38 protein-coding genes (1 of these 38 cut by a window edge) are annotated in these 57671 nt (G+C 72.5%); 18 read left to right on the top strand and 20 right to left on the bottom strand.

All coding sequences use genetic code 11. The features are described from left to right. The 7 genes from L0P92_RS01065 to L0P92_RS01035 form a co-directional block, all read right to left on the bottom strand. Positions 1-1519, bottom strand: partial view of a non-ribosomal peptide synthetase gene (locus L0P92_RS01065; protein ID WP_234760451.1) — the 5' portion only. It extends 9410 nt beyond the left edge of the window; 1519 of the gene's 10929 nt are visible here — the first part of the coding sequence; its start codon is at positions 1517-1519; its stop codon lies beyond the left edge, outside the window. A 59-nt stretch (positions 1520-1578) separates the two neighbouring features. Next, positions 1579-3366, bottom strand: a complete 1788-nt coding sequence (locus L0P92_RS01060; protein ID WP_234760450.1) for an ABC transporter ATP-binding protein — start codon at positions 3364-3366, stop codon at positions 1579-1581. Positions 3367-3412: 46 nt separating this feature from the next. Next, positions 3413-4471 (bottom strand): iron-siderophore ABC transporter substrate-binding protein, encoded by a 1059-nt coding sequence (locus L0P92_RS01055; RefSeq protein WP_234760449.1) that lies wholly within the window; start codon positions 4469-4471, stop codon positions 3413-3415. A 114-nt stretch (positions 4472-4585) separates the two neighbouring features. Beyond that, on the bottom strand, positions 4586-5425 hold the full coding sequence (locus L0P92_RS01050) for an ABC transporter ATP-binding protein (RefSeq protein WP_234760448.1): 840 nt from the start codon (positions 5423-5425) through the stop codon (positions 4586-4588). A gap of 43 nt (positions 5426-5468) precedes the next feature. Continuing rightward, positions 5469-6551, bottom strand: a complete 1083-nt coding sequence (locus L0P92_RS01045) for a FecCD family ABC transporter permease (RefSeq protein ID WP_234760447.1) — start codon at positions 6549-6551, stop codon at positions 5469-5471. Beyond that, complete coding sequence (locus L0P92_RS01040) at positions 6548-7606, bottom strand: FecCD family ABC transporter permease (RefSeq protein ID WP_234760446.1); 1059 nt, start codon at positions 7604-7606, stop codon at positions 6548-6550. Before L0P92_RS01040 ends, L0P92_RS01045 begins: the two co-directional genes overlap by 4 nt. A 98-nt stretch (positions 7607-7704) precedes the next feature. After that, positions 7705-9060, bottom strand: coding sequence for a lysine N(6)-hydroxylase/L-ornithine N(5)-oxygenase family protein (locus L0P92_RS01035; protein ID WP_234760445.1), 1356 nt, complete (start codon positions 9058-9060; stop codon positions 7705-7707). 263 nt (positions 9061-9323) lie between these two features. Between L0P92_RS01035 and L0P92_RS01030 the strand changes: the two genes are divergently transcribed. Beyond that, positions 9324-10271 carry a methionyl-tRNA formyltransferase gene (locus tag L0P92_RS01030; RefSeq protein WP_234760444.1) on the top strand — a complete coding sequence of 316 codons (948 nt, stop codon included), beginning with the start codon at positions 9324-9326 and terminating at the stop codon, positions 10269-10271. Positions 10272-10406: 135 nt separating this feature from the next. On the opposite strand, the gene L0P92_RS01025 is transcribed toward L0P92_RS01030, so the two are convergent. Beyond that, positions 10407-10700, bottom strand: a complete 294-nt coding sequence (locus L0P92_RS01025) for a hypothetical protein (protein WP_234760443.1) — start codon at positions 10698-10700, stop codon at positions 10407-10409. 44 nt (positions 10701-10744) lie between these two features. Continuing rightward, a complete protein-coding gene (locus L0P92_RS01020) occupies positions 10745-11191 on the bottom strand; it encodes a Fur family transcriptional regulator (RefSeq protein ID WP_234760442.1) in 447 nt (148 codons plus the stop codon). Between the two features lie 235 nt (positions 11192-11426). On the opposite strand from L0P92_RS01020, the gene L0P92_RS01015 reads away from it, so the two are divergent. The 8 genes from L0P92_RS01015 to L0P92_RS00980 all read left to right on the top strand — a co-directional run bounded on the left by L0P92_RS01015 (position 11427) and on the right by L0P92_RS00980 (position 23114). Next, entirely contained in the window at positions 11427-13067 is a 1641-nt protein-coding gene (locus L0P92_RS01015) for an ABC transporter substrate-binding protein (protein WP_234760441.1), read from the top strand. Next, positions 13031-13828, top strand: a complete 798-nt coding sequence (locus L0P92_RS01010; protein ID WP_234760440.1) for an ABC transporter permease — start codon at positions 13031-13033, stop codon at positions 13826-13828. Before L0P92_RS01015 ends, L0P92_RS01010 begins: the two co-directional genes overlap by 37 nt. 38 nt (positions 13829-13866) lie before the next feature. After that, complete coding sequence (locus tag L0P92_RS01005; RefSeq protein ID WP_234760439.1) at positions 13867-16380, top strand: ABC transporter ATP-binding protein/permease; 2514 nt, start codon at positions 13867-13869, stop codon at positions 16378-16380. A gap of 21 nt (positions 16381-16401) precedes the next feature. Beyond that, on the top strand, positions 16402-17046 hold the full coding sequence (locus tag L0P92_RS01000) for a TetR/AcrR family transcriptional regulator (protein WP_234760438.1): 645 nt from the start codon (positions 16402-16404) through the stop codon (positions 17044-17046). A 129-nt stretch (positions 17047-17175) separates the two neighbouring features. Next, positions 17176-18765 carry an MFS transporter gene (locus L0P92_RS00995; RefSeq protein ID WP_234760437.1) on the top strand — a complete coding sequence of 530 codons (1590 nt, stop codon included), beginning with the start codon at positions 17176-17178 and terminating at the stop codon, positions 18763-18765. A gap of 13 nt (positions 18766-18778) precedes the next feature. Continuing rightward, positions 18779-19540 (top strand): class I SAM-dependent methyltransferase, encoded by a 762-nt coding sequence (locus L0P92_RS00990; RefSeq protein ID WP_234760436.1) that lies wholly within the window; start codon positions 18779-18781, stop codon positions 19538-19540. After that, positions 19537-21363, top strand: coding sequence for an ABC transporter ATP-binding protein (locus L0P92_RS00985; protein WP_234760435.1), 1827 nt, complete (start codon positions 19537-19539; stop codon positions 21361-21363). Before L0P92_RS00990 ends, L0P92_RS00985 begins: the two co-directional genes overlap by 4 nt. Next, a complete protein-coding gene (locus L0P92_RS00980) occupies positions 21360-23114 on the top strand; it encodes an ABC transporter ATP-binding protein (protein WP_234760434.1) in 1755 nt (584 codons plus the stop codon). Before L0P92_RS00985 ends, L0P92_RS00980 begins: the two co-directional genes overlap by 4 nt. 60 nt (positions 23115-23174) lie before the next feature. Here L0P92_RS00980 and L0P92_RS00975 read toward each other — a convergent pair whose 3' ends face one another. From L0P92_RS00975 to L0P92_RS00945, 7 genes are read right to left on the bottom strand one after another with little or no spacing between them, the layout of a single operon-like run. After that, a complete protein-coding gene (locus tag L0P92_RS00975; RefSeq protein ID WP_234760433.1) occupies positions 23175-24215 on the bottom strand; it encodes a methyltransferase in 1041 nt (346 codons plus the stop codon). A gap of 26 nt (positions 24216-24241) precedes the next feature. Further along, positions 24242-25018: a thioesterase II family protein gene (locus L0P92_RS00970; protein WP_234760432.1), complete on the bottom strand. Its 777-nt coding sequence runs from the start codon at positions 25016-25018 to the stop codon at positions 24242-24244. Further along, positions 25015-26115 (bottom strand): cytochrome P450, encoded by a 1101-nt coding sequence (locus tag L0P92_RS45125; RefSeq protein ID WP_234760431.1) that lies wholly within the window; start codon positions 26113-26115, stop codon positions 25015-25017. Before L0P92_RS45125 ends, L0P92_RS00970 begins: the two co-directional genes overlap by 4 nt. Next, positions 26112-27200, bottom strand: coding sequence for a Gfo/Idh/MocA family oxidoreductase (locus tag L0P92_RS00960; RefSeq protein WP_234760430.1), 1089 nt, complete (start codon positions 27198-27200; stop codon positions 26112-26114). Before L0P92_RS00960 ends, L0P92_RS45125 begins: the two co-directional genes overlap by 4 nt. Beyond that, on the bottom strand, positions 27197-28309 hold the full coding sequence (locus L0P92_RS00955) for an NAD(P)H-binding protein (protein WP_234760429.1): 1113 nt from the start codon (positions 28307-28309) through the stop codon (positions 27197-27199). The genes L0P92_RS00960 and L0P92_RS00955 overlap by 4 nt, the downstream gene beginning before the upstream one ends. Then, entirely contained in the window at positions 28306-33762 is a 5457-nt protein-coding gene (locus tag L0P92_RS00950) for a non-ribosomal peptide synthetase (protein WP_234760428.1), read from the bottom strand. Before L0P92_RS00950 ends, L0P92_RS00955 begins: the two co-directional genes overlap by 4 nt. Beyond that, on the bottom strand, positions 33759-42902 hold the full coding sequence (locus L0P92_RS00945) for a non-ribosomal peptide synthetase (RefSeq protein WP_234760427.1): 9144 nt from the start codon (positions 42900-42902) through the stop codon (positions 33759-33761). Before L0P92_RS00945 ends, L0P92_RS00950 begins: the two co-directional genes overlap by 4 nt. Positions 42903-43103: 201 nt before the next feature. On the opposite strand from L0P92_RS00945, the gene L0P92_RS00940 reads away from it, so the two are divergent. The 7 genes from L0P92_RS00940 to L0P92_RS00910 all read left to right on the top strand — a co-directional run bounded on the left by L0P92_RS00940 (position 43104) and on the right by L0P92_RS00910 (position 49714). Continuing rightward, entirely contained in the window at positions 43104-44783 is a 1680-nt protein-coding gene (locus tag L0P92_RS00940) for a (2,3-dihydroxybenzoyl)adenylate synthase (RefSeq protein ID WP_308289584.1), read from the top strand. After that, complete coding sequence (locus L0P92_RS00935) at positions 44780-46186, top strand: salicylate synthase (RefSeq protein WP_234760426.1); 1407 nt, start codon at positions 44780-44782, stop codon at positions 46184-46186. Before L0P92_RS00940 ends, L0P92_RS00935 begins: the two co-directional genes overlap by 4 nt. A gap of 130 nt (positions 46187-46316) precedes the next feature. After that, the gene (locus L0P92_RS00930) at positions 46317-46694 is read left to right on the top strand and encodes a hypothetical protein (protein WP_234760425.1); all 378 of its coding nucleotides are present in this window, start codon (positions 46317-46319) and stop codon (positions 46692-46694) included. Positions 46695-46942: 248 nt separating this feature from the next. Then, the gene (locus L0P92_RS00925; protein ID WP_234760424.1) at positions 46943-47245 is read left to right on the top strand and encodes a hypothetical protein; all 303 of its coding nucleotides are present in this window, start codon (positions 46943-46945) and stop codon (positions 47243-47245) included. 66 nt (positions 47246-47311) lie between these two features. Next, the gene (locus L0P92_RS00920; protein WP_234760423.1) at positions 47312-47632 is read left to right on the top strand and encodes an ArsR/SmtB family transcription factor; all 321 of its coding nucleotides are present in this window, start codon (positions 47312-47314) and stop codon (positions 47630-47632) included. 98 nt (positions 47633-47730) lie between these two features. Next, positions 47731-48558, top strand: a complete 828-nt coding sequence (locus L0P92_RS00915; RefSeq protein WP_234760422.1) for a class I SAM-dependent methyltransferase — start codon at positions 47731-47733, stop codon at positions 48556-48558. 115 nt (positions 48559-48673) lie between these two features. Further along, positions 48674-49714 carry a vWA domain-containing protein gene (locus tag L0P92_RS00910; RefSeq protein WP_234760421.1) on the top strand — a complete coding sequence of 347 codons (1041 nt, stop codon included), beginning with the start codon at positions 48674-48676 and terminating at the stop codon, positions 49712-49714. A 138-nt stretch (positions 49715-49852) separates the two neighbouring features. Here the strand turns inward: L0P92_RS00910 and L0P92_RS00905 are convergent, their stop codons facing one another. Continuing rightward, the gene (locus tag L0P92_RS00905; protein WP_234760468.1) at positions 49853-50623 is read right to left on the bottom strand and encodes an MBL fold metallo-hydrolase; all 771 of its coding nucleotides are present in this window, start codon (positions 50621-50623) and stop codon (positions 49853-49855) included. Between the two features lie 162 nt (positions 50624-50785). On the opposite strand from L0P92_RS00905, the gene abc-f reads away from it, so the two are divergent. Both abc-f and L0P92_RS00895 read left to right on the top strand, forming a co-directional pair. Next, complete coding sequence (abc-f, locus tag L0P92_RS00900) at positions 50786-52444, top strand: ribosomal protection-like ABC-F family protein (protein ID WP_234760420.1); 1659 nt, start codon at positions 50786-50788, stop codon at positions 52442-52444. A 159-nt stretch (positions 52445-52603) separates the two neighbouring features. After that, positions 52604-53719 (top strand): ligand-binding sensor domain-containing protein, encoded by a 1116-nt coding sequence (locus tag L0P92_RS00895; protein ID WP_234760419.1) that lies wholly within the window; start codon positions 52604-52606, stop codon positions 53717-53719. Positions 53720-53804: 85 nt separating this feature from the next. Here the strand turns inward: L0P92_RS00895 and L0P92_RS00890 are convergent, their stop codons facing one another. From L0P92_RS00890 to L0P92_RS00880, 3 genes are all read right to left on the bottom strand, one after another. After that, positions 53805-54638, bottom strand: a complete 834-nt coding sequence (locus tag L0P92_RS00890) for an alpha/beta fold hydrolase (RefSeq protein WP_234760418.1) — start codon at positions 54636-54638, stop codon at positions 53805-53807. 125 nt (positions 54639-54763) lie between these two features. Next, the gene (locus tag L0P92_RS00885) at positions 54764-56302 is read right to left on the bottom strand and encodes a hypothetical protein (protein WP_234760417.1); all 1539 of its coding nucleotides are present in this window, start codon (positions 56300-56302) and stop codon (positions 54764-54766) included. Positions 56303-56327: 25 nt separating this feature from the next. Beyond that, the gene (locus L0P92_RS00880) at positions 56328-57491 is read right to left on the bottom strand and encodes an FAD-dependent monooxygenase (protein WP_234760416.1); all 1164 of its coding nucleotides are present in this window, start codon (positions 57489-57491) and stop codon (positions 56328-56330) included. Between the last annotated feature and the right edge of the window lie 180 nt (positions 57492-57671).

The raw sequence follows: 57671 nt of genomic DNA, 5'->3' as shown, positions 1-57671 counted from the left end.
AAGGGTTGGCGACGAACCGGGACGCGGTCAGACCGGGCGCGCCCACGTACCCGCGCCCCAGGAGGAAGCCGCCCACATACAGTTCACCGCCCACTCCCACCGGAACCGGGCGCAGTTCGTCGTCCAGGACGTACAGCTGGGTGTTGGGGTTGGCCTTGCCGATCGACGTCGACAGGCGTTCCGCCGCGCCCCGGTAGATGACGTGGGAGACGCCGATCGTGGTCTCGGCCGGGCCGTAGCCGTGGTACATGGGGATGTCGAGCTTGGTGCGGAACCGCTCGTACAGCTCGGGGGTCAGCACCTCGCCGCCGCACCAGACGTGCCGCAGGCTGTCCAGCCGCCCGGAGTCGCCGGCGATCTCCAGCAGCACGTCCAGCATGGACGACACCAGGTAGGTGAAGGTGACGCGCTGCTCGGCGATCACGCTCAGCAGGTGGTGCGGGTCGCGTTCGCCGCCGGGGCGCAGCACCACCAGTCGGGCGCCGGACACCAGCGGCAGGAATATCTCGTTGATGGAGATGTCGAAGGACAGCGGCGCCTTGAACAGGGACGCGTCGTCGTGGCCGAAGCCCAGGATCTCGTTCACCTGCCACAGCAGGCGCTCGCTGATCGCCTCGTGCCGGATCATCGCGCCCTTGGGCCGCCCGGTCGAACCGGACGTGAAGATCACGTACGCCAGGGCGTCGCCGAGGACGGTGACCCCGGTCCCCTCGGTGGGGTAGGAGTCGAACCGCCAGTCGCCCAAGTCGACGGCCACGGCCTCGGGTTCGGCCGGGTCGTGCTCGCCCGAGTCGTTCAACTGCAGCACGACACCGGCGTCCTCGATGACGACGGCCCGGCGCGCGGCGGGCCACTGCGGATCGAGCGGTACGAACGCGCATCCCGCCTGGAGTACGGCGAGCAGTCCGACCACCATCTCGGCGGAGCGGCCCAGGGAGATCCCGACGACCTGCTCGGCGGTCAGCCCGCGCTCGATCAGGTGGTGCGCCAACTGGCTGGAGCGCTCGGCGGCCTGACGGTAGGTCAGTGCCCGTCGCTCGTCGACGATGGCGACGGCGTCCGGCCGGGTCCGCGCCTGCTCGCGGAACATCTCCACGATGGTCGGGCGGTCCCGGTCGGCCCCGGTGTCGTTCCACCGGGCCAGGGTTTCGAGCCTCGCCGCCACTCCGGACGGGCCGATGGTGCCGACGGGCCGGTCCGGGAAGTCGGCCAGGTCGTCCAGCGCGATCTGCGCTTCGGACGCAGCCACGTCTTCGGGGACGGTGATGCTCCGGTCATCCGCGCCGATGCCCCAACTGCCGGGTCCGACACCGCCGTTGTCGACCCAGCCGAGGACGTCGACGAACAGGGTGCCAGGGGTGAGGTCGATGCCGTCGGGGCTCTCGCCTGTCGCCCAGTACGACAGCCCGATGGCGCATGCTTCGGTGATGGTCCTGTCGGAGTGGTCGCCGGTTCGCCGGCGCACGTCGGCCAGGCGTGTGGGAGAAAGCCGTACGAGACGAGCGCTCGGTTCCATCATCGAAGACTCAGCACCCTTTCCAAGGAAACGAAAGCAAGCCCAACTCGACTTAGGCTTACCTAACTACCCTCTCGCCATGCCTGCCAGAGTCGCGCGTACCGGCCGTCCAGAGCCACCAGCTGCTCGTGTGTCCCCTGCTCGACGACGCGGCCCGCGTCCAGTACGGCGATCCGGTCGGCCGCCATCGCCTGGGTCAGCCGGTGTGCCACGAACAGGGTGGTCCGGCCCGAGCATGCGGCGAGCACGGCCCGCTCCAGTTCGGCGGCGCCCTCGCTGCCCGCTTCCGCCGTCGATTCGTCCAGCACGACCACGGGCGACCGGCTCAACACCAGCCTGGCCAGGGCGAGCTGCGCGACCTTGGTGACGTCCAGACGCTCGCCGCCTTCGCCGACCGGGGTCTTCAGTCCGTCGGGCAGCATCTCGGCCCACTCGCCGGCGCCGACCGTGCGCAAGGCGTCCATCAGCTCGGCGTCGGTCGCTTCGGGGGCGGCCAGCCGCAGGTCGTCGGCGAGGGGACCGGAGAAGACGTGTGTCTCCTGCGTCAGGATGCTCACCATGGCCCGCGCCCCGGCCTCGTCCAGGTCGGCGAGGTCGGTCGAGCCGATGCGCACCGACCCCGCCTGCGGGGTCCCGATGCCCGCGATCAACGCGGCCAGGGTCGTTTTGCCGGCACCCGTCGCCCCCACCAGCGCGAGCGAACCGCCGCCCGGGATCGTCAGGTTGACGTCCCTGAGGACGGGCTCCTCGGTGCCGGGGTAACGGAACGTCAGTCCCTCCACCGTCACCGGCAGCGGCTCGGCGTCCACCGGTGCGACGGCCGGGTCGCCCACCAGCCGGCCCTCCCCCGCCTCGCCCAACACGCCGACCAGCCGGGTCAGGCTCGCGCCCGACTTCTGGGCCTCGTCGAAGGTGAACATGATGAGCCCCAGCGGCGTGAACAGCCGGTGGAACAGCAGCGGCGCCGCCGACACCTCGCCGAGGCTGGCGGCGTCGGCCTCCAGCAGGGCGTATCCCACCAGGAGGATCAGGACCAGCCCGATGAACTCGGCGCGGTTCTCCCGGCCGACGAACCGTCCGAAGAACCGGAACACCTCGATGCCGAGATTGCGCACCCGCCACGACTCGTCGGTGACCTTCTCGCGGAAGGAGTCCTCCAGGCGGTACGCCCGGACCGTGTCGATGCCGTTCAAGCCGCTGATCAGCGCCTGCGCGCGGTCCGCCTGGGCCACCCGCTGCTTCTGGTAGAGCGGGGCGGAGCGGGGCAGGTACCAGCGCAGGGCCAGCGCGTACGCGGGCAGCGCGCCGGCGCCCGCGAGGCCGAGCCGCCAGTCCAGTCCGAACATGCCGAACGTGGCGATGGCGACCAGTACTCCCGCGGAGAACACCGTGGGGATGGCCGTACGGATGCCCTTGGAGATGACGGCGACGTCGTCACCGACCCGGGAGAGTACGTCTCCCCGGCCGACCTCCTCGATCCGTGCGCTCGGCATCCCGAGGACCGCTCGGACGGCGCCTTCCCGCAGCCACGCGAGCAGATCCGCGCCCAGCCGTCCGATCAGGTAGGTCGACACCGCGGTGGCCGCCGCGCCGAGCAGCGCGGCGGCCCCCATCAACACCCCGATCGTGACGAGGATCGAGCGCGATTCGCCCTCGACCACCCCGTCGACGACCCGGCCGAGCAGGAGCACGGGGAGCACCTGGAGCGCCGCCCCGGCCACCGTGGTGAGCACGGTGGCCGCCGTCAGCCAGGGCACCTCGCGGCAGTGCGCCGCGACCCATCGGGTTGCCTCGCGTCCGGTCGCCGTGCGCAGGGTTGCCGGGGCGAGCCGTGTGTCGGTCGTACTCACGCCGCTACCTGGGCGGGCCGGGGACAGGAAGTGGTGACCGGCATCTCTACTCGGCCGCCGACTTGACGAGCTCGTCGACGGCGTACGGCATGGACAGCAGGGTGCCCTGGGAGATGGCCGCGCCGACCGCCGGGCCCTCGCTGTCCAGCAGATAGGACACGTTGCCCTTCTTGACGGCGTCGAGGTTGGCGAACAGCTTGAACTTCTTCAGCGCGTCCGTGTCCGCCTTGTCGTTGATGACGAAAATGTGGTCGACGTCGACGAGGTCGATGCGTTCGGGGGACAGCTTGGTGTAGAAGCTGCCGTCCGCGACCTTGTCGATCTCGCTCTGGTACTTGAAGCCGATGCCCGACACCAGTCGTCCGCGCACGTCGGTGGAGGTGAACGGCGCCACCGAGTCCTCGTACCAGGACAGCGCGACGGCGGTCTGGTCGGCGAACTCGGGGTGGTCCTTCTTGGCCGCGTCGAGCTTGCCCTGGATGTCCGCCACCATCTTCTCGCCCTCGTCGGCCTTGCCGAGGGCCTTGGCGATCTGCAGTGCGTTGTCCTGCCAGGGCGCGCTGAACGGCTCCTTCTCGGCCTTGGTACGGCCGACCGTCGGAGCGATCTTGGAGAGCTTGTCGTAGCCGGCCTGGTCGATCTCGGAGTAGACCGCGATGATCAGGTCGGGGCGAAGAGCGGCGATCTTCTCGAAGTTGGGGCCGTTGTCACCGTTCTTCATGATGACCTCGGGCTTGCTGTCGCCCCACTTGTCCTTGACCCAGGGCCACTGGGTGTTGATGTCGGGGCTCTGGCCCGCGGGGTTGGGGTACTGGTCGGTCATGCCGACCGGCTTGATGCCGAACGCCAGGACGGTCTGGTCGTCGGTGTAGCCGACGGTGACGACTCGCTTCGGGGCTTCGGTGATCTTCGTCGTTCCGAACGCGTGCTCCACGCTGACCGGGAAGGCGCCGGCCGCGGTGGTCGAGGTGTTGTCGCTCGCCTTGTCGGCCGAGTCGGACTCGGAACCGCAGCCCGCGAGGAGGCCGACGCCGAGAGTCGCGGCCGAGAGCATCGCCGCCAGCCGCCGCCATGGCTTCCTACGCGTCGTTCTGTGGAGGAGCATCCGCAATCCCCTTGCTTTTCGCGCTGTCCACTTCGCCCCCGTCTAAAGGGCAGGCAAACCGTACCGCATGGAGATAAGGCAAGCCTAGCCTAACTTTTATAACTTTAGTGCGAACTAACCGAGTTGAACGTGCGTACGACCGATCGGCACGATCAGCGGCCTGTCGCCGACCGGATCGTCGATCACCTTGGCCCGCAGTCCGAACGCGTCGTCCAGCAGCTCGGCGGTGATGACGTCACGCGGATGCCCCTGCGCCAGGATCGACCCCTCCCTCATCACGATGAGGTTGTCGCTGTAGCGCGTGGCCAGATTGAGGTCGTGCAGCACCATGACCACGGTGCACCCGGACTCGTGCAGGTCGTTCACCAGGTCGAGCACGTCGATCGCGTGCGCCAGGTCGAGGTAGGTGGTCGGCTCGTCCAGCAAGAGCAGGTCGGTGCCCTGGGCCAGCGTCATCGAGATCCAGACCCGCTGGCGCTGGCCGCCGGACAGCGTGTCGACCGGACGGTCCGCCAGGTCGGACACCCCGGTCATGGCCAACGCGCGTTCCACGACGCCGGCGTCGTCCGACGACCACTGCCGCAGCCAGCTCTGGTGCGGATGACGGCCCCTGGTGACGAGGTCGGCCACCGTCAGCCCGTCCGGCGCGACCGGCGCCTGCGGCAGCAGGCCGAGCTTCTTCGCCACATCCCTGGTCTTGAGCTTGACGATGTCGTCGCCGTCCAGCACGACGGTTCCCTTCGTCGGCTTGAGCAGCCGCGACAGGGTTCGCAAGAGGGTGGATTTCCCACAGCCGTTGGGGCCGATGATGGTGGTGATGACGCCGGGCGGTATCGCCACGTCGAGATCGTCGATCACGGTCCGGGCGCCGTACCCGACCGTGACGCCCCTGGCCGCCAGCCGTGAGACGTCATCGACCGCGGACTCGATCCCGGTGATGGACTGAGTGACCACAGGCCCCCCTCCTTTTGTTCAGGCTTGCCTAACTTCTGTACCACTACCTGCGGTTGGCCCGCACCAGCAGATAGACGAGGAAGGGGCCGCCGATCGCCGCGGTGACCACGCCGACCGGGAGACTGACGGGCAGCGCGGTCCGTGCGACCAGGTCCGAGCCGATCAGCAGCACCGCACCGACCATGCCCGAGGCCACCATCGGCGGTGTCGGACACCGTGCCAGTCGCATCGCCATCTGCGGCGCCACCAGCGCGACGAACGGGACCGGGCCGGCCGCGCTCACGGCCACGCCGGCCAGCAGGACCGCACACAGCAGAAGGACCGCTCGCACCGCGGAGTACCGGACGCCGAGGCCCGCGGCGACATCGTCGCCGAGGTGCAGCGGTTTGAACTGGAACGCGATGCACGACACGACGACCAGGAGGGCGAGCGTGCCCCACAGCGCCACGTGGACCTCGTCCCACGACCGGTTGTCCAGCGAGCCGACCAGCCATGCCTGGGCCTGCGCCACGTCCCTGATGTCGGCCGTGGCCAGCAGCCAGGTCGTGATCGCCTCCATCACGGCGCTCACCGAGATGCCGATGAGGATGAGCCGGAAGCCGTCGATGCCGCGCCGCCACGCCAGGAAGTACACCAGCAGACCCGTGCAGAGACCGCCCGCGAGCGCCGCCGCCGACAGGCCCACGGAGTGCACGACGGCCGCGGCGGTCCCGCCCGACACCGTCACCCCGAACACCGCGACCGCACTGGCACCCCAGGTGATTCCCAGAATGTCCGGGCTGGCCAGCGGATTGCGTGCGATGGACTGCGTGATCGCCCCGGACACCCCCAGCGCGATCCCCACGACGAGCCCGGCCAGGGCACGCGGCATCCGCAGGTCCATGATGACGAACTCGTCGACCTGCTCGCCGCGGCCGAGGATCGTGGCGATCACCTGGGACAGGCCGAGGGGGAAGTCCCCGACCGCGATGGACACGCAGAACACCAGGAAGGTCGCCGCCGCCAGCAGGAACGTGACGGAGGCGATCCAGGGCCGCCACACGAACGACACCTGTCCGAGCCGTACGCCCGGCGCCAACGCCGGTTTCACGTCTGCCCCGTTCGGCTTCACGTCTGCCCCGCTCATGCGTTCTTGAACTTTCCGAGCCACACCAGAGCCGCGAGGAACGGGGCTCCGAGGAGGGCGACGAGTACACCGGCGTCCAGTTCGCTCGGCCGCACCACCAGGCGCCCCACGATGTCGCAGACCAGCAGGACGATCGCGCCGAGCAGGCCCGCGTACGGCACCAGCCAGCGGTAGTCCGGCCCGGTCAGATACCGGGCCACATGGGCCACCATGAGTCCGACGAACGCGATGGGGCCGCACGCCGCGGTCGCCGCGCCGGCCAGCAGGGTGATGGCGGCGATGCCGACGGTCCGGCTCAGCGCGACGTTCACGCCCAGTCCGCGGGCCACGTCCTCGCCCAGGTTGAGCAGGTTGATGGCGGGCAGCGTGGTCAGCGCCAGCACCAGCCCCGCCGCGATGAAGGCGGTCACCGGCCAGATGACGTCGAATCCGACGCCGGCCACGGAGCCCGAGTTCCAGAACCGGAGCGCGTTCAGCGACTGCTTGTCCGACAGCGCCACCGCCGTGGTCATAGCCGCGAGGAACACCGTGACCCCTTGCCCGGCCAGGGCGAGCGTCAGCGGATTGCCGGCCCCTCGCCCGATACTCGCAAGGCCGAACACGACGACACCGGCGACCGCCGCCCCCAGGAAGGCGAACCAGACGTACTGGAAGGGGCTGGAGAACCCGAACAGCGCGATCACCGACACCACGGCGAACGACGCGCCCGAGTTCACCCCCAACAGGCCGGTGTCGGCGATCGGATTGCGTGTGTACCCCTGGATCAGCGCCCCACTGACCCCCAGGGCGACGCCCGCCACGATCGCGAGCACCGTGCGCGGCACCCGCACCGTCTGCACGATGAGCCTGATCTCGGTGAGCCGCTGGTCGGAGTCAGGTGCCGCGAAGAGACCGTGCCAGACCTCGCCCGGACTCAGCGCCCGCGCACCGACGGCGAGCGACACCACCCCCGCGGTCAGGAGGATCACCGCCAGCGTGCCCAAACCCACAACTCGCCGACGGCGGGCCTGTGTTGTGGCCTTGGCCGCGGGGCGCTCAAGTGCAGTCGTGCCCATGTGGACGTACGTTATCCCTTTGATCAGTGCCGCCACGCCGGCCCGGTGGGGTTCGCCGGGCGGGCGCGGCCAGGTGAGCGGCTGAGGCAGCGGGCGGGCTAGCGGGCTGCGCTGCCGGTGCCGTCGGCGACCGTCCGGACTTCGCTGGAAGCGGACTTGAAGCCCCGGTCGAGGAGCGAGTCCAGGATCTCGCCGACCCTGATGGCGGTGTTGGACAGCAGGGACGACGTGATGCCGTGGGTGTGTTCCGTGCCGCCCTGCAGATAGATGCCGCAGCGCAGATCGGGGTCCGTCGCGATGCGGTAGTCCCGCTCGACGCGGACGCGGCCCTCGTCGTCGCGCAGGCAGCGGTCCGCGACCTCGCCGAGCAGGCCGACGGGGTCGGCGGGGCTGTAGCCGGTGGCGAAGACCACGACGTCGGCGTCCAGGAGGGTCTCCTCGCCGGTGACGAGGGAGGTGACGGTGGCCCGTACCTTGTCCGGTGTCTCCTTGACGTCGGTGAGCCGGGAGACGTTGTGGAAGCGCAGGCGCTCGGTGCCGAGGACCTTCTCCTGGTACATCTGCCGGTACAGGTCGTCGATCAGGTCGATGTCCACCACGGAGTAGTTGGTGTTGCCGTGGTAGTCCATCAGCCGGCGTTTGACGTCCTCCGGCGCGGTGAAGTACTCGTCGACGGCCTCGGGGTCGAAGATCCGGTTGGCGAAGCTGCTGTCGTCGGCGGGGCTGTAGCCGTAGCGGGAGAAGACCGCGCAGACCTCGGCCCGCGGGAAGCGTCTGTGGAGATAGGCGACGTTCTCGGCGGCGCTCTGTCCGGCACCGACGACGACGAACCGGGAGGGCGAGGCGTCCTCCAACTCATCGACCTTCGCCAGCAGTTCGGAGTTGTGCCAGACACGCTCGGTGCGCTCCACGCCTTCGGGCATGAGGGGGCGCAGCCCGGTGCCGATGACCAGGTTGCGCGCCCGGTGGACGGCGAGCCCCTCCCCCGACCGGACGGTGACGTCCAGATACTCGACGGCGCCGTCGCGGACGACGGGCATGACGCCGACGACCTCGTGGCCGTAGGAGACCATGTCGTCGACCTTGTCGGCGGCCCACTCGAAGTAGTCGTGGAACTCCACCCGCAGCGGGAAGAGGTTCTTGTGGTTGATGAAGTCGATCAGCCGTCCCTTGCTCTGGAGGTAGCACAGGAAGCTGTACTCGCTGGCCGGGTTCCGGAGCGTCACCAGGTCCTTGAGGAAGGACACCTGCATGGTCGCGTCGTCGATGAGCATGCCTCGGTGCCAGCCGAAGCGCGGCTGCTGCTCGAAGAAGTGGGCGTTGACCACTTCCTCACCGCCGACGCGTGCGTTGTGCTCGCTGAGCGCAATCGCCATGGCCACGTTGGACGGCCCGAAGCCGATGCCAATGAGGTCGTGGATCAAAGAGGCGTCGTCAGGTCGAGCCTGTGCCATGTCACTCCCATCGTGCGGACGGCGGCCATGCGGGGCAGGCCGCCGTTGGTCGAGCATCGGGAAGTACGGAAGGTGGGCACACCGAAGAGCCGCGGCCCAAAACTTAGGTAAGGCTAAGCTCATCCTGTGAAGCTGTCCATAGGCAAAACGGACGCCCGGGAACAGGCAGGTCGGTCAACACACCTATGGACGCGCCCCGTTGACCACTTAGGTAAGCCTTGCTTTACTGGCCACGGCCAACCCCTGCCCTGAGGAGGAACCCCATGCGGGTCGTCATGTTCGGCTACCAGACCTGGGGGCACCGCACCCTGCAAGCCCTCCTGGACTCCGAGCACGACGTGGTCCTGGTCGTGACGCACCCCAAGAGCGAGCACGCGTACGAGAAGATCTGGAGCGACTCGGTCGCCGACCTCGCCGAGGAGAACGGCGTCCCGGTCGTGATCCGCAACCGCCCTGACGACGACGAGCTGTTCGCGCGCCTGAAGGAGGCCGACCCGGACATCATCGTGGCCAACAACTGGCGTACGTGGATCCCCCCGCGCATCTTCGACCTGCCGCGCCACGGCACGCTGAACGTGCACGACTCGCTGCTGCCGAAGTACGCCGGCTTCTCCCCGCTGATCTGGGCGCTGATCAACGGCGAGCCCGAAGTGGGCGTCACCGCGCACATGATGAACGACGAGCTCGACGCCGGCGACATCGTGCGCCAGGAGGCGGTACCGGTCGGACCGACGGACACGGCCACCGGCCTCTTCCACAAGACCGTCGACCTCATCGCCCCGGTCACCATCGGCGCGCTCGGCCTCATCGCCGCCGGGCAGACCGAGTTCACCAAGCAGGACCGGTCGCAGGCGAGCTTTTTCCACAAGCGGTCCATCGAGGACAGCCGCATCGACTGGACCTGGCCGGCGGAAGACCTGGAGCGCCTGATCCGCGCCCAGTCCGAGCCGTACCCCAGCGCCTTCACCTTCCACAAGGGCAAGCGACTCGAGGTCCTGGCCGCGGTCGTCTCCGAAGGGCGTTACGGCGGCACACCCGGCCGTATCTTCTACCGCGAGGGCGACGGCGTGGTGATCGTCGCCGGAGCCGACGCCCGCAACGGCCGCAACCACGGCCTCGCCATCACACGCGTACGGACCGAGGACGGCCGGGAGTTGCCCGCGACCGAGTACTTCACCTCCATGGGCGGCTATCTGACCAACCACCCCTGACCCGTCGGCCCCACCGCGGTCCCGAGGGCCGGCCGGACGCCGCCGCCGCACGGATCCCAGTCCGCGCGGCGGCGGCGTCCACTGCGGGGTTGATGCCTGGGCAGAAGCTCACGGCACCCACGGGCCCCTGGTTTCTCAGCGAACCCTGTGGGGCCTACCGCCCGCGTTCCAGATGAGATCGCAGCGCGGGCACTGGATGGGGTCGCGGCCGTACCTCTTCACCTGGGCCTTGGTGACGATCATGATGGCGGGCCGCTTGAACCGGTGCGCGCACGACGGGCAGGTCAACATGCCATCCGTCGCACCGGCCCCCGGCGGCGACGCCACCTCGCCCTGCGACCACCTCGCTGCACGACGGCGGCGCACCACCAGGACGCCCACCACCAGCGCCAGACCGACCACCAGCCCAACGATCACCACGACCTTCACGCCGCACTCCTTGGCCTGCCCTCATTCTCGTGGACCGGAAGAACCTAGCCCGGCCCGCTCGGGACGGGTCCCGGGACGGCGGTGGGCGCGGCGGGCTGACAGCCGGCGCAGACGCCGGTGAGTTCGACGGTGTGGGCCACCGCCGCGAACCCGGAGTCGGCGGCGATCCGTCCGGCCCATTCCTCGACGACCTCGGAGTCCACGGCTCGGCTGAAGCCGCAGGCGCGGCAGATCAGATAGTGGCGGTGCCCGCTGTCGGGCCGCCACCTGTAGAGCCGTTCGGCTGCGCCGGGCTGGGCGACATCGACCGCGTCCGCGGCCTCCAGGTCCCGCAGCCCTCGGTACACGGTGGTCAGTCCGATCTGGATCCCGTCGGCGGTCATGCGCGCGTGGAGGTCTTGCGCGGAGACGAAGTCACGGCAGTTCGCCAGGGCTTCCAGTAGGGCCAACCGCTGCCGGGTCGGCCGCTGTTGGGTGGTTGGGATGCTCACATCAGGTTCCCCCGCACTGTGCCGGATCGCTTGCACTCTCGACCGTAGATGACAGTGAAAACCATGTCCATATGAACGATGCGTCATGCGTTACGCGTCACGCGTCGGCGATCGGGAATCCGTGAAGACCTCTATTGAAAACGATTGTCGATACGTCTAAGGTCGTATACGTCGTATACCTCGGACGTCACACCGTCCGGGGGCCGGAGCGTGATCAGGGGAAGAGAGCGACGCAGTGATAACTCGGCGTGGCGTACTGCGCGGTGTCACGGGGGCGGCGATGGGGATCGCCGCGGGTGGGGCGTTGGCCGCCTGTGGAGGCGGGGGCGAGGAACCCGCCGCCACGGAGGCGTCGGCCACCCCGCGCAAGGGCGGGAAGCTTCGGGCGGCGTTCATCGGGGGGAGCGCGGAGTCCACGGATCCCACGCTCGCCGCGAACGTCGGCATCGACTATGTGCGGGCCCGGCTCGTGTGGGACACGCTCGGAGAACTGGACGGCGGCAAGGCGGTGTGGCGGCTCGCGGAGTCCGTCGAGCCCAACGCCGACGCCACCAAGTGGACCGTACGGGTCAGACAGGGCGTGACCTTCAGCGACGGGCGTCAACTCACCGCCAAGGACGTGCTGTTCAGCCTCCGCACCCTGGTGGAGAAGCGCAGTCCGCAGGGCGGATTCATCACCCACCTCGACCTGAAGAACGCCCGGGCGAAGGACGCGCGGACCGTCGAACTGCCCCTCACCATGCCTGACGGGTTCTTCGACCTCGCCCTCGCGCACTCGATGTTCGTCTTTCCCGACGGCACCAAGGACCTGACCAAGGCGGTGGGCAGCGGGCCGTACACGCTGAAGAAATGGCAGGCGGGGCGCAGTGGCATCCTCGTGCCGCGCGCGGACTACTGGGACGGCGACAACGGGGGGCCGTACCTGGACGAGCTGGAGCTGGTGTCCGTCACGGACGCCGCCGCCCGGCTCAGCGGCCTGAAGTCCGGCCAGTTCGGTTACGCGGGCGGCCTCGGCCTCACCGCCGTCCGCACCGAACGCGGCAATGACGCGCTGCGGATCGAACTGCCGCCGAAGGACCTCTGGGTCGACCTCACCCTCACCATGAACCGCGGCCTGAAGCCGTTCACCGACGAACGCGTCGTACGGGCCGTGAAGCTGGCGCTCGACCGTGAGTCGCTGGTGCGGACGGTGACACTCGGTCAGGGCGAGGCCGGCAACGACCTGGTGGGCGCGCACCAGCCGTACTTCGACACCGGCATCGCGCAGACCGCGCACGACCCCGAGCAGGCCAAGAAACTGCTCTCCGAGGCCGGGGCGGATGGGCTGGCGGTCACCATCCGCACCAGCAACTACGACTACGGCACCGAGGAGAGCGCCGCCGCCGCCGTGCCGATGCTCGCGAAGGCCGGCATCAAGGCGAGCCTCGACAAGGTGCCTGCCGCCGACTACTACAGCGACTTCAAGACCATCCTCGGTACGCCGCTCCAGACCGCCGCCTACCACCCCAACCCGCTGCCCCTGATGATCCGTACGTACTACGGGTCCACGGCGCCCTTCCCGCTCACCGGGACCAAGGACGCGGCGCAGGCGGACCCGCTGATCGCGGCGATGAACCGCGCGACGGGCGAGAAGGAGCGCGCGGCGCGGGTGGCGGACGTACAGGAGTACCTGCACGAGCACGGTGGCGACGCGCTGTTCGCGCGGGTGCCGACGGTGTCGGGGGCGGCTGCGGCCACGCACGGGGTCAAGCCGCGCGGGTACGCCGACTATCCCAGCCGGGCGGTGGCGGCGCCACCGCCCGGCTGGGCCCTGGTGCGGAGGCCGCCCAGGTCGAGGGGTTGCGGGCCGAACTCGGCCTGGACCGGCCCGCGGTGATTCGGTACCTCGACTGGCTGGGGCATGTCGTGCGTGGCGATTTCGGCGTCAGTTATGCCAGTGGGCGGCCGGTGGCCGATGTCGTGGCCGACCGGTTCGGCAACTCGCTGGTGCTGGGGCTGGCGGCCCTGGCCGTGCTGGTGCCGCTCGCCGTCGGGCTCGGTCTGTGGACGGGTCTTCGAGCGGGGCGGCGCGGTGACCGGCTGGTCTCGGGGACGGCGCTGGGGTTGGCCGCCGTCCCGGAGTTCGTTACGGGGGCCGTGCTGATGTTGGTGTTCGCGGGCGGGCTCGGGTGGCTGCCCGCCGTCTCGCTGCTGGGCGCGGGGCAAGGGCCGCTGGACGAGCCGGCTGTGCTGGTGCTGCCCGTGCTCACCCTGGTGTCCGTGTGTCTTGCGCAGAACCTCCGGCTCGTGCGGGCCGGCGTCGCCGAGGCGGCCAGGTCCGAGGCGGTGGAGGCCGCGCGGCTCAACGGGGTGCCGGAGCGGCGGGTCGCCCTGCGGCTCGTGCTGCCCGCGGGGCTCGGGCCCGCCGTGCCGATGCTGGCCCGCTCGGCGACCTATCTGCTCGGCGGGGCGCTCGTCGCCGAGTCCCTGTTCGGGTATCCGGGCCTCGCCGCGCTCCTCGTCGACGCCACGGCCTCCAGGGACGTCCCCGTAGTACAGGCCGTCGCCCTGCTCGGCGCCGCGCTCGCGGTGACCGCCAACCTCGCCGCCGATCTCGCCGTACCGCTCCTCGACCCTGTGCAGAGGCACCCGCGATGACCATCACTCCCGTACAAGTGCTTCCGGACGCTGGTGACTTGACACCCGGCGGCCGAGGCGAGGAGCCGCCGCGGCGACGGCGGTGGCGTGGGCGGGCCGCCCTGGCCGTTCTCCTGCTGGTGTGTGCCGTGGCGCTGCTCGGGCCGTTGTTCGCGCCGCATGCCGTCACCGAGCCGGTGGACATCCCGTACGGGCCCGCGAGCGGTCGGGCGCCGCTGGGTACCGACGAGCTCGGGTCCGACGTGCTCAGCCGGCTGCTGTCCGGCGGACGCTCCCTGGTGCTGACCGGGCTCGCGGTGACCGCCGCGGTGTGCGCCCTGGGGGCGGTGGCGGGCATGGCGGCCGCGTACTTCCGGGGATGGACGGACACCGTCGTGCTCAGGCTCGCCGACGTCCTGCTGGGACTGCCCGCGTTCCTGCTGCTGAGCGTGGTGGTCGTGGCGACCGGGCGCGGGACGGCGGGTGTCGCGGTGGCGGCGGGGCTGGTGCTGTTGCCCGAAACGGTCCGGGTGGTGCGGGCGGCGACCCTGCGGATCCTCGGCCAGGACTATGTGGAGGTCGCCGTCGCGCGCGGGGAGCGTGCGGTGTCCGTGCTGGGGCGGGAGGTGCTGCCCAACCTCGCACCCGTGCTGGCCGCTGACGCGGGGATCCGCTTCCTGGGTGCGGTGACGGTCGTCGCCACGGCCTCCTTCCTCGGCTACGGGCCCCAACCGCCCGCCGCCGACTGGGGGTTGATGGTCATGGAGAACCGCGACGGCCTGACCCTGCAGCCGCTCGCCGTGCTCGCGCCGGTGCTGCTTCTGCTGCTCTTGCTGCTGGCCACGAACCTCCTGCTGGACGCGGCCTTCTCGGGGCCGCAGGGGCTGCAGGGGCCGCAGGCGAAGGCGGTCGGACGCCGTGAGCCGGTGACGGCTCCGGGCCTGCCCGGGCCAGCGGGTGCGCTGCTCGCCGTGCGGGCGCTGCGGGTCGAGGCCGAGGACGGGCGTGCCGTGCTGGACGCGGTGGACCTGGATCTCGGGCCCGGTGAACTCCTCGCCGTGGTGGGCGAGTCGGGCAGCGGCAAGTCCACGCTGGCCCGGGCCGTACTGGGGCATGTGGCGGCCGGCCTGCGGCATGCGGACGGTGAGGTGTGGCTCGACGGGCGGGGTGTGCTGCGGCTGGACGAGGGGGAGTTGCGGAAGCTGCGGGCGGCCGTGTGCGGATACGTCGCCCAGGATCCGCGTACCGCGCTCTCGCCGCACCTGCGTGTGGACGCCCAGATCACCGAGGTGCTGCGGGCCCGTCAGGTGCCGAAGGACCGGTGGCCCGAGGAGGTCGAGCGGGCGTTGGGGCTCGCGGGCCTGGGGCCCGAGTTCGTACGGCGCCGGCCGCACCGGTTGTCGGGCGGCCAGCGGCAGCGAGTGGCCCTGGCGGTCGCGCTCGCCGGCCGGCCGCGGCTGCTGGTGCTGGACGAACCGACCAGTGCGCTCGACACCGTCACGGCGGCGGCCTTCCTCGCCGACCTGACCCGGCTGCGGCGCGAGACCGGCGCGGCGGTCCTGCTGGTGTCGCACGACATGGGCGCGGTCGCCTCGGTGGCGGACCGGGTGGTGGTCGTGGAGAGCGGGAGGATCGTCGAACAGGGGTCGGCCGAGGGTGTGCTGAGTGCTCTGGTCCTCGGCTCTCCGGCGCCGGCGCCGGCCGAGGATGGTCCGTCGTCCGAGCCAGAGTCCGTGCCGCTGCTCGCCGCGACCGATGTCCGGCTGGTCCGTCCAGCACCTGTACTGGGCGGTGTGTCGCTGAGCCTGGGACCGGGCGACTGCCTGACCGTGGTCGGCCCCTCCGGCAGCGGAAAGACGACGCTGCTGCGCTGTCTGGCGGGGCTGGAGCGGCCGACGGACGGGGAGGTCCGCTTGGACGGCGAACAGTTGGCCCCGGGCGTGCGCGGCCGAAGCCGGCGACAGCTGTTGCGGGTGCAGCTCGTGCCCCAGGATCCGTACGGGTCACTCAACCCGCGGCACACGGTGGCCTCGGTGGTCGGTCGGCCGCTGCGGCTGCGGGGTGGGATGCCGATGGAGGCTCAACCACGCGAGGTGGAACGGCTGTTGAGCCTGGTGGGGCTGGACCCCGAACTCGCCGGTCGGCTGCCCCGAGCGCTGTCGGGCGGGCAGCGGCAGCGGGTCGCGCTGGCGCGGGCTCTCGCGGCGGGCCCCGACGTGCTGCTGTGCGACGAGGTGACCAGCGCCCTCGACCCGTCCGTCGCGGCCGGGATCACCGACCTGATCGCCCGGCTGCGGCGGGAACTCGGCCTCGCCGTCGTCATGGTGACCCACGACCTGTCGGTCGTCGCACGCCTCGGCGGACAGGTCGCCGTGCTCGACGGCGGACTGATCCGCGAGACGGGCCCGGCGGACCAGGTGCTGCGCCACCCGGAACACGAGGTGACGCGCGCCCTGGTCGCGGCCGTGCCACGACAGACGCGGCCCGCCGCGCCCGCCGCTGTGCCGAGCCCACCCGCCGCCGTCCCGAGACCGGCCGACGCGTCGACGGGGACCGGGAGCGAGGACGGATGACCGTGACTCTAGGGTGGCTGCATGCCGAGCACGACGACCGACAACAGCGGACAGCGGCCCCGTACCGCGCTGAACCGGGCGGTCGTCGTCACGACCGGGCGCCGGGTGGCACAGGCGGAGGGCCTGTCCGCGGTCACCCTGCGCCGGGTGGCGGCGGAGCTCGGCGTGACCGCCATGGCCCTGTACCGGCACGTCGGCGACAAGCGCGAGCTGCTCGTCGCGATGCTCGACGACGTGGCGGAGCAACTGGTCCTGCCGGATGGCTCGGGATCGGCGGAGGAGCGGCTGGTCCTGGCGTTCCGTGCGCTGCACAACCATCTGACGGCCGAGCCGTGGGTGGTGGAAGTGCTGCGGAGCGGCGAGCTGTTCGGGCCGCGCGCCGCACGGTTCGTCGAGCATGTGCTGGCGTTGCTGGCGGAGGCCGGGCTCGGGGACGAGCAGGCGGCGGACGCGTACTGGGCGCTGTGGTGGTACACCTTCGGCCATCTGTCGTATCTGCCCGCTCTACGGCCCGAGGGCCTCCCCGCCCGGCAGGAACTCATGACCAGGGTCCGCATGGACGAGCACCCCAGGCTGGCGGCGCTGCTGGCCCGGCCGCCGCGCGAGGGCGCGGAGACCGAGGCGTTCGTACGGGGTCTGAGGGCCCTGCTGCGGGGCCTGCTGTAACCACCGAACCTCTGTGATCCGCCCCGCGCGCGTGTGCGGCGGATCCCCCGGACTGCCCGCCGGAACAGGCTGCCGTCCGGCCTCTCGTATACGCCGTATACCCACGTGCTCTGCAGGGAGTTTCTGACCATGACCGAGGACATACGGAGCAGCGGGCGGGGAGGCGAGCCCGGCAACGGCTGGCTGCTCGCCGTGACCTCGCTCGCCGCGGTCCTGATGACGCTCGACATCACCGTCGTGAACGTCGCCCTACCCCAGATCGCCGCCGACCTCGACGCCGGGCTGACCGGCCTGCAGTGGGTGGTGAACGCCTACACCCTGGTCTTCGCCGCGCTGCTGCTGCCAGCCGGGGCACTGTCCGACCGGACGGGCCGCCGCCGCATGTTCGCCGCCGGGGTCGCGGTGTTCACCGCCGCGTCGGCCGGCTGCGGCGCCGCGCCCGGCGTCGGGACGCTGATCGCCTGCCGGGCGCTCCAGGGCCTGGGCGGGGCGCTGGTGATGTCCACCGCGCTCGCCCTCATCGCCGGGGCCTACGAAGGGCGGCGACGGCAGTCGGCGATCGGCATGTTCTCGGCGGCGGGCGGCGCCGCGGCCGCCCTCGGCCCACTGGTGGGCGGTGTGGTCGTCGAGGGCCTTGACTGGCGCTGGATCTTCTACATCAACCTTCCCGTCGGCCTGCTCATCCTGGCCTCGACCGCGCTGAAGGTGACCGAGGACCGAGGGCCGGACACTCCCTCGTCCGCGGGCCGGTTCGACCTCGTCGGGCTGCTGCTCGCCGCCGGTGCGCTCCTCGGCGTCAACTACGGCCTGGTGACCGGCCCCGAGAAGGGCTGGACGGACGCCTCCGCCCTGCTGCCGCTCGTGGGCGGGGTGCTGCTGGTGCCCGCCTTCGTGTGGTGGGAGGCCCGGCGCGGGGATACGGCCCTGTTCGACGTACGGCTGCTGCGCGTGCCGTCCTTCACCGGCGCGATCGTGCTCAGCTTCGTGTGCCGGGTGGTCAGCTTCGGCGTACTGCCGTTCCTGATCCTGTGGCTGTCGGGAATGCTCGGGCACAGCCCGCTGCAGACCGGGCTCCGGCTGCTCGCGATGACGGCGTTCATCATGCTGGTCGCCCCGTTCAGCGGGCTCTTCCTGAAGGTGCTGCCGATGCGGGGCGTGATGGCGCTCGGCACGGCGATCACGGCGGTCGGACTGCTCACCATGGCCCGGGTCGGCCCCGACGACTCCTGGCTGGTGATGCTGCCGGGGCTCGTCCTGCTCGGCATCGGCGGGGCCATCGCCTTCCCGCCGCTGATGGGGATAGCCGTCGGTGTCGTACCGCCGCAGCGCGCCGGGATGGCGTCCGGTATGACCAACACCTTCTTCCCGCTCGGCACCGCGACCGGCGTCGCCGTGTTCGGCGTGGTGTTCAGCGCGCGGATCGGCGCCGACCTGGACGACGCACGCCTCGCCGCGCTCAAGGTGCCCGCCGGGTCCCGGCAGGCGGTGCGGGACGCGGTGGAGGCAGGGCAGTTCGGGCAGTTGGAGCGGATGCTCCCGGCGCCGGCGCGTGAGCCGGTGCTCGATGCGGCCCGGGCCGGGTTCACCAGCGGACTCGCGCAGATCTGTGCGGCCGCCGCGGTGGTCAGCCTGTTCGCCGCCGTCACCTCCTGGGTGCTGATCCGCGAGAAGGACCAGCTGACCGCGAGTACGAAGGAGCCCGCGGATGCAACTGCCTGACACGGAGCCGCGGATGCCACTGCCTGACACGGCGTACGACGTCTACGGCGGCGCCGCCGAGTTCTACGACCTGCTCGCCGCCCCCGCCTGGGCGCGGCTCGGGCCGCTGCTGGACCGGGCGCTGGCCGGCGTGGACCCTGCCGACGGTCCGCTGCTCGACATCGGCGCGGGCACCGGCCTGTCCGCCGCGGCCGCCGTACAGGCCCTGCCCGAGGTGCGGGTCGTCGCGGTGGAGCCGTCCGCCGCGATGCGCGTCGCGCTCTCCACCCGGCTGGCCTGCACCCCCGGCCTTGCCGACCGAGTCACCGTGGTCGCGGGCACGCTGGACGACGCGGTGCTGCCGCCCCGCCTGTGCGCGAGCGTCGCGCTCGGCGTCGTAGGCCACCTCGATGCCGCCGGGCGCGCCGCGCTGTGGCGGCTGCTCGCCGAACGCCTCGCCCCCGGCGCCCCCGCCGTCGTCGACGTCCTGGACCGCACCGCACCCCCGACCCGTGCCCCGTTGCGGCTCGCGACTCGCCAGGTCGGGGCGCTGACGTACGAGTCGTGGAGCGAGGGCGCCGACGACGGCTGGACCCTCACCTACCGCGTCCGGCACGGCGACGCCCTCCTGCGTGCACACACGGTGCCGCTGCCCTGGTCCGGCATCGGCATAGACGCGCTCGCGCAAGAGGCGGCCGTTGCCGGACTCAACTGCACTCAACTGGCCCCGGATTTCGCGGTTCTGCGCACTGGGGCAAGCACCACCAACCGTCCCGTCCCCCAGGAGTTCTCATGACCGGCGCGGCTCTCGCGGACACGCGAGAGGACACCCCCGACAACAACCGCGACAACCCCGACACCCCCACACCGACCGCCGAACCCGAGGCCGCCGGGAAGCCGCCCGGCCTCGGTGACCTGCTGGCCCCCGTGCGCGGACGGCTCCTCGCCGCGGTAGTGCCCCAGGCCGCCGCCGCGGTCTGTTCGATGGTCCCGTTCATCGCGGTCGCCGAACTGGCCCGCGCCCTTCTCGCCTCCGGCGGCCCGGACGAGGGCCGCGCCTGGGCGGCGGCCTGGACGGCCGTGGCAGCTCTGGTGGCGCGGCTGGTGCTGTACGCCCTCGCGGGCGGCCTCACCCACCACGCGGACGCCGACCTCCAGCTCGGTCTGCGCCGACGCATCGCCCGCCACCTCGGGCGGCTGCCGCTCGGCTGGTTCACCGAGAACAGCTCCGGCGAGGTCAAGAAGGCCGCCGGGGACGACATATCCACGCTGCACCATCTGGTGGCGCACACCGCGCTGGAGGTCACCGCCGCCGTCGTGGCTCCGGTGACCGCCCTCGTCTATCTCCTCACCGTGGACTGGCGGCTCGCCCTCGTCGCGCTGCTGCCGCTGCTGCTCGGCTTCTGGTTCTTCAAGCAGGCCATGTCCGGCGGCGACGAGGTGACGGGCCGGTTCTTCGCCTCGATGGGGCGCGTCAACGCCGCCGTCGTGGAGTTCGTGCACGGCATCACCGTCGTCAAGGCGTACGGCCGCACCGCCCGCGCCCACCGCGCCTACGACGACGCGGCCGACGACTTCGCCGTCTTCTTCCGCGACTGGATCATGAGCACGACGCGGGCCAGCAGCGCCGCCGGCTTCGCCCTGTCGGGCCCGGCCGCCCTGCTCGTCGCGACCGCGGCGGGCACCCTCTTCGTCACCCAGGGCTGGGCCGACGCCGTCGACATCGTGCCGTTCGTGCTGCTCGGCCCGGCCCTCACCGGCTCCGTGATGGGACTCGCCCAGTCCGGGCACGCCGTCCAGGGCGGCATGGAGAGCGCCCGCCGCCTCCACGCCCTGCTGGCCACCCCGCCGCTGCCCGAGGCACCCGCACCCCAGCCCCTCGGACAGCCGGGCCTGGTCGAGCTGTCCGGCGTCCGCTTCGGCTACGACGACACCACCGAGGTCCTCGCCGGCATCGACCTGACCCTGCGGCCCGGCACGGTCACCGCCCTGGTGGGCGCGTCCGGCTCCGGGAAGTCCACCCTGGCCCGGCTCGTGCCCCGCTTCTGGGACGTCACCGCCGGATCGGTGCGGATCGGCGGCACCGACGTGCGCGAACTCGCCTCGGCCGAGCTGTACCGACAGGTGTCCTTCGTCTTCCAGGACCCCCACCTGCTGCGTACCACCGTCCGCGACAACATCCGGCTCGCCAGGCCCGACGCCGATGACACGGCGGTGGAGGCCGCCGCGCGCTCCGCGCGGATCCATGAGCGGATCCTGCGGCTGCCGCGCGGCTACGACTCCGTTGTCGGCGACGACGCCGTGCTCTCCGGCGGCGAGTCCCAACGCCTCGCCGTGGCCCGTGCGTTGCTCGCGGACGCGCCCGTCCTCGTCCTCGACGAGGCCACGTCCTTCGCCGACCCGGAGTCCGAGGCCGCCGTCCAGCAAGCCCTCTCCGCGCTGGCCGCCGGCCGCACCCTGCTGGTGATCGCCCACCGGCTCGCGACGGTGCGCGACGCCGACCACATCGTCGTCCTGGACGAGGGCCGCGTCTCTGAACAGGGCACTCACGACGAGCTGTTGAACCTCGGCGGCCGCTACGCCCGCATGTGGGCGCTGCAGAAGGGAGACGCGCGATGACCGCGCTGCTGATCCGCGTACTGGGCTGGGAGCAGACCGAGGGACTGCGCCGCGTCGCCGCCTGGGCGGTGCTCGCCGCCGTCCTCCAGGGCGTGGCGTACGCCCTGCTCGTCCCGCTCCTCACCCGCCTCCTCGGCGACACCCCGACCGACGCCTGGCCCTGGGGCGCCGCCCTCGCCGTGGCCACCGCCGCCTACGGGGCCACCGCGTTCACCGCGACCGTGCGCGGCAACCGGTTCAGCGCCGACCTCGGACGCACCCTCCACCACCGTGTCGGCGACCAGGTAGCCGGGCTGCCGCTCGGCTGGTTCGGCGGCGAACGCACCGGTGAGCTCGGGCAGTTGGCGGGCCAGGGCGTGGTGCAGGTGATGAACGCCGCGGCGAACCTGCTGCGCCCGCTGTGCAACGCCTTCGTCACCCCGGCCGTCGTCGTCCTCGCCACGTTCGCCTTCGACTGGCGGCTCGCGCTCGCCATGCTTGTGGCCACGCCGCTCGTCATCCTCGCCTACCGCTGGTCGGGGCGGCTGATGGCCAAGGTGGACCGGCAGTCGCACGCCGCCTCCGCCGAAACCGCCGGCCGGCTTGTGGAGTTCGCCCGCCACCAGCCCGCCCTGCGCGCCTTCGGCCGGACCGCCGAGGACCACGAACTCCTCGACGCCGCCCTGCGCGAGCAGCACGCACAGGCCCGCGCCTCCGTCCGTATCGGCGTCCCCGGCATCGCGGGCTTCGCGCTCGCCGTCCAGCTCTGCTTCACCGCCGTGCTGCTGCTCGGCACGGTGCTTGCGATCGACGGCTCGGTGCCCGCGGGCGAATTGATTGCGGTGCTCGTCCTCGCCGTCCGCTTCGTCGAACCCATGAGCTCGGCGGCCGAGTTGGGCGGCTCCCTGCGCATGGCACGCGGCACCCTGGAGCGGCTGGACCAGGTCTTCGCCGCCGAGCCGCTGCCGCAGCCGGCCGCCCCCGCATCGCCCCCGGAGGACGACGCATACGGCATCGAACTCGACGCCGTCCGCTTCGGCTACGGCGGTGGCGGTGGCGGTGGCCCCATCGTCCTCGACGGGCTTGACCTGCGGGTCCCTGCCGGGCGGACCGTGGCGCTGGTCGGCCCCTCCGGGTCCGGCAAGACCACGGTGACGCGGCTGATCGCCCGCTTCTGGGACGTCACCGGGGGCACGGTGCGGGTCGGCGGCACCGACGTGCGCGATCTGACCACCGAGCAGCTGATGTCCCGGCTCGCCATCGTCTTCCAGGACGTGTACCTCTTCGCGGGCTCCATCGAGGACAACATCCGCGCCGGCCGCGAGGACGCCACCGACGAGGAGGTGCGGGCCGCCGGCCGGCTCGCCCGCGTCGACGAGATCGCCGAGCGGCTGCCCGACGGCTGGGCCTCCCGCGTCGGCGAGGGCGGCGCGGCCCTGTCCGGTGGCGAACGGCAGCGCATCTCCGTCGCCCGCGCCCTGCTCAAGCAGGCCCCGGTCGTGCTGCTGGACGAGGCGACCTCGGCGCTGGACGCGGAGAACGAGGCGGCGGTGCAGCAGGCGTTGGCCGCCCTCACCGCCGACCGCACGGTCCTGGTCGTCGCCCACCGCCTCGACACCATCCGCGGCGCCGACCTCATCGTCTTCCTGGAGGGCGGCCGGATCGTGGAACGGGGTACGCACGAGGAACTGCGCGAACTCGGCGGACGGTACGCGGAGTTCTGGGCCGAGCGGGAACGTGCCGGAGGCTGGAGGCTGACGGCGCGTACCTGAGACAAGAAGAGGGGCGGCACGGTGTGTGACCGTGCCGCCCCTCTCGCGATGGTGAGCGTCTCACTCAGCGGGCGCGCAGCTCACCAGATGGATGCCCGTCCCGGTGACCCGGCGGCCGGTCACCCGCAGCCCGGCCCGCACGACGACTTCGTCCAGCTGCCGGGGCGTACGCTCGCGGCCGCCGAACAGCACCAGGAGCCGTAGGTCCATCGCGGCGGCCACGTCGGCGCGGCGGCCGTCAGTGACGAGGTTCTCCACGATCAGGACCCGGCCCTCGCCCGCGCCCTCGCCCTCGCGGGCGGCTTCCGCGCACCGGCGCAGGATCCGTACCGCCTCGTCGTCGCTCCAGTCGTGCAGGACCCAGGTGAGCAGATACAGGTCGGCCCCGGCGGGCAGCGGGTCGAAGAAGCTGCCGGGATGGACGGAGGCCCGGTCCGCGAGCCCGGCGGCGGCCAGGGCCCGGCGGCCCTCCTCCGCCGCCTCCGGCAGGTCCAGCAGCGTGCCGCGCAGCCGGGGGCGGGCGGTCAGCAGCCGGGCCAGCAGGGACCCCGAGCCGCCGCCGACGTCGATGACGTGCCCGGTCTCCGGCCACGGGTGGGCGGAGATCACCTCGGGCGCGGCGAACGTCGTGTGCGCGGCCATCAAGTCGGCGTAGGAACGGGCGAGTTCGGGATCGTCCAAGGTGTCCTGCCACAGTGAGCGGCCGTGCACCTCGGGGTAGGCGGGCTCGCCGGTTCGCACGGTGTGCAGCAGCCCGCCGAACGCCTGGTCCATGCGCCCGCCCATGCCGTCCAGGTCGAACCATGCGCGCAGCCCGAACGGCCCGCTGTCCTTGAGGAGGCCGGCCGCCTGTGTCAGCGCGTACGTGTCCTGCTCCGGCTCGGCGAAGACACCGCGGCCGGTCAGCACCCGCAGCAGGCGGCGCAGCGCGTCGGCCTCGGCGCCCGCGGCCCGGGCGAGGTCGGGCAGCCGGGTGTGGCCCGCGGCGATGTGGTCGGCCAGGCGCAGGGTGGCCGCGACCCTGATCGCCCAGGGCGTGACGAGGTCGGCCAGGGCGGTCAGGTCGACGCGCGCCGGGGCCGCTTCCGGAAGGGTGGTCATGTCGCTCCAGCTCCAGAGGGTCAGGGTCAGGGGAGTACGGGGTGAGCCGCCGGTGCCGCCACGCCGCACGCGGCGAGGACGGCGGCGACGACCTGCCGGGCATGCGGGACGAGATAGAAGTGGCCGCCGGACAGCACCCGGCCGGTGAACGCGCCCGCGGTGGCGGTGCGCCAGGCGGCCAGGTCCGCCTCCGTCGCCTTCTCGTCGCGGTCGCCGGTGAAGGCGCCGAGCGGACAGCGCAGCCGGGCCTCGGTGTCCGGCCGGTAGGTCTCGATCAGGCGGTAGTCGGCCCGTACGGACGGCAGGAGTACGGCCCTGATCTCCGGCTCGTCGAGCAGCTCGGCATGCGTGCCGCCCAGTTCGCGCAGCTCGGCGGCGAGTCCGTCGTCGTCGCGCAGGTGCACGTCGCCCGGGCGTTGCCGACTCGGACCAGGGCGTCCCGAGACGAACACATGCCGGGGACCGTGCCCGGACGCCTCCAGTCTCAGCGCGGACTCCCAGGCGACCGCGGCGCCCATGCTGTGCCCGAACAGAACCAGGTCCCGTTCCGGGCGGTCGGCCCGCAGCGCCTCGGCGACGGCGCCCGCCAGCTCGTCCATGGTCTCGGCCGGGGGCTCACCGAGCCGGTCCTGGCGGCCGGGGTACTGCACGGCGACGAGTTCCACGCCGGGCGGCAGCAGCCGGGCCCACGGGGTGTAGAACGCGGCGGCGCCGCCCGCGTGCGGGAAGCACACGAGGGAGATGCGGGCCGCCGGGCGGGGCAAGGGGCGGCGGAGCCAGCGGGCGGTGGTGGTGACGGTCACGTGAGCTCCACATGGACGGGAAGTGCGGCAGGTCCGCGGCTCATGAAGTCGCCGGCGCGGCGGAAACGGAAGCCCAGGGCGAGCCGCAGCCCCGGATGACGCTCGATCAACACCTCACCGGCGACCCGGAGTTGGAGCCGGGTGAGGGCGGCACCGAGGCAGGCGTGCGGTCCCTTGCCGAAGGCCAGATGGGCGCGCAGCCCGGGGCGGCCGGGCCGGAACGCGTCGGCGTCCTTGCCCCACCGCTCCGGGTCGCGGTTGGCGGAGGCGACGACGGCGATCACCCGCTCCCCCGCCCGGACCGGCGTGTCCGCGAGCACCCCGTCACGGGTCGCGGTGCGCATCTGCCACAGCGCGGGCGGATCGAGGCGCAGCGACTCCTCGATCGCGTCCGGCAGCCCTTCGGTCCGCCAGTGGTCCTCGCCCAGGAGCCGCAGCACCAGATTGCCGAGTGCGAGACGGAGGTTGGGCACCCCGGCGACGATCAGGAAGTGCAGGAAGGTGACGGCCTCCTCCCGGTCCACCTGCCCCAGGACGCCCGCCAGGGCGGGCCCGTCGGCAGCCCGGCGCGCCCACCGCTCGAACGCCGGCCACTCGGGATGCGCCCGGTGCCCCAGCAGATCGGTGAAGGTGGCGGCCCAGCGGTCGTACTCCGCCGCGTCCGCGTCCTCCACGCCGCAGAAGGCGGCCAGTACGGCACGGGGGAGCGGCGCGGTGAACGCGGTGACGAGGTCCGCGCCCGGCTCCAATCGGTCGGCCAGCACCGCGGCCCGCTCCCGGACCATGGGCTCCAGTGCCTCCATCACCCGGCGCCCGAAGGCGGGGGAGAGAAGGCGGCGCAGCCGGGTGTGGGCGGGCGGATCCAGCTGGGACAGCGCCAGTTGCCGCTCCTCGGGTACGGAGGTGTTGTTCCGCCGGCTGGACCACATCTCCGGATCCGCCAGCACCGCCCGTACGTCCGCGTCGCGCACGACCACGTGCCAGCCGGGCAGCGGAGTGGACACCGGCAGCTCGCGGCGCAGGGCGGCCAGGCGCGGATACGGGTCGTCGGAGTGGCTCAGGTCGAGGGGGTTGAAGAGGGGAACGGTGCTGGTCACAGCCCCTCCCGTCGTACGGCCGCTGCCAGGTCGGGGGCTGTGACGGGCTCGGGCGCGGGCCGTCGTACCAGCTCCGGATAGCCCAGACGTGCCGTGAGGTCCTGCCAGATCTGGCTGAGGGTGAGGTGGTACTGGCCCGCGCGCATCGGGTCCTCGCCCGAGGCGGCGGCGTCCACCATGGCCCGCAGGGCGCGCCGTACGCCGTCCGGCCATACGTCGGCGTACACCTCGCGGTGCGTGGGCGCCTCGGCGGGGCCGACGGGCTGCACGCTGGGCAGATGCACCAGGCGGTGGGCCTCGGTGTCGAAGTCCAGCTCGCCGTCGTCCCCGCGCGGGGCGGGCAGCGCGGGGCTCCACAGGACCGGGCCGTGCGTACCGGCCAGGATCAGCGTGCCGCCGGTGAAGCCGAGGGTGGCTCGGTGCAGGAGGTGGGTGTGGTTGTCGGGGTCCTCCGGGTCGAGCTGGTTGAGCACGCGCAGGGTGACGGGGACGTCGGCGAGGCTGCCCTCAAGGGTGCGGAAGGGCCCGCCGCCCGAGGGGCTGGGATCGGTCAGCCGCCAGGGGCGCAGCCCGCCGATCGCCTGGCCGAGGATGTCGATCAGGTCGTACGAGACATGGATGGCGCAGGCCGCCTCCGCGTACAGCAGCTCCTGCCGCTCGGCGAGATGGCGGGCGGCGGCGAGGAAGCGGCGTACCGGCGCGAGGTGCGGATAGAAGGTGTTGAGCCGGTACTGCACGCCATGGCGGCGGCCGGTGCGCAGGCACTCGGCCAGCTCCACCTGGTGGATCGGGTGCTCGTGCAGCACGTGCACACCCCGCTCCATGAGGTGCCGCGCGAGGGCGGCTCCCTCTCCCCCGCCGACCCCGTTGGGCACCACCACGCAGGCCAGATCGGCGAGTTCGGGCACCTGGTCGGGGTCGGTGAGCAGGGGGACGCCGTAGCGCTCGGCGCATGCCTTGGAGCGGGGGCTGCCGCGGCCGAGGACGCCGGTGAGGCGGAGCGGGAAGTCCGGCCCTTGCTCTCGCTGGAAGGCGCTGAGGTAGACGCGGCCGAAACCGGTGCCGCAGACGACGACTCGAGTCACAGGATTCCTTCTTCGATGGGGAGTTCGGCCGGCGGCCCGTCCAGTAGCCGCATCCCGGTCACGGCGGGCGCGTCGGCGATACGCCGGATGACCCGGCCGGGATCGGGGAGTTGCGCGAAGTGCAGTTGCCCGGGCGGGAGTTCGCCGCGCAGGACGGCGAGAGCCGCGTGGGCGGCGGCTGTTCCGGTGAGCGCGGAGGAGTCGGTGCCGGTGAGCACGAGACCGCGTCCCTCCAGCTCACAGGTCACCGCCTGGTACGGCGTACGTCCCGCGAGGTCGGTGAGGGAGGCGCGGGACAGCTCGGCCGCCGCGTCGTCGACGCTCAGCCCGGGCGGCAGCCCCGCGCGGTACCGGTCCAGTACCGCGCGGGTGTGCTCACCGCCGAACACCGTGTACCAGCGCACCTCACCGAACCCATACCGCCCGGCGACTGCCACGGCCTCCTCCGTCAGATACGGGATCGCCGTCACGCTGCCCGGGAAATGCGGCATCCGGGCGTCGCGCTCGACCGCCAGCGCACCCGGCACCCGGCGTCCGCCCCGCCAGACGGCGGTGACCTCGCCACCGGGCCGGGCGAGCCGGTCCATGAAGTCCCGGGCGGCGGCGGGCGGGAAGTGCGGGAGCCCGCCGACGTGCACGGTGAGCGTCGGGCCTGTCCTCCGCACCCGCTCGGCCACCAGCACCCCCGGCAACAACCCAGCCAACCCCGGCATGAGTCCCGCCCCGATCACCGCCGTACGCCACCGCAACAACCGGTCGTACGGCGGCGCTTCGTCCAGCTCGGCCGTGTCGTTGACGTCGACCAGGTCCGCGCCCGCCGCCAGGGCGGCCGCCGCCACCAGGTGACCGGTCGCCCGGACCGGACCGGTGGCGTTGACGACGACACGGCACTCGGCGCAGAACGCGGCCAGGGCCTGCGCGTCGCCCACCTCCACCCGGTCCGGCCACAGCTCCACCGCCGCGGGCAACGGGCGCTGCGGCGGGCGCCGTACGCCGGCCCGGACCGGTCCGACGCCGAGCCGCAGCAGCTCCTCCAGCACGGCCCGGCCCACCGCCCCGGCCGCGCCGACGACGCCGACGGCGACCGGGGCGGTGCGGCCGCGGTTCACGGGGTGTCCCCGGCCGCCGCGGCGGCGACCTGGTCGACGTGCGGGGGGCGCAGGCAGCTGAAGTGGTCGCCGTCGACGTCGGCCACCGTCAGTTCGCCGAGGCACACCTCGCGCCACAGCTCGTCCGCCTCCTGCCCGAACCCCGCCAGGAACCGCAACCGGCCTCGCGGCTGTACGAGGGTGATGTCGCCCGCGTAGGGCTCGACGGTGTGCAGCGAGGCGGCGGCGAAGGCGTGCCGGAACACCCGGTACAGGCCGGGCACCTGGCCCGCGTCGCCCTCCCCGCCCGCGCCCAGCGTGCGGCCGATCGCCGCGAGCCGCTCCGCCTGCGGCACCTCGGACAGAGCCCGCATCCGGCGGGCCACGGCCTCAAGGCGAGGCTCACCGCACAGCGCGGCGAACGCGCCCGCCGGCACCCGGGCCGGGGTGGCGTCGAGTACCGCGCGCAGTGCCGCGCCCAACTCCTCCTCGTCGTCGGGGTATCCGGCGGCCACCGGGTCCGCGCCGAGCACGCGGGCGAAGGCGTGCTCGATCAGCAGCTCGTCCTCGCAGACGAACGCGGGCGGACTGCTGCTGATCACCGTCAACCGCTCGACGTACGCGCCGCTCTCGGTGAGCTGCCGGGCGATCTCGGTGGCGAGCTGCCCGCCGAGGCAGTAGCCGGTGAGCCGGAACCGGTCGGCCCCGGTCGCCGTCAGCCGCCGCACGTGCTCGGCCGCGAGCCGCTCCACGAACCCGTCCTCCGGGATGCCGACGCAGGCCTCCACATCACCCACGGCGAGGCCGACGAGCGGCCCGTGCGCGGCGAGCCCGGCGGCCAGTTCCCGGTACGGGGCCATGGTGCCGATGCCCTCGTGCACCAGCACCTGGAGCACCCCGCCGTCAGGAGCGTCGCCGAACGGGACCAGCGCGCTGACCGATCCGCCGGTGTCGGTGTCATCGGCCGCGCCGGTCCCCCGCAGGAGCCGTGCCAGGTCGGCGACCGTCGGACGGTTCAGCAACTCCCGCAGCAGCGTGTCGAACTGCTGGTCCGCCGCCTCCGGGACCTCCTCGATCAGCCGCGCCGACAGCTGCGCGAGGAGCAGTGAGTCGGCGCCGAGGTCGAAGAGGCTGGTCGTGCCCGGCACGGCGGTCACGCCGAGGGCCCGCGCCGCGACGTCGGCCAGCCGCTGCTCCAACTCGTCGCCGGCCAGGTCCGATGCCCCTCCCCCGCCGGTGCTGGTCTCATGCGTCCGTCGGTCGGCGATCCGTGCCGCCCAGGACGCGAGCGTCTTGCGGTCCACCTTCCCGTTCGGGGTGAGCGGCAAGTCGTCGACGACGTGCAGGGCGGTGGGCAGCATGTAGACCGGCAGGCGGGCCGCGAGATGGTCTTCGACGCCGTCCGTGTCGACGGGTGCGCGGTCCGTCTTGAACCGTACGGCGAAGGCGTGCTGGCCCAGCGGTTCCAGCGCGTGGCCCGGCTGCGGCAGGCACAACTCGCCCTGCCCGCCCGCCTCCGTGAAGAGCCGCAACCACTGCTCGCGCGTGACGAAGGTCTGGTCGGTGCCGTCCGTGTGCCGCAGGTCCTCCGCGCCGGTCATCATGAACGCCTGCGAGATCAGGATCTCGTAGTGCTCCCGGGTCGGCTCGGTGACCAGCAGGAGCCCGCCTGGGGTGAGCAGGGAACGCAGCGCGGCCAGGGCTGCCGCCGTGTCACGGGCGTTGTTCAGCACGCCCGCGCACACCACCACGTCGAAGGAGTTCGGGGCGAGGCCCTGCTCGAACGGGTCGCCGTCCACGTCGTACAGCCCGTAACCCAGCCGCGGATCAGCGACGAACCGCTCCCGCGCCTTGTCCAGGAAGAACGGGCTCAGGTCGGTGAACAGCCACTCCACCGGCAGCCCGTCCAGTGCCGCCAGCGCGCCGACCGTGCTCGCCCCGGTCCCGGCGCCCACCTCCAGCACCCTCAGCGGCCGTCCGTCCGGCCGTGCCTCGGCCTCGGCGCGTAGTGCCTCGGCGAGGACACGGTTGAGGTAGGCGGACATCACGTTCTCGCGGTAGGCCGCGTCGGCCGTCTCCAGACGGGCACCGGGGAAGAGCAGGTCGACGGCGGCGACCTCGTCGTCCATCAGGGCGACCAGCTGGTCGGCGTTGCTCCGGAGGTAGTCCAGCAGCTCCCGCGGCCCGAGCTCGTCGCTCCACACGGCGGCGATCCGGTCCCAGGCGGCGGTGGGCGACGGGGGCTCGGCACTGGAGAGGCGGTAGTGCCCGCTACCGGACTCCTGCTCCAGCAGGCCCTCCTCGTGGAGCACGCGCAGCCAGCGCCGCATCAGACGCCGGTGGCGCGGCACGGCGGCCGCGGCCGCCACCTCCTCCGCCGTGTGGACGGCACCCGTCCCCGTGAACAGGCCGCGATCCCGCAACGCGCCCAGCATCGACGCCAGCGACGCCGCGTCGAGCAGCCGGGCGAACTCGGCGATCCGCTCGGGATCGGCCACCCCGGCCTCGTCCCCCACCGTCCGGGCCCGGCGCGCCAGAACCTCGCCCGCCGCGCCGACTCGACCGGCCCCCGTGCGAGCGGGCTCCGTGCGAGCGGGCTCCGTGCGAGCGGGCTCCGCGAAGGCGACCAGCCGCCGGTCCAGCGGATCGCCCCCGACGGCCAGCACGGCAGCCGCTCCGACCGCCTGGTGGTCCGTCAACGCGGCCTCCACCTCGGCGAGTTCGATGCGATGGCCGCGGATCTTGACCTGTCCGTCCTCACGGCCGAGGAACTCCAGGTCACCACTGGGCAGATACCGCCCCAGGTCACCCGTGCGGTACAACCGCTCCCCGGTGACGGGGTGGGTGACGAAACGACGCTCCGTCGTCTCCGCGTCCCCGTGGTAGCCGAGCGCCAGCCCGGCCCCACCGATGCACAGCTCCCCCGGCACCCAGTCCGGCCGGGGCCTGAGCGTCTCGTCCAGGACGTGGAAGGTCTGGTTGGCGAGCGGGCGGCCGTACAGGATGCTCGGGCGGTCCGGGTCGACGGGCTGCTCGATGGGGTGGTGGATGGACCAGATCGCCGCCTCGGTGGCCCCGCCCAGGCTGATCAGCCACAGTCCGGGCAGCAGCGCCCGCACCCGGTCCGGCAGCCGTACGGGGATCCAGTCACCGGACAGCAGGCCGAGCCGCAGCGCACCGAGCCCGGCGACGTCGCCCGAACCCGCCGCCGAGGCCAGGTAGTCGTGGAGCATCTGCAGCTGTGCGGGCACCGAGTTCCACAGGGTCACCCGGTGCCGGGCCGCCAGCTCCGCCCAGTGCGAGGGGTCGCCGCGACGCTCCGGGTCCGGCAGCACCAGGGCACCGCCGTGGGCGAGCGGGCCGAAGACGTCGTAGACCGACAGGTCGAAGCCGAGCTGCGCGAGCCCGAGCACCCGGTCGTCAGGCCCGACACCGAAGCGGTCGTCGATGTCGGCGACGGTGTTCAGCGCGGCCCGGTGGGAGACCACGACGCCCTTGGGCTCGCCCGTCGAACCGGAGGTGTAGATGATGTACGCCGGGTCGTCCACGTCCACCGGCCGGGGCTCGACGGCGTCCGAGGGCTCCAGCGCGTCGACATCGATCGACGGCAGCTCGTACGAGTCACCGCGCCAGCCCTGCGTGAGGACGGCGACCGCCCCACTGGACGCGAGCACCCGCGCCCGCCGGGCCGGCGGATGGACGGTGTCGACCGGCACGTACACACACCCCGCGTCCAACGCGCCGAGCACGGCCGGGATCTGCTCCCAGCCCTTGTCCATCACGATCGCCACCCGGTCGCCCGGCGCGACCCCGGCCTCCCGAAGTCGGCCGGCCACCGCCCGGGCGTACCCGGCGAGTTCGGCATAGGTGAGTGTCCGGTCCGGCGCGATGACCGCCGTATGGTCCGCGTGCGCGTCCATGGCGGCGAACACCCGCTCGTGCAGAAGCCCTTGGGGCAGCGGGCGCGCGGTCGCGTTCACCTCGGCACGACGGGCCACCTGCGCGGCAGGCAGTGTCACCGGGTCGGCGCCGGACCAAGGGGTGTCGGAGACGGCCAACTGCCTTACGAGACCGGCGAACGCGGCGAAGGCGTCGTCGACCAGCCCGTCCGGCAGGACGCCCTCGCGGACGTCCCAGCCGAGCAGGACCTCGCCGCCCGACTCCATCACCTGGCAGTCGATCCAGACCTGCGGGGTCTGCGTGACGCCGTACACGACCCGCCCTGGGCCGCTCTCCGGCGCCTGTGTCCCCTGGAGGGTGCTCGTGAACACCACCGGCATCAGCGCAGGAGCCAAGCGGCGGCCCGCCTCCCGCAGCACCTCGACGCCGGAGAACAGCCCGTGGTCGAGATCCTCGAAGAGCCGGGCGCCGAGTGCGCGCGCCCGCTCGGTGAAGGGGGCCCACGGATCCGGTTCGACGGCCAGCAGGGTGACGGACGTGAAGTCGCCGACGACCCGGCCGATGTCGGGGTGCACCGGTCGCTTGGCGAACACCGGCAGGTTGAGCGTGAAGCGCGGCTTGGCGCTCCACCGCCCGATGACCTCGGCGTAGGCGGCCAGCAGCACGGTGGACACGGTCAGGTCGCGGGCGGCGGCCCTGCGCCGCAGCGCAGCCGCCTCGTCGGAGGTCAGCCGGTCGGCCAGCCGACGGAACCGCACCTCGCCGCCCGACTCCTCGGCCAGGACGGGGAGTTCGGGCGCGGGCGGCAGCGTGTCGAGCCGGTCGAGCCAGTACGCGCGGTCCCGGGCCCAGCGGGCGCTGTCGCGCAGCCGCCGCTCCGCGAGCACATGGTCGCGGAAGGAGACGGGGACGGACACGAGCGGCCTGTCCGGCTCCGTGCACAACTGCTCCAGCTCGCCCAGCAGTTGCTGCACCCCGGAGAAGTCGGTGACGAGCAGGTCGACGGACACATGCACCAGCAGCCGCTCGGCGGAGTGCGTGATCCGCACGTCGAACAGCGGCCAGACCGCCGGGTCGTACGTGCGCTGCGCCAGCTCCCCGCGTATGCGTTCGGCCTCGTCCGCCCGCTCCACGGGTACCGAGTACGGCGGCAGGTCCTTGAGCACCTGCTGCCCCTCGGGGTGGTACACGGTGCGCAGCGCCTCGTGCCGCTCGACCAGCACCCGCCAGGCGTCCGCCGCCCGCTCGGGCGCGACGGTGCCCGGCAGCTCGTACTCCAGGTAGGCGTGGCAGCCGATCCCGCCGTACGCGAACGCGTCCGTACGGCCCAGCAGATACGACGACTGCACCTCGGTCAGCGGGAACGGCAGGTGCCGTCCGTCGGGATCGGGGACGAGGGGCTCGGCGAACGGGTCGCGCAGATAGGCGAGGACCGCGTCGCGCTCGGCGCGCAGGTGCTCGCGCAGGGCGTCGGTGAGGGCGCCCTGCGGTGCCCGGAAGCGGAGCTTGCCGTCCTCCTCCCACAACTCGACTCCGGCGGCGGCCAGTTCCGACACCAGCTCGGCGGCGCTCACAGTTCTCCTTCTTCCCAGGTCTGGTCGATGGTTCCGGCGGTCATGCGTGCGTCGTCGACGGCGGCTGCGAGTGCGGCGACGGTCGGGGCGGTGAAGAACGCCCGCAGCGGCACCTCCACGCCCGTGCGCTGGCGCAGCCGGGCGATGAGGCGGGTGGCCAGCAGGCTGTCGCCGCCGGCCGCGAAGAAGCCCTCGTCGCGTCCGGCGGGCGGCCGCAGCAGCCCGGCCCAGAGCGTGGCGACCAGTTCCTCGGTATGGCCTTGCGGCGGGCCTCCGGGGTCGGTGGCGGCGCCGGTCGCCTGGAGTACGGGCCGTTCACCTTCGAGGCCCGTGGTTTCGGGGCCCGTGGTTTCGAGACCCGTGGTGAGGATCAGCGCGTCCCAGTCGTCCGCCGCCGACAGCTCCTCCAGCAGGCTCAGCTGGCGATCGGCGAGTGCTCCGGGGAGATGCTCGGGCAGCAGTCCGACGACCGCGTCCCAGGTGAGGCGCAGCCCCTCGGCGTCCTCCATCACCTGGTGGTCCAGCCACACCTGCGGGGTCTGGGACACCGCCCAGTGCGGCGGGGTCAGCAGCCGCGCCCGGTCGTCGTCGATGCCGAGGGCACTCGTGAACACCACGGGCATGGCCGCCGCCTGCGGGCCGCGTTCCAGGGCGAGTTGGCGCATGACCCAGACCGCGGAGACGGCCCGGTGGTCGAGGTCGTTCCACAGCCGCGCCTGGAGTCCGCGCAGCCGAGCGAGCCAGGACTCGCCGGTCCGTGGATGGTGGGCGGCGAGCAGCAGTGAGGTGAAGTCGCCGGCGATCCGGTTGATGTGCGGGTGGATCTCCTGCCGGTCGAACAGGGTGAGGTTGACGATGAGTTCGGGGCTCTCGGCGTGCTCGCCCAGGGCCTCGGCGTAGACGGCGAGGAGCAGCACGGACGGCGTGATGCCGTATCCACGGGCCTGTTCCCGCAGCCGATCCCACACCTCCTTCGGCAGATGGGTGGCACGGCGCTCGAAGTGCGGCCGGCCCACCGCCGACGGATCGCGCACGAGCGGCAGCCGGGGCGCCGACGGCAGCGACGGGAGCCGCTCACGCCAGTACGCCTGATCGGCCGCCAGCGCCTCCCCTGAGGGCCGGGCGGAGGCGAGGTAGTCCCGGAACGTCACGTCCAGGGGCGGGAGCTCGGCCTCCGGATCCTCCCGCAGCTGCCGCAGCTCGGTGAAGACGATCATCATGCTGAGGCCGTCCAGGATCAGGTTGTCGAGGCTGACACCGATCCGAACCCTGTCGTCGCCGTACCGCACGGCCCGTACGTCGAACAGCGGCCAGCGGGCGGGGTCGAGGGTCTGGTGGGACATCTCCTCCCGCATCACCGCGAGCTGCTCCTCGCCCTCGGCGACAGGGATAGTGAACTCCGGTACCTCGGCGAGGACTTGCTGTCGCCCTTCCTCGTCGAAGACGGCCCGCAGCATCGGATGCCGCTCGATCAGCCGCCGCCAGGCCCGCTCGACGACGGCGATGTCCGTGTACTCCTCGTCGGTCTCGCTGTAGTAGTGCGAGCCGACCCCGCCCAGGTCGAGGCGGTCGGTGCGCCCGATCCAGTACGCCTGCTGCACATCCGTGGCGGGGAACGGGTCGTGCGCGTGCTCCGGGTCCGGGACGAGCACGGGCGCCTTCGCCCGCTCGGTGCCGAGGGCGAGTGTGGTGGCGTAGTCCTTGAGTACGGGACGGGTGAACAGGGCGGCGATACGTGCCCCCTCGACTCCGGCCTCGCGCAGCCGGGCCACCAGACGGGTGGCGAGCAGGCTGTCGCCGCCGAGGGCGAAGAAGTCGGCGTCCCGGCCCACCTGTTCGGCGCCGAGCAGGTCCCGCCAGGCGGCGGCGAGGAGTTCCTCCACCGCGCCGGTCGGCCGCTCGCTCCGCTCGGGTGCGCTCTCCAGGCCCGCCGCCCGTTCGGCGAGCGCGGCCCGGTCCACCTTGCCGTTGGCGGTCAGCGGCAGACCCCCGGGCAGGGGCACGAGCGCGGAGGGCACGGCATGCGCGGGCAGATGGTCCGCGAGCCGCCGCTCCACCTCCACGACGTCCAGCTCGCCCTCGGGCACGAGGAAGGCGGTCAGCCGCTGCTGCCCGCGCGGACCCGTCGCGACGGTGACGGCACGGGCCACCCCCGGCTGGGCGAGCAGCGCCGCGTCGACCTCGCCCAGTTCGGTGCGGTGACCGCGGATCTTGAGCTGGTGGTCGCGCCGGCCCAGGAACTCCAGGAGCCCGCCGGGACGGTAGCGGCCCAGGTCGCCGGTGCGGTACCAGCGCCCCCCGTCATACGCTACAAACCGGTCGGCCGTACGCTCCGGATCCCCCCGGTACCCGGTGGCCACCCCGGCCCCGCCGATCCACAGCTCGCCCGGCACCCAGTCGGGGCAGTCCTCGCCGTGCGGGCTCGCGACCCGGAACCGCTGGCCGCGCAGCGGCCTGCCGTACGGCACCGAAGGCCAGCCCTGCGGGGCGCCGGCCGTGGCGTCGAAGTCGTTGGACCAGATCGCCGCCTCGGTTGCACCACCCATGGCGATCAGCCGGCAGCCGTCCGCCGATGCCTCGGCCAGCCGCGCGGGCAGGTCGAGCGGCACCCAGTCCCCGGAGACCAGCGCGACCCGGAGCCGGGGCGGGGCCTGACCGGCGGAGGCGGTCAGGAGCATGTCCAGGAGCATCGGGACGGAGTTCCATACGGTGACGCCGTGGCGTGCGGCCAGATCGCGCCACCGCTGGGCGTCCCGGCGTTCGTCCTCACCGACCAGCACCAGCGCGCCGCCCGCGCCGAGCAGCCCGAAGATGTCGTAGACGGACAGGTCGAAGTCCAGCGCGGAGACGGCCAGCACCCGGTCGCCGGGGCCGACGCCGTGCCGTTCGTTGATGTCGTCGACGGTGTTGGCCGCTGCCCGGTGGGTCACCTCGACGCCCTTGGGCTCACCGGTGGAACCCGAGGTGAAGATGACATACGCGCAGGAGTCGGGGTCGGCCGCGACGGGTGCCGGCAAGGGCTCCGGCAGCTCCCCGGCGAGGAAGCCCGCGTCGACCACGCAGCGGGCCCCCGACGCGTGCAGCATGCGTGCGCGGCGGACCGGCGGCTGGTCGACACCGACCGGCACATAGGCGGCGCCCGCCGCCAGCACGCCCAGCACGGCGGCGATCTGGTCCGGTCCCTTGGGCAGCGACACGGCCACCGTGTCGCCGGGCTCGACCCCACGCTCGCACAGCGCGGACGCGATCCGCAGGGCGTGTGCGCTCAGCTCGCCTCGCGTCGCCGCGCCGTCCTCGCCCCACAGCAGCGCGGGAGCGTCGGGCTCGGCGGCGGCCCGCTCGAAGAACGGCACATGCAGGGCGCGTCCGTCGCCGGCCAGCCCCGTGGCGTTGACCTCGTCGCGCACCGCCCGCTGCCCGGCGGGCAGCAACTCGGGTCGCGGCGCCCGCCAGTCGCCGTCGGCGAGCCGGTCCAGCAGTCGGCCGAACGCGTCGGCCATCGTCTCGACCAGGCCCTCGGGGAACAGGTCGCGCACCGCGTCCCACTGATGCCGCAGCGATCCGTCCCGGCCCTCGTACACCTGGAGGTCCAGCCACACCTGCGGGGTCTGACTCACGCCCCACACCCGGGGCGGGAAGCCGTCGGGCGCGTCCATGGACACCCCGTCGTCGACGCCGAGAGCGCTGGTGAACACCACCGGTACGGTCGCGTCCCGCTCATCGCGCGTCCGGGCCAGCTCGCGCATGACCCACACCGCCGACACCGAGCGGTGGTCGAGGTCGCGCCACAGCCGCTCCTGCAGCCCCCGCACCCGGGTCAGCCAGCTCTCGCCGGGCTCCGGGTGATGGGCGGCGAGCAGCAGGGACGTGAAGTCGCCCAGCACCCGGTTGATGTGCGGGTGCACCTCCTGCCGGTCGAACAGGGTGAGATTGACGGTCAGTTCAGGGCCCTCGCTCCAGGCGCCGAGCACCTCCGCGTACGCGGCCAGCAGCAGCGTGGACGGGGTGATCCCGTGCTCACGCGCCCGCTCCTTCAGCCGCCCCCAGCGCTCGGCGGTCAACTCGCCGGGCGTGCGCACGAACCGAGGCCGGTCGAGCGCGGCCGGATCCCGCACGAGCGGCAGACGGGGCGCCGCAGGCAGCGACGGCAGCCGCTCGCGCCAGTAAGCCCGGTCCGCCTCCAGCGCCTCGGGCGCCGGTCGCACCGAGGTCAGGTAGTCCCGGAACGTCAGCTCCACAGGCGGGAGTTCGGCGTCCGGATCGGCGTACAGCGTGCCCAGTTCGGTGAAGACGGTCATCATGCTGAGGCCGTCCAGGATCAGGTTGTCGAGGCTGACCCCGATCCGGGTGCGGTCGTCGCCATACCGCACGGCCCGTACGTCGAACAGCGGCCAGCGGGCGGGGTCGAGGACCTGGTGGGACATGTCCTCGCGCAGGACGGCGAGCTGTTCCTCGCCTTCGGCGACGGGGATCGTGAACTCGGGCACCTCGGCGAGGACGTGCTGCCGTCCTTCCTCGTCGAAGACGGCGCGAAACATGGGATGCCGGTCGATCAGCCGCCGCCAGGCCCCCTCCAGACGGGGGAGGTCGACCGAGACGCCGTCGAACTCCGAGTAGTAGTGGGAGCCGACACCGCCGAGCCGCATCTCCCCGGCCCGGCCCAGCCAGTACGCCCGCTGCACATCGGTGGCCGGGAACGGCTCGTGGGCGTGCTCCGGGTCGGCGACAAGCGGGGTGGAGGTCTCCGGTCCTTGCTCGCCGACGGTGAGGGTACCGACGTAGTCCTTCAGGACGGGATGGTTGAACAGCCCGGCGATCCTGGCGCCGCGCACCCCGCGCTCGCCAAGCCGGTGCAGCATGCGGGTGGCGAGCAGGCTGTCGCCGCCGAGGGCGAAGAAGTCGTCCTCCCGGTGAACGGTCCGGGCACCCAGCAGCTCCCGCCACACCTCGGCGACGTGTTCCTCGACCCCCGGCCTGGGCAGCGTGCCGGACGTCGAGGGTGCCTCCGCCGCGCCGACGTGCCGGGCGAGCAGCTCGCGGACGGCACGCCGGTCCACCTTGCCGTTCGCGGTCAGCGGCATGAGCGGCAGGACGACCAGCCGGTCGGGAACCATGTACGAGGGAAGCAGCCCGGCGACCGCGTCCCGCACCGCGCCCGGCTCGCACGAGGCGGCCTGCGGGTCGCGCACCGCCCGGATCAGCAGCGCCGGCTCCTGATCGCGTACGGAAGTGTCGGCGTCGGTGAAACCGTGGGCGCGCAGCAGTTGCTCCCACGCCGGTGCCGGCAGCAGGGGGCTGCCGGCCGCCCGTCGGGCGGGGTCGGCGTCCGCGAAGCCCCGGGTCGGCAGGGCGGCGCAGATCAGGCCGAGCGGCGGCAGACCGCCCTGCTCGACGGCGAGCAACACCCCGCCGGGCGCCAGCAGGGCCGCCGCCTGGGCGACTCCGGCGCCCGGGTCGTCGAAGGCGTGCAGCGAGCCGAGGGCGAGGACGGCGTCGAATGCGCCGGGCAGGTGGTCGGGCAGCACGCCGTGCGGGAGAGCCTGGTAGTGGACCGTATGTCCGGCCAGCCGCTCTCGTGCCAGGTCGAGCAGGGTCACGGCGTTGTCGAGCAGCGTGAACTCGACGTAGTCGTCCGCGAGTTGCCGTATCACTCGCCGCGCGCCGAGACCGCCGCGAGCCCCGATGACCGCGACCCGGGGCGCATGCCCCAGCTCCCGCGCGAGCCCGCGCAGGGCTTCTGCACAGTCCGCGGCGGCCGCCGCGCTCGCGGGCAGGGCGTCCAGGGCCGCTTCCGGGGCGAGGACGGGATCGTCGAGGAGTTCGAGCGGGTCGCGCTCTCCGGTGAGCATGGCCCGCAGGTCGGGCAGTCGGTGGGTCAGTCGGTCGAGGACGGGTTCGAGGCGGGTGCCGGCGACGCGTTGCGCCAACGCCCGCTCATCGGTCGGCGTGGGACGACCGTGGCGGTCCAGCCAGTCCCGCCAGAGATGCCCGACCCCGCGCATCCGCGCGTCGGGGCGCACCCCGGTGGCCAGGATCTGGCCAAGTACGTGGGCGACCACCTCCGTCTCCAGCGGATCCGGGCGCGCGGCCGACACCGAGGGCCGTACGCCCGTGGCGGCGGCCCGCTCCGTCGCACGCACCGCGGGCGCACAGGCGGCCACGAGCATGCGCCGCGCACCGCCGGTGACCGCCGCGACGGCCCGGCCCACGCCGGGTGCCCGCTCCAGTGCGGCCTCGACCTCGCCCAGCTCCACCCGGTGACCGCGCAGTTTGACCTGGGAGTCGGCACGGCCGAGGAACTCGACGCTGCCGCCCGGCCGGTAGCGCGCGAGGTCGCCGGTGCGGTACCAGCGCCCGCCCTCGTGCCGCACGAACCGGTCGGCGGTGCGTTCCGGATCGCCCAGATAGCCGTCGGCCACCCCGGCGCCGCCGATCCACAGCTCGCCCGGCACCCAGTCGGGGCAGTCCCGGCCCCGGGCGTCGACGACGCGACATCGCACGTTACGCAGGGGAGTGCCGTACGGAATCGCGGTCCAGTCCTGCGGCACCTCTCCCCCGGTGATCTCGCACACCGTGGAGTGGATCGCCGTCTCCGTGGTGCCGCCGAGCGCGACGAACCGGCAGCCCGGCGCCCGCTCCGCGAGCCGTCCCGGCAGATCGACGCCCACCCAGTCGCCGCCGAGCAGGACCACCCGCAGACCAGAGAACCCGTCCCCGTCGATGCTCAGCAGCATGTCCAGGACGGAGGGCACGCAGTTGAGCACGGTGACGCCGTGCCGGGCCATCAGCCCGTGCCAACGTGCGGCGTCCCGACGCTCCTCCTCCCCGACGAGCACCACCGCGCCACCGACGGAGAGCGGCCCGAAGAGGTCGTAGACGGACAGGTCGAAGTCGAGCGCGGACAGCGCGAACGTACGGTCGTCGCCGCCGATGCCGAAGCGGTCGTCGAGGTCGTCGATCGTGTTGCGGGCGGCCCGGTGCGGTACGACGACACCCTTAGGCTCACCGGTTGAGCCGGAGGTGAAGATGACGTACGCCGGATCACTGTCCGGCACCGCCACCGCCTCCTTGACCGGCGCGTACGCCGACGCGGCCGTCACGGTCAGCGGCACGACACCATCCGGCAGCGGCTCGGCCGCCTCGGGGACGAACGCCGCACGGACACCGGCCGTGCGCAGGACGCGGTCCCGGCGGGCCGCCGGATGGTCGGACCCGATCGGCACATAGGCCGCACCCGCGACCAGACAGCCCAGCACGGCGGCGATCTGGTCCGGCCCCTTGGGCAGGCAGACCGCGACCCGGTCGCCAGGGCCGACGGCGTGCGCGGCGAGCGCGGCGGCGATCCGCCGTGCCCGGTCGGCGAGTTCGCCGTACGACAGTGAGCCGTCCGCACCCCACAGCAGCGCGGGCCGTTCCGGCTCGCGGTCGGCGCGGTGCAGGAAGTCCTCGTGGAGCAGCAGCCCGGTGCGCGGACCGTCCGTGTCGTTGGCACGCGCGCGTGCCGCCCGCTGATCGTCCGGCAGCAGATCCGGCACGGGCTCGCGCCAAGGGGCGTCGGACGCCGCGAGCCGGTCGACCAGCGTGCGGTACGCGGCGAACATCGCGTCCAGCATCCCGTCGGGGAACGCCTGCTCCAGCGCGTCCCAGTTGACGAGCAGCCCGCCGTCGAGCTCGGTGACCTGGGCATCCAGCCAAACCTGCGGGCCCTGGGAGATGATCCACACAGGTCGCCCGAAGCAGGCGCGCACGTCTTCGGAGAACAGCTCGCCCAGATTCAGCGCGCTGGTGAACACGACGGGCGCGAGCACCCGCCCGCCGCCGCCCGGCTGAGCGCGGTTGAGGTCGCGCAGCACCTCGACACCGGAGTACGACGCGTGAGCGGCGTCATCGAGGAATCGTTCCTGCGTGGCGCGGGCGCGGTCCTGGAACGAGGCCGTGCCGGAGAGGTCTGCGTCGAGCAGCACGGACCCGGTGAAGTCGCCGACGAGCAGCGGCACGTCGGGGTGCAGCGGCTCTCGGTCGAACAGCGGCACGTTGAGCAGGAAGCGCTGCTCGGCGCTCCAGGCCGCGAGCACCTCGCAGTACGCGGCGGCCAGCGCCATGGCCGGGGTGACGCCGTGCCGGTGGGCACGGGCGAACAGGGCCTCGCGTCGCTCGGGCGGCAGCCAGTGGTGGCGCCGGGTGACGCGGGGCCGCTCCGCCGTCGACGCGCCGGGCAGCACGGGCAGCGCGGGTGCGCCGGGAAGGTCCGGCAGGCGGGCGGCCCACCAGGCGGTGTCCCGTCTCAGGTCGCGCGCCCGCTCGGCGGAGGCGGCGCGGTCGGCGAGGTAGCGGCGGTAGCTGTAGCCGATGGGGGCGAGGGAGCCGGTACCGCGGTAGAGCGTGGCCAGGTCGGCGAGGAGGACGCGCAGGCTGAGCGCGTCGGCGGCGAGCATGTCGAGGTTGAGGTGCGTACGGGTGCGACCGCCCGGCAGCAGGGACAGCTGCACGTCGAAGACCTCGCCGTCGCCGACCCGCAGCATGCGGTGCGACAGCTCGTCGCGAAGCTGCTCCAGTCGCCGGGCCACCTCGTCCTCGGGAAGCTCGCGCAGGTCGTGCACGCGCAGTGCCGGCCACGCGGCGGTCGCGGGGGTGTGCTGGCGGCCGTCGTCCCCGAACACGGCACGCAGCTGCGCGTGCCGGGCGAGCAGGGAGCGTACGGCCTGCTCCAGACGCTGCGGGTCGACGCCCTCGCCGTCGAACTCGTTGTAGAAGTGCGCGGCCACACCGCCGAGTTGGTGCTCCCTGCCGCGCCCCACCCAGTAGGCGTGCTGCATCAGCGCCAGGTCGAAGGGCGACGTCTCGTCGGCGGGCACCTCGGCGTGCACCCCGGCGGTCCGGGCGGCCGTGGGAGTGGCGCCGTCGTCGGTACATCGCTCGGCGGCAAGGGCGGTCCAGGCGTGCAGGGTCGGTGTGCGGGCGAGTTCGGCGAACGTCAGGCGGATGCCGTCCCGGCGCAGGGCGCCGGCCACGGTCATCAGGCGGATGGAGTCGAGTCCCTGCTCGATGAGGTTGTCGTCTGCTGCGACGCGCTCGGCGTCGGGGCCGAGCCAGTCGGTGAGCAGTGGGCGGATCGATCGCAGCGGATCGCGTTCTGACACTTCGTTACCAGCCTTGCCTGTGGGGTGCCCGGGAGGCCGGGACGGCGCGGATACGGAGTGATGGCATCCAGTTATTGAAAATGGTATTCATTTCCTACAATACTTTCGGGGGCGCTAACAAGCCCCCGGCGCGAACGTCACATCCGCACATCCACGACCAGCAGGACCGCATCGCATCCGCGACAGAAGGGGTGGATCCACGTGCTCGACGGCTGTACGCCCTGGCCCGAAGAACTCGCCGCTCGTTACCGGGCATCCGGCTACTGGCGAGGGGAAACGTTCGACCAACTGCTGCGTACCTGGGCCCGCGCACACCCGCACCGCACCGCCCTCGTGCACGGCGAACGGCGGCTGAGCTACGCCGAACTGGAGTCCGCCGCCGACCGCGTCGCGCGCAGGCTGGCCGGGCTCGGGATCGCGGCCGGGGACCGGGTGGTCCTCCAACTGCCCAACATCCCCGAGTTCTTCGCGGTGTTCTTCGGGCTCCAGCGGCTCGGCGCCGTCCCCGTCCTGGCGCTCCCGCTGCACCGGAGGAGCGAGATCGTCCATCTGTGCCGGCTGTCCGAGGCCGTGGCGTACGTCGTTCCGGACGTCCACCAGGGCTTCGACCACCGGGAACTGGCCGCCGAGGTGGTGAAGGAGGCCCCCTGCCTACGGCACGTCCTGGTCGTGGGCGACCCTGGCACCCACACCCCGCTCGACGGGCCGGGCACCGGCGTGTCCGGCGTGTCCCCCGTCCACGACGACGCCTCGGAAGTGGCACTGCTGCTGGTCTCCGGCGGCACCACCGGCCTGCCCAAGCTGATCCCGCGCACCCACGACGACTACGCCTACAACGTCCGCGCGAGCGCCGAGCTGTGCCGCTTCGGACCGGACACCGTCTACCTCGCCGCGCTGCCCGTCGCCCACAACTTCGCGCTCGGGTGCCCCGGAGTCCTCGGCGCGCTGCACGCGGGCGGCACTGCGGTGCTCACCGACGAGCCCGACCCCGACGCCGCCTTCGCCCTCATCGAGCGCGAGCGCGTCACCGCCACCGCGCTGGTCCCGCCCACCGCCCGGGTCTGGGCCACGGCGACCGGGTGGGCCGGGGCGGACCTGTCCTCGCTGAGGTTGCTCCAGGTCGGCGGCGCCCGGCTGCTGCCGGAGCATGCCATCCAGGTGCGGGGCGCCTTCGGGCCCGTACTGCAGCAGGTGTTCGGGATGGCGGAGGGCCTGCTCAACTACACCGAACCGGACGCCCCCGAGGACGTCGTCCTGCACACCCAGGGCCGACCGCTCTCACCCGACGACGAGATCCGCATCGTCGACGAGGACGACCGCGACGTACCCCCCGGCGCGGTGGGCCGCCTGCTCACCCGCGGCCCCTACACCCTGCGCGGCTACTACCGCGCCCCCGAACACAACACCACCGCCTTCACCGCCGACGGCCACTACCGCACCGGCGACCTGGTCCGCCGCACCCCGACCGGCCATCTCGTCGTCGAGGGCCGGGTGAAGGAGCAGATCAACCGGGGCGGGGACAAAGTCGCCGCCGCCGAGGTCGAGCAACAGCTGATCACCCACCCCGCCATCGCGGACGCGGCCGTCGTCCCCGTCCCGGACGACCTGCTCGGCGAACGCACCTGCGCGTTCGTCGTGCCGGCGCCGGATGCCGAAGCACCCGGCCGCAAGGAGGCCGCGGCCTTCCTCAGGGAGCGCGGCCTGGCCCCGTACAAGATCCCCGACCGCATCGAGGTGCTCGACGCCCTCCCGGTGACCGCCGTCGGCAAGACCGACAAGCGTGCCCTGACATCCCTGGCGAACGCGCTGACCGGGATCGCCGGGCGTGCGCGCCCCGCCGCCGAAGGGCCTGACGGCCCGGAAGGAGTACGCACTTCATGACGCACTTCATGACCACCGCACCCTGGACCTCGTGGGCCGACGCCCTGCCCGACCTCGGCCCCGCGCACATCGTGGAGTCCTGCGCGGACCCCGCGGTGGCGGCGGTCCGGCTCGCCCGCAGTGGAGTCGGCGGCAGCGAGTACGTCGTGTACGAGCGTGCCGGTACCTGGACGTACGCCGCCGGCCCCGCCGCGACCGTGACCGTGGACGCGGAGCGGATCACGGCCCGTTGCGGCACCCGGTCGGCGACGCAGCCGACGTCGGCGAGACCGCTGGACCAGGTCGCCGAGGCCCTCGCCCACCTCCCGCACCGCGACTGGCAGATCCACGGCTGGGCCGCCTTCGAACTCGCCCACCTGCTGTACCCGGACACGGGAACCGTCGGCTCCGCCCCCGTACTCCACCTGATGCTGCCGACCACCGAGGTCGAGCTCACCCCGGGCAAGGCACGCATCCGCACGGCCGTCCCGCGTCAAGTGACTGGAATCGCCGAGGCATTGGCCGCGACGAGGCCCGACCGGGACGATAAGGCCCCCGCCGACCCGGAGGCACTGGTGCGCTCGGACCCGGCCGCGTACCGGCGTGCCGTGGCACTCGCCGTGGACGACATACGCGCGGCCAGACTCCACAAGGCCGTACTCTCCCGCCCGTTGCCCCTGCCCGAGGCCGCGCGCCCGGACCTGACCGCCACCTACCTCGCGGGCCGGCGGGCCAACACACCCGCCCGGTCCTTCCTCCTCGACCTGGGCGGCTGGCGGGCGGCCGGCTTCAGCCCCGAGACGGTGGTCGAGGTCGAGGCGGGCACCCGTCGCGTCTCCACCCAGCCCCTCGCCGGCACCCGCGCCCTCACAGCGGAGCCCGACGAGACGGCCCGCCTGCGAGAAGACCTGCTGGGCGACCCCAAGGAGATCCACGAGCACGCCATCTCGGTACGCCTCGCCGTCGAGGAACTGACGCAGGTCTGCAGCCCGGGCACGGTCGCCGTCGAGGAGTTCATGACGGTCCGGGAACGCGGCTCGGTGCAACATCTCGCCTCGCGCGTCACGGGACGGCTGTCCGACGCACACGGCCCCTGGCACGCGCTGGCGACCCTGTTCCCGGCGATCACCGCCACCGGCTGCCCGAAAGCGGAGGCACTGCGCACCATCAGCCGCTACGAGGCCGAGCCCCGAGGGCTGTACGCCGGGGCCGTGCTGACCGCCGACGCCGACGGCTCCCTCGACGCGGCCCTCGTCCTGCGTACGGTCTTCCAGCGCGACGGCCGCAGCTGGCTGCGCGCGGGCGCCGGGATCATGAGCCAGTCGACCCCGGAACGCGAATGGGAGGAGACCTGCGAGAAGCTCCGCAGCGTCGCCCCGCACCTCCGCCTGAGCCACGGCACACCGCCCGTGGAGCCGCAGTGAACCGCCAGGGCCAGGCCCTGTCCCACCACCTGATGGACGACGAGCAGGCCTCCTTCTCGAACCGGCGTCCAGCACCGGCCTGCCGCGTCTCATCGCCCGCAACCTCACCCACAACGGAAGGAGCCTGTGCATGAGTGACACCGAACGAGGCCGCCGGGACCGGCCCTTCACCCTGGTCGTCTGCGCCGACTGCGATGCCGCCGACGAGGAGGTGATGGACGGGTTGCGGCGCGCTGTACGGAGCTGCCGCCAGGGGATCATGGTCTCCACCGGCTGTCTGGAACGGCTCCTGCACTGCCGTCTGCGGAGCGGAGTCCATGCCGCCGTGCAGCCGTGCGCGGCGGATCGCAGCCCCACGGGAGCCGTCGTACGCCTTGGCCCGATTGTCACCAAGGCCGAGGCCGCGGTGGTCGGGGCCTGGTTGCGGGCCGGCATGCCGGATGACGGCACGCTGCCCGACACCCTGCGCGCGGCGCCTGCGCCACGGCAGGTCGCCCACCTCAACTGAGGGCTGGCGGTGCGGCACGCAGGTGTGAGGCGATGCCGCTCGGTGGGTGGGTGTGTGGCCCACCCGTCGGGCGGAGTTGGCCCGCCGACGTCGGCGAGGGCCGGCCAAGGCGGTCTCGGGCGCGTTGCAAAAAGCGGGTAAGGAATCCTCAACCAAAACATGCATGGATCGCTATATGTTAATGTCACCATGCATGGCCTGCGGCACATGAGCCACAGGCGACCGAAAAGCACGCCCAGGAGCACGACATGACCACTGCCACCGAACACCGCACCCACGACGGCCACACGCACACCCACGGAGAGGGCTGCGGCCACGTCGCCATCCCGCACGGCGACCACACCGACTACGCGCACGACGGCCACATCCATCGGGCCCACGGGGACCACGTCGACGAGTGCGCCACCGCCGGCCACGCCACCCACGCGGACCACGACCACCGGCACGGCGAAGGCTGCGGTCACGTCGCCGTCCCGCACGAGGACCACGTCGACTACGTGCACGACGGCCACCGCCACGCCGCCCACGACGGGCACTGGGACGACCACTGATCCGGGGCCGGGGTTCGGTAAAGGGAACACCAACCGAAAACCATTGCCACATGCTAATGTGCGCATATGGCAACCACCCCGCCCTCTCCCATAGCCGTGACGGACGAGCCGCTGCGCGACCTACAGGCCGCCAGTGACCTGCTGAAGGCCCTGGCGTCCCCCGTCCGCCTCGGCATCGTGCGGGAACTGTCCCAGGGCGGAAAGTACGTCCACGAATTGGTCGCCGCCCTCGGAGTGAGTCAGCCGCTGGTCTCCCAGCACCTTCGGGTGCTGCGCAACTCCCGGATCGTGACGACCCGGCGCCAGGCCCGCGAGATCCAGTACTGCCTCACCGACGATCACGTCGCCCACATCGTGCTGGACGCCATCCGGCACGCACAGGAATAGCCCGGCACCGCCACTCACGGCGGAGCCGGGCCACTCTTGTTAATGGGATCCGTTTTCATATAGCGTCGTCCCCACTCACGCGAGCCGGGGAGGCCGTCATGACGCGGCGTGGCGCGAACCTGGGCACGATCCAGGAGACCCTTCTGATCCCGCTGTACGGCTGGGCGGTGGAGAACCGCAAGAAGGACCCGATCCTGACCGATCCCCGCGCCGAGGAGATCGTCGCGGCGATCGACTACGACTTCGCCCACTTCGACCATCTGCCCAGCCTGACCGGCACGGTACTGCGCACCAGCCTGTTCGACCGCTGGACGGCGGACTTCCTCGCCGCCCACCCCGACGGCACCGTGGTGGAGATCGGCACCGGTCTCAACACCCGCTTCGAGCGCACCGACAACGGCCGGGCCCGCTGGTTCGAGCTCGACCTCCCCGACGTGATCGAGCTGCGCCGTACGTTCCTCACCGACACTCCACGGCGCACGACACTCGCCGCGTCGGTCACGGACGAGGGATGGGCAAGGACCGTCTCCGCGCACTCCGGCGGCCCGTACTTCTTCGCCGCCGAAGCCGTCCTGCCCTTCCTGACCGAGGCGGACGTCCACCATGTCGTCGACCTGCTGGCCACTCGCTTCCCCGGATCGACGCTGGCCCTCGACACCGCCGGCCCCGGCATGGTCGACGCCCAGGACAAGCACGACGCCCTCAGCAAGGTGGACGCCCGGATGCAGTGGACCTGCGCCGACCCGGCGCGGCTCACCGAGTGGCGACCTGGAGCTCGGGTCCTCGCCTCCCACACGCTCAGCGGCCTGCCCACCCCGATGTACGGCGCACTCCCGGCCGCCGTCCAGGAGATGCTGACCGACCTCGCCGCGCAGCGGCTGCCTCAGGTCGAGGAGTACCGGCTGAGCCTGGTCCAACTGCCCTGAACACCACGGCATGCGTCAGCCACGGCACGCTCCCCGGACGCTTCCCCTGGTCAAGATCGATTGTCAGTGGTGGGTGAGAGCATCGGGGTATCGAGTCGGATGAGGGGGAGTTGTCATGTCGGGAAGCCAGAACTACATCAACCACGTCGCACTTGTGCTGGATGCCAGTTCGTCGATGTCGCACCTGAGTCGCAAGGTCGTGGAGGTCGCTGACCAGCAGATCGCCTATCTGGCCCGCCGATCGCAGGAGTTGGACCAGGAGACCCGTGTCACGGTGTACGTCTTCGCGGACCAGGTGGAGTGCGTCATCTATGACAAGGACGTGCTGCGGATGCCGTCCTTGAGGCAGTTGTACCGGGTCGGTGGGATGACGGCGCTGCTGGCGGCGACGCTCAAGTCGCAGCGGGAGCTGGCGCAGACGGCTCAACTGTACGGAGACCACAGCTTCCTGACCTTCGTGCTGACGGACGGGCAGGAGAACGCCAGCCATCGCTGCCCCGACGCACACAACAGGGACCCGCGCGCTTTGGTCGGGGCCGTGGCCGAGATGATCGACCTCCAGGAGGACAACTGGACCCTGGCCGTTCTCGTGCCGGATCAGATGGGCAAGCGCGAGGCCATGCACTGCGGCTTCCCGAAGGACAACATCGCCGTCTGGGACGCCACGAGCACCCAGGGGCTGGAGGAGGCCGGGCAGGTCATCCAGCAGGCCACCGAGCAGTTCATGGTGGGCCGCTCCCGGGGTATCCGCGGATCGCGGGCGGTGTTCTCCACGGGTGCGCAGGCGGTCAACAAGGACACCATCAAGGCAGCAGGTCTGGCCCCGGTGGATCCGTCGGCTTACCAGCTGATCCCGGTCGCTCGTGACGCGGCGATCCGCGACTGGGTCCTTGAGTGCGGGCACACGTACCGCACCGGTGGTGCGTTCTACCAGCTGAGCAAGTCGGAGAAGATCCAGGCGCAGAAGCAGATCGCGGTGCTGGAGAAGAAGACGGACCGCGTGTACACAGGACCGCAGGCACGGGCTCTGCTGGGCCTGCCGGACACGGAGATCCGCGTGAAGCCGGACCACAACGACGACTTCACGATCTTTGTGCAGAGCACCAGTGTGAACCGGAAGCTCGTGAAGAACACGCGACTGCTGCTCATGCTCTGACGCCCCGCGGAACTCGGTGGGTGGCGCGCGCTCCAGTCCGACACCGGCGCGCTTCCAACTGGCCCGGCACCGTGGGCAGCGCGCCAGGGCGCTGCCCATGGTGGTGGACGGCGGGTAGTTGCCGAGCGCGCGCTCGGCCTAACCGATCGAGAAGGTGGCGCCGGGTGCGGCGTAGTCGACCGGGCCGTCGAATCGGGCCGAGGCGCGTGCCACCGCCTGTTGTGGGGTGAGGAATCGTCCGACGTGGGTGACGATCAACCGGCCTGCCCGGGCCGCGCTTGCCGTGTCGCCGGTGTCCTCGGGGGTGTGATGCACCTGTTCGGCCTCGGCCGGCGCCTGGGCGCTTTCGGCCTCGCACAGCAGCGCGTCGCACCCCTCGGCCAGCCGCGTGAGGTTGGAGCACGGCGCGGTGTCCCCGGAGTAGACCAGCGACCGGCCCTCGGCGTCGATGCGCACGGCGAAGGCCGGGATGCCGTGGGCCACTGCGCGGCTGGTCAGGGTGAGGGATCCGATGCGCGTCCGATGCCCGTCCTCCAGCTCATGGACGGCGAAGGCGGACTCGACGGGGCTGCGCGTGGAGCTGTTGGTGAGGAAGTGGGCCAGCCGGTCGGCGATGCCCGGCGGACCGTACAGGGGTATGGGCGCGGCGAGTCGTATGTCCGCGTAGAGCGCCGCGTAGTAGGCGGTGAGCAGGTCGGCGCTGTGATCGGCATGCAGGTGCGAGATCCAGATCGCGTCCACCTCGTCGAGGCGGACATGGCGCTGCAGTTGCGCCAGCGTTCCGCTGCCCGCATCCATCCAGAGCCGGGTGCGGCCGCTGGAGACCAGGTAGCCGGAGCATGGATTGTCCACGCTCGCATAGGGGGTCGCACTGCCCAGGACGGTGAGGCGGAGAAGATCACTGGCCATCATCCGGGGAGTCTATAGAACGCTTACTGGAGACGAGTCGTCTCGTCTTGCTATAGTAGCGGCATGCACTTCTTCTACTTTCTCTGAGTCCGGGCACGGCCGACGCGGCCGCCTCTGCTGCTTCCGCTGCCCGTAGACCCTTCACATCCCAGGGAAAGTCACATGCGCGAACGCGCCCATACCGCCTTGCCCGCTGCCGTACCCGCTGCCGTGGCGCAGCTGTCCGTCAAGGACGTCACCAAGTCGTACGGCACCCGGACCGTCCTCGACCAGGTCTCCTTCACCGTCCGACCGGGCGAGAAGGCCGCCGTCATCGGCGAGAACGGCTCCGGCAAGTCCACCCTGCTTCGGCTGCTGGCCGCGGCCGAGACGCCGGACACCGGCGACATCACCGTCAGCTTCCCCGGTGGCATCGGCCACCTCGCCCAGACCCTCGACCTCGACCCGGACTGCACCGTGCGGGACGCGATCGACCTCGCGCTCACCGAACTGCGTGACATGGAGCGCCTGCTGCGTGCCGCGGAGGAGCGCCTCGGCGAGGCTTCGGAGGACGAACTCACGGCGTACGGCGAGCTGTTGACCGCGTACGAGGAACGCGGCGGATACGAGGCGGACGTCCGTGTGGACGCCGCCATGCACGGCCTCGGGCTCGCCGGGATCACCCGCGAGCGGGTGCTCGGCTCGCTCTCCGGCGGCGAGCAGTCACGGCTGGCCCTGGCCTGTGTGCTGGCCGCCGCTCCCGAGCTGCTGCTCCTCGACGAGCCGACCAACCACCTCGACGCCACGGCGGTGCGCTGGCTGGAGGAGCGACTGCGCGCGCATCGGGGCACCGTCGTGGCGGTCACCCACGATCGCGGCTTCCTGGAGAACATCGCCACCACGATCCTCGAGGTGGACCGGGATGCCCGCACGGTCCACCGGTACGGCGACGGCTGGGCCGGCTACCGCTCCGCGAAGGCCGCCGCCCGGCGCCGTGCGGAACAGGAGTACGCGGACTGGCTGGAGGAGGTGGACCGTACCGAGGAACTGGTCGAGGCCGCCGGGAAGCGGCTCGCCACCACCGGCAAGGACCCGCGGCAGGGCTTCGGCAAGCATCGCCGTTCGCACGAGGCGAAGCTCGGCGGGCAGGTGCGGGCAGCCCGGGAACGGCTGGCCCAGCTGCGGCGCAACCCGGTGGCGGCACCGCCGGAACCGCTGCGGTTCACAGCGGCGCTCACGGCGACGAGTGGCGACCGGGCCGCCGAGGGGCCGCTCGCCGAACTCGACGGCGTGGCGGTCGGCCGACGGCTGTGTCTGGACGGGCTGTTGACGATCGCGCCCGGGCAGCGGCTGCTGGTCACGGGTGAGAACGGGGCGGGCAAGACGACTCTGCTGCGGGTCCTTGCGGGTGATCTGCGACCGGACGCGGGCACGGTTCGCCGTCCCGCCCGGATCGGCTACCTGGCGCAGGAGCTGCCGGCGCGCTCCACACGGCTCCCGCTGCTGGCCGCCTTCGCGGCCGGGCGCCCCGGGTCGCCGGAGGAGTACGCCGAACAGCTGCTGACGCTGGGGCTGTTCCGTGCGGAGGATCTGCACGTGCCGGTGGCCGCGCTGTCCGCCGGGCAGCAGCGGCGGCTTCAGATCGCGGTCCTGGTGACCCGGCCCGCGGACCTCCTCGTACTCGACGAGCCGACCAACCACATCGCGCTCGACCTGGTCGAGGACCTGGAGTCGGCACTCGCGGCCTACCCGGGCGCGGTGGTCGCGGTCTCCCACGACCGCGGCTTCCGTGACCGGTTCCCCGGGGAACGGCTGGAGCTGCGCGACGGCCGCAGGTACTGAGCCGATCCCGACTCCGACCCCCGACACCGACCCCCCGGGGACGTACCGCCTGCTTTGTCACGTACGTATCTAGACCTGTGCGGTTCGCCGGTTCACGGTGGTCCCTCCTATCCGCCCGATCCGCCTGGAGGGGATCCAGCAGTGAGACGTAGGCGATTTGTGGCAGGGGCGATCGGTACGTTCTCGGGGCTCGCGCTCGGCCCGGCCACCGCGCGGGCCGATGTGCCGACGCCCCGTGCGCAGGGCTGGCAGGCCGTGCCGGCACCCGGCAGCACTCCGGCCGCGCAGCTGCGCCGTGTCGACGCGGCCGGGCCCCGGCTGGCGTGGGCGGTCGGTGAGGAGGGCCGGGCCGGGCCGTCGCAGGGGCGTGCGCTGGCCATGCTGTGGAACGGCAGCGCCTGGACGAAGACCGATCTGGCGCACCTGGGCCACACGCGGTTGCTCGATGTCGCCGGTACCTGCTCGGCCGCCGCGTGGAGTGTGGGCCAGCCCGTCGGGACCGGCAGCGCTCTGTTGCGCTGGGACGGAACCACTTGGCGTGAGGCGACGTTCCCGGGCGCGGGCGAGACCAACACTCGGCTGAACTCGGTGGCGGTGGACTCCGAGCGGCGGGTCTGGATGTGCGGGAGCCGAGGCGGCGCCGCCGGTCTGCTGTACGGCGACGGGGGCGGGGAGGTCTGGCGGTGGCTGGAACCGCTGCCCGTCGCGAGCGCGAACCTGTACCGGGTCGTGGTGCGCTCCCCGGACGAGGTCTGGGTCGGCGGCGACCAGTCGAACGGCGGCGGCTGGTCCGGGCTGGTGGCCCGCTGGGACGGTGCGTGGACGGTGCTGCCGCCGGTCGCGGGCCTGCGTCTGAGCATCGCCGATCTCCACGCGGCCGGGCCGGACGACGTCTGGGCGGTGGGCACCGAGGCCGGCATCGGCGGCCCGCCCGGCCGCCCCGGCAACCCCGCCCTGTGCCACTGGGACGGCACGGCCTGGACGCGGGTGGAAGCGGGCTTCACCGTCGGGTCGTTGGGCGGCATCGCGGGTGACGCGCAGGGTCGTCTGGCATGGGTTTCGGGCTGGAACTACCAGGATCAGAGCCGTAGTACGTATCTGCGCCGCGACGGCGACGCCTGGACCGTCGTTCGAGGCCCGGCAGGTGCGGCGCCGGCGCCGTACCTCAACGACGTGACCTCCGTTCCCGGCACCGGGGGGTTCTGGTCGGTGGGCATGACGAGTCCGACCCCGGCTCCGCCGACCGAGGCCTACACGGAACGGCTGGACGCCTGACGCGATCGGTGCGCGTGGGCCGGATCGGCGACGACTGGCCGGGGCGGTGTCGGTGCCTTCAGTTCCGTCAGCTCTGTCAGTACCGTCAGTACCGGCCTTGGAGGAACGCGATGAGGGCGGCTGTGAGTTCCGCGGCGGCGTCCTCCTGGACGAGGTGGCCCGCGTGGGCGATCGGCTCCAGCCGCGCGCCCGGGATCAGGGCGGCGAGCTCCCGTCCCTTCTCCGGGGGGATCCAGGTGTCGTTCTGGCCCCAGCAGATCAGCGTCGGCACGGCGATCTCGGCGTACCGGTGCTGGACCTCGTCGGTGTAACGCTGGTCGGCCTGGGCGATCTGCCGGTAGAAGGCAGCTTGGCCCGGGTCGCCGAGCCAGGGCTGGACGAGCCGGTCGAGGACCGCGGGGTGCAGTCCCGGGCCGCTGGCGGAACCGACGTACTCACGGACGAGGGCCTGGTGCAGTGGCGGCGGCAACTGCTCGAAGACCTCGGCGTGCTCGCGGACCAGCCGGAAGAACGGGGACCCCCACGGTGCCAGCGCCACCGGGTCGACCAGGGCGAGGGCCCGGTAGCGGGCACCGTGCAGCAGATGCGCGCGCAGGGCGACGGCGCCGCCGAAGTCATGGGCGACGACGAGGGGTTCCTGCAGCCCCCAGTGGCGCAGCAGTTCGGTGAAGACGCGGCCCTGGGCGGCCAGGGACACGTCCTGGTCCGAGTGCTTCTCCGACAGGCCGTAGCCGGGCATGTCCCAGACGTACACCTGGTGGTCACGGGCGAGGGAACGGGCGACGGCACGCCAGACGTAGGAGGAGAACGGCGTGCCGTGCAGCAGGACGACCGGCGGTCGGTCGGAGTGCCCCAGCCGGTCCCAGCGAACCTCACCGGAGGTGCTGGAGAAGGTCCTGGTCAGCTGCCATTCGCTCATGCCTGCCCCTGCGCTTTCTGTCCGGAGGCGCCTGGTCGACATCTGATCACGTTCGGCGAGGTCGCGGGCGGCCTTGGCCATGAAGCGGTGCGGGGAGGGCGCGTCCGGGCCTCGTCCCTCTCCCGTCAGCCGGTGTGCTCCGCCGGCACCTCGGCGCACAGGTACGGACGCGCGAGCAGCAGGCCGGTGCCGGTCAGGGCGATGCCGAAGTAGACCGGCGCGAGGTGGAGGAAGTCGGTGTAGTGGATCGCGCCGTGCACCACGACGGCCGGGAGGAAGCCGGCGGCGGCCGCCGCGGTCAGGGTCCAGAACACCCAGCTCTCACCCCGTCGCCAGCCCCACGCGCTGAGCAGAGTGATCGCGACCGCGGCGGACATCAGGGCGCCGCCGAAGCCCGCGCGGTCGTGGGCGACGAAGGGCACCAGCCTGGGGTTCACGGCTTCCAGCACGGGCGTACTGGTGCCCAGGAAGGTCAGGTCGCTCGGTACGAAGACCCCGGTCAGGCCGACCACCGAGATCACCGCACCGCCGGCGAACAGCCCCGCGCCGGTGACGATCAGCAGCAGCTGGCCGACCAGTGCCCGGCGCCGCTCCGGCTCCGGTCCTTCGGGCGCGAGGCGCCATCGCGGCGCGTGCGGGGTCCGGCGTACGGCGGCCAGGTACATCGGGAACAGCACGACGGCGGTGGCCGTGTGCAGGGGTTCCAGGAAGCCGGTGGCCAGGAAGTAGAACAAGGTGGGGAAGCCGATCGCCCCCGAGATCAGGTACACCTCGCGGGCCCAGGGCCAGCCGCGTCTGATGCCGCCCACGGCGAGGCCGGTGTAGAGGGCGCCGATCGCGACCATCGTGCCGGCCATGGTGATCCGGTCGTGCTGGAGGAAGTGCACGAGGTGGTGGTTGGCGGCATGGAGTTCGTGCAGGGTCATGCCGAGGTAGTCGCGGTCGTACCAGAGCAGTACCGGTCCGAGTGTGATCACCGCGGCGCCGAGTCCGGCGACCGTCATACCTAGCCCGACGAGCAGCGCCCAGCACCAGGCGGGCCAGCGGCGGGGATCGCGGCCGAGGTCTCGGAGCCGTGGCGCGGGCGCCGTGGGTGTGGCGGCCTCGGTGACCCGTGCGAACCAGCCGGGTCCGGCCGCGACGAGCACCTCGGGACGGGCGAGTACGACGGTGTCCGGATCGGCGAGCACGGCCGCCGCCGCGGTGACCGACGGGTCCGACACGCGGACCACGTGCGGGTCGTCGTCGCCGGTGAACCCGTCGACGTGCGCTTTGAGCGCGGCCTCGGTCTCCGCGTCGCGGGCACGGACGACCACCGGGATCGAACGCCCGGCGGCGGCCTCCCGTACGGTCTCCACGTCGGCGGCCGACACGGGCGACACCTCGACGACTCCGGCCCCGAGCGGGGGCATGGCGCGGATCGTTTCGCGGGCGAGTGAGGGCGGCACCGATATGCCCAGGCGGACGGTCAGGGGCACGCCGGCCGTCTCGCCGACGAGTCGCTTCGGCGGATGGCGGTGGCCGAAGCCCCTGGCGATCAGTCGTGCGCCTGCGGGGCGGGAGCCGATGGAGGCCAGCAGTCGCAGTGCGGTGCGCTGCGAGCGGCGCTCGCCGAGGACGGCGGCGGCCCCGCCGCGCAGCGGGTGATAGGTCCAGTCCGGCATCAGTCGCTCTCGCTCTGTGTCGTGGTCACCAGTGCGCCGGGGCATCGGGCGGGGTCCAGCCGAGGACCGGTGTCATGGAACGCAGCGTCGTCCGCGTCGGCGTCAGCCGGGCCGCCGTGTCGCGCAGCAGTACGGCGGGCGGCCACGCCAGCTGGCCGATCGTGCCGAGGCGGGCGGAGCGGCGGGCGATGGCCTGGGTGCGAGGGCGGCGCATGAGGTCGTACGAGGTGAGCGCGGCGGTGATGTCCGGGGTGCCGTCGAGGCAGTGGGCGAGGGTGACCGCGTCCTCCAGCGCCTGGCAGGCGCCCTGGCCCAGATTGGGCGTCATGGCGTGGGCCGCGTCGCCCAGCAGCGCGATCCGGCCGTGCACGAAGGAGGGCAGCGGCGGCAGGTCGTACAGGTCGTGCCGGAGCACCGTGTCCGCGGGGACGGCCGCCAGCAGGGCGGGGACGGGATCCGGCCAGGAGCCGAACCGGCGCAGCAGTTCGGCGTGCTCGGACGTCCCGGAGGCCGCTCCCGGCGGCAGTGACGCGGTCGCGAAGCAGTACATGCGCCCGCCCGGCAGCGCCGTGTACCCGAACCGCTCGCCGCGGCCCCAGGTCGCGGCGCCTTCGGCGGGCGGGTCGGCGAGGGGCTCGGTGACCATGCGCCAGGCGGTGTAACCGGCGTATCGCGGGCCGGCCGCGGCCGGCCACAAGGCGCCGCGGACCGCGCTGCGCAGTCCGTCGGCGCCGATCACGAGGTCGGCGCGGGACTCGCCGCCCTGGTGTTCGACGACGACCGAGCGGCCGTCGTCGCGGACCGCGGACACCTCGCTGCCCGGCCGCAGGCTGTCGGCCGGCAGTGCGTCGGTGAGCGCCCGCAGCAGGTCGCCGCGGTGCAGGACGACCAGGGGATGGCCGAAGCGGCGGGTCAGTTCCGTGTTGTCCGTGCGGGACAGCCAGCGGCCGTGCCGGTCGCGTACCCCGCCGCCGGTCTCGACGGCGCCGAGTGCTTGGACGGTGCCGGCCAGGCCGAGTGCTTCCAGGGCGTGCAGGGCGTTCGGCCACAGGGAGATGCCGGCGCCGATCTCGGTGAACGCCGGGGCTCGTTCCAGCACTTCGACCCGCCAGCCTCGCCGGTGCAAGGCGATGGCCGCCGCGAGGCCGCCGATCCCGCCGCCGACGATGGTGGCGGCACGCTGCGGCATGGGTCCTCGCTCCGGGCTCTGGCCGCCGCCCTCGGTCGGGCGGCCGTCGATTCGCTGCCCGAGCGGCATGCGATCCGACGCAGGGCTGCTGAGCAGCGCTTATAGCAGCATGCCGGCAGATGCCTGTCAACGTGCGGCAGAGCACGCGAGCGCGTTCCGCGGACAGCCACCCGGACTCCC

This window comes from Streptomyces muensis (assembly GCF_021474425.1).
Taxonomy (GTDB): Bacteria; Actinomycetota; Actinomycetes; order Streptomycetales; family Streptomycetaceae; genus Streptomyces; species Streptomyces muensis.
This window is presented reverse-complemented; position numbering and strand designations above follow the sequence as displayed.

Coding starts and splice junctions, on each gene's coding strand:
- L0P92_RS00935 (WP_234760426.1), top strand. CDS start 44,780: ATGACGCACTTCATGACCACCGCACCCTGGACCTCGTGGGCCGACGCC.
- L0P92_RS00885 (WP_234760417.1), bottom strand. CDS start 56,302: ATGCCGGACTGGACCTATCACCCGCTGCGCGGCGGGGCCGCCGCCGTC.
- L0P92_RS00930 (WP_234760425.1), top strand. CDS start 46,317: ATGAGTGACACCGAACGAGGCCGCCGGGACCGGCCCTTCACCCTGGTC.
- L0P92_RS01055 (WP_234760449.1), bottom strand. CDS start 4,471: ATGCTCCTCCACAGAACGACGCGTAGGAAGCCATGGCGGCGGCTGGCG.
- L0P92_RS00925 (WP_234760424.1), top strand. CDS start 46,943: ATGACCACTGCCACCGAACACCGCACCCACGACGGCCACACGCACACC.
- abc-f (WP_234760420.1), top strand. CDS start 50,786: ATGCGCGAACGCGCCCATACCGCCTTGCCCGCTGCCGTACCCGCTGCC.
- L0P92_RS00975 (WP_234760433.1), bottom strand. CDS start 24,215: ATGACCACCCTTCCGGAAGCGGCCCCGGCGCGCGTCGACCTGACCGCC.
- L0P92_RS00980 (WP_234760434.1), top strand. CDS start 21,360: ATGACCGCGCTGCTGATCCGCGTACTGGGCTGGGAGCAGACCGAGGGA.
- L0P92_RS00905 (WP_234760468.1), bottom strand. CDS start 50,623: ATGGCCAGTGATCTTCTCCGCCTCACCGTCCTGGGCAGTGCGACCCCC.
- L0P92_RS01000 (WP_234760438.1), top strand. CDS start 16,402: ATGCCGAGCACGACGACCGACAACAGCGGACAGCGGCCCCGTACCGCG.
- L0P92_RS00880 (WP_234760416.1), bottom strand. CDS start 57,491: ATGCCGCAGCGTGCCGCCACCATCGTCGGCGGCGGGATCGGCGGCCTC.
- L0P92_RS00890 (WP_234760418.1), bottom strand. CDS start 54,638: ATGAGCGAATGGCAGCTGACCAGGACCTTCTCCAGCACCTCCGGTGAG.
- L0P92_RS00910 (WP_234760421.1), top strand. CDS start 48,674: ATGTCGGGAAGCCAGAACTACATCAACCACGTCGCACTTGTGCTGGAT.
- L0P92_RS01030 (WP_234760444.1), top strand. CDS start 9,324: ATGCGGGTCGTCATGTTCGGCTACCAGACCTGGGGGCACCGCACCCTG.
- L0P92_RS00990 (WP_234760436.1), top strand. CDS start 18,779: ATGCCACTGCCTGACACGGCGTACGACGTCTACGGCGGCGCCGCCGAG.
- L0P92_RS01045 (WP_234760447.1), bottom strand. CDS start 6,551: ATGAGCGGGGCAGACGTGAAGCCGAACGGGGCAGACGTGAAACCGGCG.
- L0P92_RS00920 (WP_234760423.1), top strand. CDS start 47,312: ATGGCAACCACCCCGCCCTCTCCCATAGCCGTGACGGACGAGCCGCTG.
- L0P92_RS00915 (WP_234760422.1), top strand. CDS start 47,731: ATGACGCGGCGTGGCGCGAACCTGGGCACGATCCAGGAGACCCTTCTG.
- L0P92_RS01040 (WP_234760446.1), bottom strand. CDS start 7,606: ATGGGCACGACTGCACTTGAGCGCCCCGCGGCCAAGGCCACAACACAG.
- L0P92_RS00985 (WP_234760435.1), top strand. CDS start 19,537: ATGACCGGCGCGGCTCTCGCGGACACGCGAGAGGACACCCCCGACAAC.
- L0P92_RS00995 (WP_234760437.1), top strand. CDS start 17,176: ATGACCGAGGACATACGGAGCAGCGGGCGGGGAGGCGAGCCCGGCAAC.
- L0P92_RS01035 (WP_234760445.1), bottom strand. CDS start 9,060: ATGGCACAGGCTCGACCTGACGACGCCTCTTTGATCCACGACCTCATT.